Raw genomic sequence first — 43,660 nt, forward strand, 5'->3', positions numbered from 1 at the left:
TCCCACTTTCGAGCCGGGTTGAAGGCAGTGGGAAAAATCAGGCGAAAAAGCGCAATGAAATCAATAGGAGACTAGGAAAGTGGTGGGCCGGGCCGAAGTGCCTGAAGTGGCCGTAATCAGATAGTTGGCGCCCAGTGGGAAAGAGTTTTCGCCCACCTCTTTTCAGGGGTTTCGGCGTGCCTCTTTCCCACTTTTCACTCATCGCCTTCGCCGACACGCCGGCGGCGAACTGGCTCGCTCGGCTCGGCGGGCAGCACGTCCGCCTTGCCGCCTTCGATCAAGGTTAGCCCCGACAGGCTGGGCGGCAGGTCGGGCGGCCGCGGGCTCATCACGTCCGGACAATACGCCCCGCATTTGCGGCCGTACTTCTGCGGCTTCCAGCTGGGATTGAGCGGGTCGTAGGGGCATTCTGACACGAAGGTGCGCAGCACCCGGCCAAGCGGCGCGTTCAATCCGTACTCGATCGCGAGAACTGCCAGGCGGACCTTCGCCTCGCGCGCGCAGTGGTGACAGCGCAGGTGCAGGGCCACCCAGGGATAGTGCCCGATCATCGTCGCCAGCGTGACCGGCCGGCGCTCATGCTTCGTCATCGCCCGATAGCGGCCTTGGCCTCGATCGTCGTCATAAGAGACGTGTCCGGCAACGGAACGGCAGGCATGGCTTGCATCCTCGATATGAGAACATTATGAGAACATACCGTATCAGGGAGTCAAGTTATGGCCACTGTCGACACGTTCTTCCTCCAGCCCTTCAAGACGCATCGCAAGCGCCTGGTGCCCGGCCAGCGCCTGCCGGCCAAGACGAAGCATCAAGCTCTGAACGAGGGCGAGCGCCTGGGCCGCACCGCGGAAGGCGTGGCAGTCATCCACGTCACCGCGGATGATGAGACCGGCGAGGTTAGCGCGCTCGACGTGCTCGCCCGACATGGTGCGATTCCGGAGGAGTTCGAAGAGCAGATCAGGGCGCTGTGACCGTTATCGAGGCCGGCCCCGCCAGCAGTCCAATCTCGGTGGATTGACGGCATGAGCCTGGTCCTGTCCCGCAGCTACCCCGACGATCCGATCCAGGCGAACCGAGAGCACTTCTGGCGCGTGACCAGCGAAGGCGTCTACGTCGGGTCGATCGTCTACCAGGCATGGCAGCACAGCGCCGTATGGCATTGGACAATACAGGTCCATGACCCTTGCTCAGACCTCGGGAAGCAAGGCGTCGCTCAGACGCGCGATGATGCGATGAAACAGTTCCGCTCAGCCTGGGACACCTATCGCACTTGGCTTGGCGATGAGCGCTGGCTGCAATGGATTAGGCACATGGAGCTTGTGGATGCGCGAGCGGGCAAGGGTAGGTATTGAGGCTCAGGCCAGCCTGTAGACAGCAGCTTCGTCCGCCTTCTCCCCGCATCAGCACCCTCGATGCGGCAGTCGCGCAGCTCGTCAGCGAGATCGAGCGTTATAGGCAAAGCACCTGCACAAGCCCAGGCCGCCACGAGCGCTTCAAGTCCGCACTTGACTTTATCGATTAGTATCGCTTCCAATCACCGCATCTGTTTAATTCCTTACAGTAGACAAAGATGATGCAGGAAAGAGAAGAGTACAACAGTCCATTCTACGAATTAATGGACTCAATATATTCGGACATCCCTCTTGACCAGGAGTTTTACCAAAGCAAGCCGTTGCTCGCGCACTATTCTTCGTTGGCAAATATCGAGTCCATCTTGAATTCGAGAGAAGTTTGGCTTGCCAATCCGACCCTTATGAACGACCGGGAAGAGCTAGAGTATGGCTTAGACAAGGCCATGGACGTGATGATTGAAAGCAAAGATATCGCGGCAGCATTTAATAACGCGGAGTTCCATCGAAAATTTATTTCATATCTTGAATTCAAATACAAATATTTCCGAGATGAACACTTCCCAGATACGTATATATTCTGCCTCTCGCAAATCGGCGAGGACGAAGTAGATGGGCGGCTTTCAATGTGGCGCGCCTATGGATTTGATGGAAACGGGGCAGCGATCGTATTCGACACAAGTAAAATTAGCCCGTCACCGGATGCGACGCCGCTAAGAATTGTTAAGGTTGAATATAAATCAAATATCGAACGAGACAAATGGTTGACGGCCAAAGCGCTAGAAATCGCTAAGATAATTCAATCTAATCCAGTTGACGCTCGCGACATCTTTGCGATTGCGTATCAATCATTCGAGCGCCTCAAGCTGGCTGCTCTAGTAACTAAACATATAGGATTTGCTGAAGAGCAAGAGTGGCGCGTAATGTTTACTCCTGATATTAAGGATGAACGATTTGACGAAATGAAATCGTATTATAACGGACCAAATGGCATCGAGCCTAGATTGAAGTTGAATTTTGATAAACTTGAAAAAATGTCGGATGGAGACACTAAGTTCGGCGATATAGTTTGTAATTTTATCCTTGGACCTACACGCTCTAGCAATCTAAATCTGATCAGTTTTAGGAGAATGCTTGAGCGATATGGTCTTGGGCACCTGAAAGACAAGGTTGCGGTGTCGACGATCCCATATCGCAGTAAAGCGTAACCGTCAGACATCTCGCTCCATTACCGCACGGTCAGCAGGAAAAAAAAGGCCCGGCCCCGCGCGAGCGAGACCGGGCCAGTCTAGGGAGGAAACGCCCAAGGAGGGCAGCCGGTTACGCCGGCCAGGCGATCGCAGGGCGGATGCCCGGCAATTCCATCACGTCCGTCGGCGCGGCGCGGGTTCGCGCTTCTGGCCGGCTTCGTAGCCCTTGCGCCACTGGCGGTAGTCCTGCCGATCCTCGGCATCCTCCGCGAGGATCTGGCGTATCGTCCCCAACTCGTCGGCGCACCGGCCGGTCTCTTCGGCCTCCTTCTCCTGCGCCAGTGCGAGGCGAAGGACGCCGGTCGCCAATTCCTTGACGGCCGTCATGTCGGCGATGCTGGCCGCCTGCAGCACGACATCTTTCCCGGTGACCGGCGGCTCGCGCTTGCCGGCGATGTAGCCGCTCCGGCCGAGGAAGACGAAGCCGATGCCGACGCCGAGCATGACCAGCATCTGCAGGCCGGGCGGAAGGGCGGCGATCCATTCAAAGCCCGGCGGCATCGGCATGTGCTTTCTCGGCCCGGCCGGCGTCGGTCCAGACGCGCCGGATATTGTAGGCGTCGAGCCCGAGAACCACGCCGGCATAGCAGACGATCAGCAGCGGGCGATCGGTTGCGAGGAAGCCGGCGAAGACCGGGAACCAGACGCCACATGACAGGAAGGCGCAGGCGCCGCGCACATGCGGCGACCATCGCCCGTACCAGGTGCCGGCAAACGTGCCGTTGACGACAAGTGCGACGAGCCGGAGCGCGCCGATCAGGATGCAGGCCCAGCCCCAGACGAGCTCGTCGGCAATCTTCGCCAGCCCGCCATAGCTCAGCGAAGCGTCGAAGAGCGCCGGGTACTGCAAGAAGAGCGAACCGAGCCAGATCAGCAGCGCTGCGAAGCCCCACTCGCTGGCTCGCGCCGGGAAATGGTCGGTGATGCCGCGCGCGACGCGGACGATGATCATCGGCGAGGCCAGCGGTCAGCGCGCGACGACGGTGGCGGGGTCGTCGACCTTGGCCGCGATCTCCGCCGTGGTGACGATCTTGGCCACTTCGGGCAGTGCTGCGGCAGTCGCGACCAGGCCGGCCTTACGGCGCACGTACAGGCCATACGCCGCCGTCAGGATCGTGATCACCGCCCCGACAATCGCCTCGAGCGTGCCGCTATCCAGATAGCCTTTCGTCACGAGGCCGCCGCCGACGGCAAGGAGGATCTGGCGCAGGAAGCTCCAGAACTGAACGTTGTTGATCATGCTGCTCTCCATGCTGCTGCTGGTGGTGAAGTCGGTTCGCGGAAAGCGAGAGACGTCAGTGGATGACTGATGGCCGCCGGCGGGATCAGCTCAGGCGGCGACCTTGATCGGCGCGGCGTCGGTCGAGCGCGCCTTTGGCAGCCGGGTCGCATATGGCGTCATGAATTGGTCGGCCTCGGCCGTACGCCGCGACAAAATCTCTGGCGGCTTGCGCCAGGCCAGGATGGCAGCGCGGATTTGCGATGCAGGAGCGCCAGCGTTGATCAGCTTGACGAAACTCGACTTCATCAGCCCGCCGGTGCCGATGTTGTAGCAGATCGAGGTGAGTGCATCGAACTGGTGATCGGCAAGCGGCACGGTGACAGCGCGCCGGACGGCATCTTCGTACTGGACGATGTCGCGGGCGAAGATGGCATCACACTCCGCTCGTGTGATCGTCAGGCCCCGATATGGCACCGGAGCGCCGGCGGCCGCGGTGTGGCCGATGCCGATCGTCCAGACCCCGACGCTGTCGATATAGGCGGTCAGGCGCCGCGCCTCGCGCGCGATCAGCGCATCGAGGCCGATCGCGGAGGTGGACTGGCGCGGTGGCGCGGGCGCAGCCTGGCTGGGTTCCTGCGCTGCTCCCAACGCTGTGGCAGTCTTCGGCCCAGCGATGCCGTCAGGATAAAGCCCTGCGCCCCGCTGGAACGCGGCAACGGCAGCCTTCGTGGCCGGCCCAATGATGCCGTCGATCGAGCCCCTATAGAAGCCGAGCGCGAGCAGCGCCCGCTGGAGAGCGGTCGTGTCCATGGTGTATGCTCCGGATACGAAAAAGCCGCCCGAAGGCGGCGGACATTGCGGCGCTGGCAGGCCTTGCGGCCTAGTAAGTCGGCGCCAGGACCTCATTGGCGCGGGTCGCGCCAAGCGCGGCTTCGACGCCGGCGCGCAGGGCGGGATAATCCGCATCCGCGGTATCGAGGAACTGCGCGGCCTCGAAGACCCGGCGCAGGCGCAGCGGTGCGGCCTGCAGCGCAGCATCCACCGCCTCGGCCTCTTCGTCGGTCAGCCGGCGCCAGACCTCCGCCTTGGGGATGCGGGTGAAGGTCGGCGCCGACGGCGGCACATAGAGCGCGATCGTCAATCCGGTTGCGAGCGCGGCGTCGAAATAAGGCTCGCCCGGCTCTGCCGGGAAAGAGACCTCGCAAGGCCCGGCGGTGCCGTGAAGAGCGTCCCCGTCAGCCAAAACCGCGGCGATCGAAGTCTCGGAAATATAGCGCAGTTCCATGTCAAAGCTCCGCGTCGAAAGCGATCCAATGGTTCGCGGAAATGCGAACGATAACTCCCGTCGGCACCGCATACGAACCCGAGGTGGTAATGATAAGGTCGATACCGGAACGTCCAGCGGGCGAAGTCCCTGTGATCGCAACGGCAGTTGTGGCCCCCGTGCCGCCTGCCGAGTCAGCAGCGATCTGCGCGACAGACGATAAAGAGAGAACAGGGATAGCGCGCATGGGAACGGGAAGCGGTACAAAAGCGAGACAAGTCAGGGAAGAGGTCGACATCCCAGAGCCAACGGTAAACCTTCCCGTCTCGCCGAAGCGCACGTAATAGCGCTGGCACAGCATCAGCTCGAGACCATAGGGACGGATCTCGAACGCTGTCGGAATGACGCCGAATTCAACCTGAACGGATCCGACCGATCCCCCAGAGAATGCCACGGTACAGTTGGTGCCTTGGGTCAGCGTGAACGTCTCGCCCTTCGTCTTGGCGACCCCGTCGACCGTGCAAGTGGCATTGCCAACCCAATTGATCACGTAGGTGCCGCCGTAGGCGATGCTGGCGCCCTCGATGATCTGCACGAGAGAGCCAGCCGAGATCGTCGCATTTCCGCCTGATGCGGTGAAGGTCACGCCCGAGGCGCCAGCTTTCCAGCGGTCGAAGGTGTAGACGCCGGCGCCGACTGCGGAGCCTCCATAGGCCCGCTGGTTGAACCTGAAATCGCCGTTGATGATCAGATTGCGCAGGCCGGATTGCGCCAAGCCGAGGGCAGACAGGGTCGCGCGTGCTGCGGCCGCGTCGGCGTCGTCGACGAGAGTCCTCCCAAAGGCCGACAGGACCGCGGGGTCGATCGTCAGGGTCGCGCCGGAGCCGGAAGCGACGATGTCGCCCCTGTCCCCGTCGAGAATGAACGACGTCACGCTCCAGCGCGAGACGCCATCCGACACCAGGTCCCAGCGCCCGCCCGGCGTGGAGCAGACCAGCGACGTCGCGCCGTTGATCGTATCGGACCCCGCGCGCGCAATGGTCAGGGTGTTTGCGCCGTTGATGGCAGGCAAGGTGTCGAAGAACGTGATCGTCCGGCCGGCGGAGACGGCGTTGGCGGCCGGCAGTGTGCCGGTGCGCGGCGCGGTGAACGCCGTATTGGACACGACCATCCGGTCGGTGATCTGGAAGCTGAAGTTGGTATTGCCGACGGCGCGCAGCACCTCGCTCGAAACCTCATCGAGGCGCGCCACCTTGATGCCGCCAGTCGTCGCCCCGTCGTGGCCAACCCAGCGCTTCTCATCGGTAATCCAGGTGAGTTCACCGGGCGCGCCGACAAAACCCGAGTGCGCCGCGGCCGTGCCACGGCGATGCTGGACCTGAATGGCCATTGTTTAATCCTCGTGGATGGCGTTGAAGGCGAGCTCAACCAACCGCGCATGCGCTGGCTGCAGGCCCGAGATCCTGATCTGGTCGCGTCCGGAGTGGATCACGAGCAGGACGACGCCAGGGTCGTCCTCCGCGACGCAGAGTTCGGCAGCGATCGAATCCGCTGCGCCGTCGACATCGACGACGAGCCCAGTCATCTCGTCGCTCATGGGACCGTACCGTAATCGGCATAGTCGGTCGGCAGATCCGTGATCATGCCGTAGTCGATCAGGTTGCCGGCGGCGAAGACGATGGCGGCAGCGGCGGCGGCGGAATCGGACGCCTCCGCGGCATAATGCTTGGCCGAACGCCCGCCGACCGTGCCGGTGATGGCCTGGTTCCTCGGCTTTTCGGCCCATTCCTGGGCAAGCGCTGACTTGTCGACGGCGATATCGCGCGCGTCAAACGTCTGCGACCGGTAGCCGGCGATCGTCGCCTTGTCGTCGGCAACGATCGCTTTGTCATTGGCCACGGTCTGGGCATGGCCGCCGGCGATGGACGCCCAGTGTTTGGCCGATCGGGTGCCTGCCCCGAAGACGTCCTCGCCGTTCGGCTTCTCCGCCCAATCCGCCGCGCGCTGCGCCCAGCCGCCGGCAGCGGTCACCGATACGGCGGCCGCGCTGGCTGAGGTGCTGGCCGCGGTCGAATAGTGCAGCGCCGAGCGCGTGCCCGGCGTCGTCGTGACATCGGTGTTGAATGGACGTGCTGCCCAGGCCGCCGCGAGATCGCGATAAGCCAGAGCGTCATCCGCGGCCTGTCGGGCCGTGGCCGAAGCGGTGGCGTCCTGCTCGAGGAACTTCGCGAACTTGTAGGCGAGCGCGCGGTCGGCGAGGTGCCAGGGCTGGCGCGCACCGGTGTAGGCGACGTTGCTTGCACTCGGCCCGCTCCAAGGCTCGGTGAGCTCGACCTCGGCATCCGAGATGATGTGCTTGATGTAGTGCCGCGTCGAGCCGACCGCGATTGTGTCGCCTTCGAGCGCCGCCGAGGTGAAGACGGTCAGGGAGCCATCGACCACGTTCAGAGATCCGGTGACGGTGACACTGCCATTGACGACCGTGACCAGTCCGCCCTGGAAGAACAGGTTCTCGGCGAAGATGACGTTCCCGAAGCTCATTCCGATCTCACTTGTTGAAGCAGACGGCTTGGACGCTGACGCCAACCAGGTCCTGGACGCCGCCCAGAACGCCAGCCTGGTCAGTCACGACCTCGATGATGTCTTCACCGGTGTAGCCGACGTCATAGGAGGCCATAGCGATCGTGCAGTTGTAGTGCGCGAGCGAGGCGCCGTTGTTGACGATGTAGGTGACGAAGCTGACCGGCACGACCTTGATGTCGACGCCGTTGCGCCTGATGCGCATGGCCGCGCCTGTGCCGTTCACGCCGGTCTGGCCGCCCTGGTAGACGCCGGTGATGTTGACGCGCGAACCGACACGCACCGGCAGGCCGATCACCGCATTGCGCCCGGCGCTGTCAGCGCTTGCATGGCGGGAAATCGTGCCGGTGCGGATCACGACGTCGTCGATATAGGTGACGCCGTCGACGACCGAGAACGGCACGGTGCGCGTCAGCGGATTGCCGAGGATGAACCGGTTAACGTCGATGAAGAGCTGGCTGTAGAAGGTGGAGCCCTGCTGGATCAGCTCCAGATAGAGACCAGTCTCATAAGCGGCGCCGCCCGCTTCGGCCCGCAGGAGCACGGCGAAGCGGGCAAACACGCCCGACGGCTTGGCGACGGCGGCGAACTGGACCAGTCCCTCGGCCATCAGGTTTCCGAGCCGCGCCGAGACTTGGCTGACCTGCTGCGCGATCGCCTGGTCGGCGGTCGCCAGCGCCTGCAGGGACTGGTTTGTTGCAGCAGCGTGCCCGGTGAAGGTGGCCGTCAGACTGGTGATCTGCTGCGACAGAGCCGAGGTCTGGTTGGTCCGGACGAAGATCTCGGTGTCGAGCTTGGCCTCGTTGTCGCCCAGCCGCGTGTTGAACTGCGTCAGCTGGCCGGCGATCACCAGGTCCTGCTGCGCCAGGGCTGCCGTCTGCTCATAGACCGTGGCGAAGCCCTGCTGATACTCGGTCCTGAGCTCATAGCTGGTGGTGACCAGCGCCTGCGTCAGCTCGGTCCGGACTTCCTCCGTTCGCCGCAGGCCCGTCTCGGCGAGGCGATTGGCGTTGAAGCCGTCGACCAGGCCTTCGAGCACCGTCGAGAACAGCGGATCGATGCTCGGGATCTGCTGCGTGCGGTAGCGGATGCCGGCGACAAGCTCGTCATAGTCGACCCGCATGATGCTGGTCTTGCCGGAAATGACAGCCTGCGGCGCGCTGAACTGCGTCGAGCGGATCGCGCTGCGCTGGCCATCCTCGGCATAGGCGAACGCGCGGACCAGGATGAAGTCGTTGGTGTCGCGCACCGGATAGCGGCCCGATGAGGCCGGCCCGTGATAGGCGTCCTCATAGGTCTCCCAATTGTCGTAGGAGATCCGCACAACATAGTTGACCGGCACGCGCGGCCGGCCGGCCGACCAGTCCATGTACATCTGCGTGCCGCTTTGGCGCGCATCGGCGAAGATATAGGCGATGTCGATCGCCGCCTGATTGACCAGGCCCGAGGACGGCGGCGGCGGCGGAGCGACGATCGCCTCGCCGAGATCACTCCAGACGCCGGGCGCATCGAAGGTCGCCTCGATCTCGACCCGCTCGGGATCGAGGAAGCGGATCGCGCGGACCAGCCAGGAATTGCTGATCACGTCGAGCTCGCCGATCACCATCGAGGTCGGCGCTTGCGTCGCCGTGCTGAGCACCTGGCCGATCGCCAGCCCCGTCTGGGCCTGCGCCGCGGCGACGTCGTCAGGGTTCATCGCCAGCGTGAAATCATCGACCTGCGAAAGCTGCACCGGCCCCCAGGACCGGCCGTCCTGGGCACGCAGGTAGCCGTAGCAGGTCGCGCTCGGCAGGGTGAAAGCCTTGTCGATCTGCAGTTTGAGACCGCTGCCGCCGTAGACGCCGACCGTGTCCTGCTCGTCGAAATACCAGCTGTCGACGAGGCACTTGTCGTTCGGCAGGATCGTTCGGCCGGCGAGTTCCAAAGTGAAGGTGCGCGTGCGCCGGCGCCGATAGGCGGTCGAGGCTGCCCAGGTCCCGAGATGGATCGCATGGGCGCCCTCGGTGACCCCTTCTAGCTTGATCCGACGCGGGTTGCCGGTGTCGACGCCGAACCGGACCGGATAGTCCCGATGCTTGCGCGGGTCGCCGTCATCGTCCCATTCGACGATGACGTCGGCGGCGCCGTCCGACAGGTCGAGATTGAAGTCTTCGCTGTCGGTGTCTTCCAGGATCTGGCGGCGCGTGATGACGTGCTTGCGCACGAGCTTCTGGTCGTCGCGCACCATCGTCCAGAGATTGCCGAGGCGCAGCGGCGAGGCGCGCATCACCCCGAGCACCGTCTGTAGTGCCTCATAGACCGAGATCGGCCCCCGGATCACGCCGTCATAGGTATCGTACTGATTGACGCTCGCGGCATAGCTGGCGAAGGTCGCGATATCGATCTGACTGTCGGGCTGGCCGGCGCCGGCGACCTCGTCGCGCAGGATATGGACCGCAGCCCACACCGCCTTGCGCGTCTCGGTGTCGATCCAGGCGCTGCCGTTCCAGACCGGCAGGATGCGCGCGGCCTCGACCTCGATATTGGCAAACGCGGTGACGCCGACGCCCGGGCCAGAGCGCACGCGCATCGCGATCTCGGTCACATGCGGGCGGTAGATGCCCTCGGGGATGTGCGAGAACAGCCCCTCCCACGTCACCGTGTTGACGATTTTGCCGTTCTGCGGCTGCTGGCCGAGATTGCAGGCGCGATAGGCATAGAGCCCGGCCGGGATGTCGATAAAGGTCGTCACCCGGCGCGGCTGCGTCGTCTGGGTATTGCCCTCCTCGCGATAGAGATCCGACCAGCCGCTGATGACATCGCCATCCTCGTTGACGTGGGCGTACTGGAAGAGCACGCCCCAGTCGGTCGGGAACTGCTTGCCCTCGTACTTGCCGCTGCCGATCGCATAGATGCCGGCCGGCAGGGTCCAGTTGAGCTGAACCCGCGATTGCGGCGCCGCATTGCTGCCGAAGGTGAAGGGGCCGGCCCAATCCGGGCTGTCGCCGGGGCGCGGCAGCTCTATGCTTGCCACGGCCTGGGCCTGTGCGACTTGGCCGGGCACCAGGTTGGAGAACCCGCCTGGGTCGATGATCTCGACCTGTGCGCCTGTAAAGGGCGGCTGCACGCCCCCGGGGGTCCAGATCACCGCCCCGCCTATGCGGATTTTCTTGATCGAATGCTTGCCGAGGCCGACCGTCATCCGCTTGTACAGGAGCTGATCGTCGCCCTCGAAGATAATGAAGTCGGGCTGCGACAGGTCCGGTGTCGTCCAGCACCGGCCAAAGATAGCGGGGATACGATCGCCCGCTCGCGCGAGGTTGCCGCCGCCGGAGACGCCATAGAGCGGGCGGTTGCCCTCTTCCTTGTTGGCCTTGGACTGCGTCGCACGCGAGGCGAGATAGCCGCCGCCGGCCAGCAGCGCGGCCGAACCTGCCGTGTACAGGAAGCCAGCGACCTTCATGCTGACATCGAGTGCGCCAGCGATTGCGCCGATAGCCCAGAACTGCCCGAGCGCCGCGAGTGCGATCGTCGCGACGAGCATGCCGATGCCGGCCGCTTTGCCCGCCCGGTTGCCACCGGCGCCGGCACCGCCGCGCGGGGCATAGATAATCGCAACAGTGTCGTCCGGCTCGATGCGTTCGAACCGCCAACGCTCCGGCATCCGAACGTTGAAATCCGTCGGGGCCCAAGGCTGGCCAGCCCGATAGACGCAGACGATATGCGGACGCGTCCGATTGGCGTGCCGCTTCACGATCGTCGAAAGCCGCCGACGGCGGCGATCGAGCGTGATCGGAGTGTTGTCGGTTTTGCCGTCGAGGCGTTCGAAGAGAATTGTCGTCATCGGGCGGGCAGGTAGTAGCTGGGGGCCGCCCAGCCGCGAGCGGCCAGGACGGCGAGAGATTCGAAGGCGACGCCGTGCGGATCGTCGGTGTGCAAAACACCGCCGCCGTCGAGGGCGAGAAAGACGCCGGCATGAATCGCGGCGCGCACCCGGCCGAGGCTCTCGCGGCCAATGAAAACGACCGCGCCATGCGCGGGGCCGGCGACCTCGCACCAGTCGTCATGCCGATCGCGCTCCGCCATCATGCCGATCAGCTCGCGCTTGCTCTGCGGTGCTGCCAGCACGATCGGCAGCTCGCGGCCGAAGACCTCGTGCTGACATTGCCGCGTCAGCTCCCAGCAATGCAGCCTGGTCGGCTCGTAGGGGCGGCCGATCATCCGGTTGACGAAATCGACGGCATCACAGGACATGGAGCGCCTTGTAGGTCTGCAGGTCGTAGGTCTTGCGAGGAAAGGCCTTGAGGGCGATCTCGAAATAGGTGAGCTCGCCGCTGGCCGAGAAGGGGTTGACCGAAACCCGCTTCAACCGCAGGCCGGTCCAGACGTCGGGGTTGCTGAGGTCCTTTGAATGGTACTCCCGGTAGGTCACCAGAAAGGGCTGATCCGAGGTGACCGCCAGCTCCAGCGGCTCGCGCAGATGACCGGATATGTTGCTGACCCGCAGGCGAGCCTGCCCGGGTCCATCTTCCTCATGGCTTGGCCGCGTCCAGCTGAAAGGGATGACCTGGAACGGCACGAGCGGCCCGCCGGGCTCGACCGGGAAGCTCTTGCTTTCGAAGACGTCCTTCACCGGGACGGCGTTCAGGAAGCGCAACGGCTCGATAAGCACGGCGTTGTCGAACTGGATCGTTTCCCAGACGTCGCCATCGACATCGGCAGAGGCCCAGGACCTCGCCAAGGCAGCAGACAGCGTCATCGCATCACCAGTTGTAGACGAGCCGGGTAAAGGCGACGCGCGTCCAGGGCGGCGCACTGAAGTCGCTCGACAGTGTGCCTTCGGCAATCTCGCATTTGCGGAGCACGTAGCCGAGATCCGGCCGATAGACCGGCATATCGAAGACGAGCGTACCGTCGTGCAGCGTCACCCGCAGAAACTCATCGAGCGCCGCCCACTGCACGCCGGTCAGCGGGATGCTGCGCCAGCTCATGGTGGTGACCCGCGGACCCGGGCGCGGACGCTTGATTGAGGGGCCGGCATTGGTCTTGAAGACCGCTGGCGGCGTGAACGATGCGGACGCGGTTGAGCCCTCGGCCTCGCTTTGATGCGGGACCGTGCTTGGCCAGACGGGGACAGCCATTGTCAGCCCTGCAGATGCTTGTTGGCCTGGCGAGCGCGGAGGGCGCCGCTGAGGCCGCCCTGACCGCGGCCAGCGCGCTGACCCATGCGGCTCTCGACCAGACGCACGACAGTGTCGATCGAGCCGTCGGGATTCTGCGTCTGCTCGGCCTCGCCTTCGACCTGGCCGCCGGTTTCGTTGATGATCTGGACGTTGACGCGCGTCGAGCGGTTGCTGTTGGCCGCCGCAGGCGCATTGCTGTTGGCCGGCATGCCGACATGGCCGCCATCAGCATAGCCGCGCATGCCGCGCCGGTGCAGGCTTTCGAGGTTGCCGACACCGAGATAGTCAGTCGCCGCCTTCGAGAACACATACTCGCCGCGATGGACGACGCCGGCCGGCTCGTACTTCCCACCGGCGCCGGTATAGCCGCCGGTTGCAAACTTCACTGCGGCCGCGCTGTCGGTGGTGTATTGCGAGGAGCCGCCGCTCGATCCCCAGCCGGCGAACAGCGACGAGAAGTTGAAGCCGCCCTTGGCGCCGAACAGGCTGTTGAGCGCCATGTCGAGCATCTTGTCGAGCACGCGGCTCAACGCGTTCTGTAGCGCCTCGGCACCGGACTTGCCCGCGCGCAGGTCGCCGATGAGGCCCTTGAGCGCATCGCGGCCCAGCGACTGGATATCGACCAGCGAGTCCTTGACCGTGTTGAGCCCGGCGATCGTCGCCGCGTTGGCGACATAGGCCTGGCCTTCGGCGCTGGTCAGCGGGATGCCCTGGCGCTTCAGCTCCTGCTCGGCCCGCATCACCGCGATCAGGCGCTCGCGCACATCGGCCGACTGCCAGATCAGCGCGACTTCCTGCTCCAGCGCTGCGATCTGCTCGCGCTGGCCAAAGAGCATGCCCTGCGCGCGGGCTCGCGTCTGGGCCGAGACCGCGCTATCGAGCGCCCGGCCATATTCGTTCAGCTGAGCGTTGACCGCGGCCTGATCCGTCGCGCCGGCGGCGAGCAGGCGCTGACGCTCCTGCATCAGTGCGTTCTGGCGCTGCAGCAGCTGGGCACGCTCGGTCTCGCTGAGATTGCCGGAGCGGCCATTGACCGCATTCTCGATCGCGGCCGATTCCCGCGTCTGGGCCGTCTTGACCGCCAGTTCCTTGTTGACCTCGGCCAGCCGCTCGGCCAGGCGGCGCTGATAGACCTCCTCGGCATTGCCGCCATTGCGTTCCGCGAACTGCTCGGCCTCCTTCCGCAGACGCGCAGCCTCGGCAAACTCAGAGCCCGTCGACTTCGCTGCCCTGGCCTGTGCCTCCAGCGAGGAGACGTTGTCATTGCTGGCGCGCTTCGCATCTTCCTGCGCCCGCGTCGTCTGAATGATGGCGTCAACGCGGGCCCGCTCGGCTGAGGCCTGACGCTCGGTCGCCGTCATGGTCGAGCCGCGGGCATCATTGAGCGCCAGCTCAGCCGCAAGCGCCGCCTTCGATTCCGCCGACACCTGGCCGAGATAGCGCTTCTGGATCTCCTGCGCTCGGGCCGCCTTGTCCGCCTCGATCGAGCCTGCAGCTTGCGCTTCCTTGTACTCCTGAAGCTGGCGCGTCACCGCCTCATAGCTCGCCTTCAGGTCTGCGGCCTGCTTCGTAGCGGTCCACCATTCCGGGCTGTCCGCCGGCTTGGTCAGGAGCAGCTTTTCGGCAGCAGCGGCGGCCTGCTCATAGCCCTGCTTCAGGCGGCTGGAATCGGCCTGAAGCTTCTCCATCTCCGCAACGAACGGCCGCACCTCGCGGCTTGTGGCCTCGGCGCCAGCAACCTTGCGGTTTGCCTCCGCGGCTTCGGCCCGCGCCTTTGCCAGGTCCTGTGTGACCTTGAGCTCGCCCTCCAGGGCGGCCTTGCGCTGCTCCAGATCCCCGAGAGCACGGTTGATGCCGAGCGCTTCAGGACCGGGCAACGCGTTAGCCGCCGAAGCCCGCAAATCCCTGATCTGTCGATCGAGCGCGGCAACCTTCTCTGCAGTGTCGGGGCCGATCACCGCATCGCCGATGAAGTTCTTGGCGCGGTCGATCGGCCGGCTCCAATACTGCTCGATAAACCGATCCCATTTGCTCTGCGCGTTCGCGGCCCCGTCCATCGACTGCGCCAGGCCGTCGATGAGCAGTTTCTGCGCCCGCAACCGATCGCCATACATCTCGGCCGTGCGGATCGAACGCACGGTCACGCTGTCGAGAGCGCCGACCTTGCCCGCGAGCTGCTCGGCCCCCCGGCTGGGGTCGGCGAAGGCGGTCGCAAGCTCGCGCGCAGCATCGGTCATGCCCTGGCCGGTGATCAGTGCATAATCCTTCGTCAACCTGGTCAGCTGCGGCAGCTGCGTTGCGGCAAGCTGGCCGAGCTTGGCGTACTCGGCCGCGATCTGGCGGGCATTAGACACCGTGATCTGGGCCGTATCGGCACTCGCCTTGGCCAGCTGATCGAACTGGCCGCCGGTCAATCCGACTCCACGACCCGAACCCAGCAGCGACGTGTCGAGCTGCCGGCGCTCGCCGGCAACGCTGATCGCGGAATAGAGCGCCGTCATCGCCGCCGTCGCCGCCAGAGCCCAGGGCGCGATCCGCACCAGCCAGCCGCCGAGTTGGCGGAAGAAGCCGCCTACGGTCCCCTCGGAACTGGCGAAGACGTCCGCAACCTGCGAGCCCTGCTGCATCAGCACGGTCATCGCGTCCTGGCCGGAACTGAGCGAGACGACGACGTCCTGCGCCTGCCGGCTGAGATTGATCAGCTCATGCCGGGCCAGCCCCGAACTGCGGACCAGGTTGCCCTGCGCCGCCGAGTTGTCGTTCACCGCCCGCGCCGCGAGATCATGTTTCTGGCGGACCAGGTCAACGACGCGCGCGGCCTCGGCCTCGGTCGCGATACCAGCCCGGAAAGCGGCGTCGGCTCGAAGCTGAGCACGCTCGATCGCCAGCGTTGCGCGCGCCGCCGGGTCGATCGAAGCCGCCAGCGACGTCCACCGCCGGCTGATTGCGCTGATCGAATCGCCCTGCTTCATCGCGATCAGCGTGCCGCGCTCGCGCGCCTCGGCCGCCTTGCGCTCGGCCTGCAGAACCCGGTCGGACGCTGACTGCGCCGCTTCCATCTGGCGGATATAGAGGGCGGTACCGGCCTCCGCTCCGCGAGCATCGACCGTCAAGGTTGTTACAACCTGAGACATGCGCTTATGGTCCCGAGCTGCAGGAGGGCAAGATGCGTTGGATCGGTCTATTTGGCTTGGCGGCGACGGTCGCAGCGTGTTCGACCGTCCCAGAGGGCGGCGTTCAGTTCACGCGTGAGGTTGAGGTCGAATATTCCCGCTTTGCCGCTTGCGCATTTCGCAAACTGGACGAGGTCTGGCCTAGCGAGGTCAAGCTTGTTGATCTGCGGGGCGAGAATGCGATCCGGATCGCGTGGGAGGGAATTACTTATGGCGCACTCGGCGTCATCCCAATCCGCCAAATGGAAGCTTACGTCCGCAAGGTCGGTGAAAACCGATCAAGGGTCGACATCAGGACAAGAGCAGGCAGCTGGCCCGAGCAGATGTGGTCGAAGATCGAGAGCTGCGGGCGCAGCGGCTAAGCTTCTTGTCTGGCGACGAAGCTATTCAAAGCCGCGACGTCCAACGCCTCGATTACCTCGACTTCCCACGGCGCGAACCGAAATCCGGTCATCCGGCAGAAGGCATCGAGGTCCTGCCAGCTCAACGCTGCCGGCCCCCAGCCGGTCGAGCCGCGGCGCGACGCCAGCCGATTGAAGGCCTGCCAGAGATACGCCAGTGCCGACGGGAACGGCGGGACGGCGAGCTCGGCCTCGATCTCGGCCCGGCGCTCGCCATCCCTGACACGATCGAGCAGGGTCTGCAGCGTCTCGCGATGGCTGAAGCCATCTTTGTCGCGCGCCGACAGCCGGAACTCAGCCTCGGCGTAGGCAATCAGCTCTTCGCCGAGGCCTTCGTAAAAGACCGCTCGTCATTGAGGAATTCGAGAGCCTGCAGATAGACCCAGCCGAAGCGCGGGTCGAGGAACAGCTCGGTCGCCGCCTTCTCGCTGAAGATGAGCGGCGGGCTCGCCGGATCGAGCCGGACGGGCGTCCAGTCGACAATGCGCGCGACGACGCGGGCGACGTTCTCGCGGCGGACCTGCTCGACGTCGGTCTCTTCCGGCTTAATCTTGCGACCGTTGCGCATCTGTGCCTCGAGCAGCGATTGCTTGCGCAGCTCCTCGCGGGCATTGGCGTTGGCCCAGGCCAGCGTCTTGTCATGGCTCGGCCCGGCGAAGGTGATGGCCCAGCCGGTCGGCTGGCCGCTGCCAGGCTGCAGCACCATGAGCACGTCGACATCGGCGGGTTGGAAGGCTGAGAGATCGACCGCAACCGCGGCCGTGTCCTGGGTTTTCATGATTAACCTCTGTCGGAAGGTGGCGGGGCGGCGCCGACACACCGCCCCACCTGTCGCGACACTCGCCGGAGCGAGCTCGTCCGCTGTCGGGCGGGTTGGATCAGCCGGCCTTCACCGGCCGGGCGGGCGCAGGCTTGGCCGGCTCAGGCTCGTCGGCCTTGCCGGTCGCGCTGATCGCGATCGCCGGCAGGTCCTCGTGACGGCTCGGCCAGGCGACGGCGAGGCCGGCCTTGCGACCCTCGTCGATCGCGTCGGCGAGCGCCTGCGCGGCCGAGCGGATCGCCCGCTCGGCATCTTGTGCTTTGCTCATGGTGGTGCTCCTGCTGGTCCCCCCAGCGATCAGGCCGCCGAGGTCTGGTAGACGACGGTGGAATCGGAATAGGCGCCGCCGCGCTCGTCCTTCCCGATCAGCAGGTTGATCGTCTGGGTGCGGGCATTGTCGGCGCCGAGCTCCGACTTCTGCATGCTCGCCAGCGTCAGGTTGCCGACGAAGAAGGAACAGAAGTCCTTCGGCTCGCTTTCGTTCTCGGTGAAGAGCAGGTGCAACGACAGGACTTCCTCGTCGAGGAACTGCTGCACGCGGCTGATGTCCTTCTTCAGGGCGGTGATCGAGCCCTCGACCGTCGCCTGGTTGGTGAAGACGTCGGGCGTCAACACCGAGCCGACGACGGGCACGCCGGCGGCATTGAGGTTGATGTTGAGGTTGAGCGCGGTGATGTCGAGGACATCCTCAGCTCCCAGCCGGATCATCGCCTCGACGGCGGTCATGCCGATTGAGGTGGTCGCGACCGGCGAGGCGAAGTAGGGCGAATCCACGCCGGTCTTCGTGTCCATGTCCTGACCGACGAGGCCGAAGGTCACAGTCGCCATGCCATTCGGCTGTAGCTGCAGCTGCAGCGAGCCGATCCGGACACCCGTGAACAGCTCGGAGCCGTCGATATCGATCTCGCGTTCCTCGACCGCAAAGGATCGCGGGATCGTCCCCATCAGCAGCTTCTTCGCCCGCGCCAGGGTGATGTTCGACTGCTCTGCGATCGTCGTCACCGGATCGGCCACCGTCATCACCAGGGCGGTCAGCCCTGCGACGCGCAGGTTCCGGCCATTGTTGGCGGCGCCGCCGGCGGTGAAGGCACCGAAGCGCACGACGTCGCCGACGCGGACGCCATCAGTGATCCAGGAGCCCGACGCCCGCGTGAAGGTCTTGCCAGTCGCATCGGCCGCCACCGCCAGGCCGGACAGCGCGAGCGGGGCGTCGAAGCTGCCGCGGAACGCCGCCTCGATGAAGTCGTCATAGCTGCCGAGCGAGAGATCGCCGACATAGGAGCCGGAGACCGAGCGCGAGCCGTGGCGACCGCGCGAGATCTGGCCGTCGCGCCGGACCTCATTGGAGCGGATCGGCTCCTTCGTCAGGTTAAGGCCGCCGCTATTGGGTCGGAAGACCTTCGACCCGGTCGCGCCGTCCGGCAGGACGCCGAAGCTGGCTTCAGGCTTGTAGGCGACAAGGATGTTCCGGCCGGACTGATAGGCCATGGCTCTGCTCCTGATGCTGAGGCGTTGGCGAGGTCAGGCTCGGTGCCAGAACTCGAAGGGGATGGTCACGACGACGGCGAACCACATGCCGTTGTCATCGCCGGCGCCGCCGCCGGAGATGCGTGGCGTCCAGGACCGGACACAGACGCCCGGGCCGTCCTGGAAGAATTCCTTGGCGCGGAAGATCTCGCCGATCTGGCCGGCCAGGGCGAAGCCAGGGGCAGCGCCTTCGCCATCGGGCACATAGACGGTGACCATGATCAGCCCGTCTTCGACGACGACATGATCGCCAGGGATGCCGACGCCGCGGATCTCGGCGCCGGTCCCAATGACCTCGGCATAGGCCCAGGGCACCGGCTTGCCGCCGCCATCGACCACGTCCGGCCGTGTCCGGTTCGGCCAGGCGATCGGCAGACCCGCAGGCTTTTGGGCTTCCAGTCGGCTCTCGACCGCAGCCGCGGCCCCGGCAAAGTCAGCCATCAGAGCGGCCTGATCACCAGCGCCGGGCGGCGCAGATCCTGTGCCTGCTTCGCGGCAGTGCGACCACGCGCTCGGCCTGTCTGCGCCAGGCCGAATACAGGCATGTAGGTGAACTTGATCGCCGCGACATTGCCGAAGCGTCGGCGCAGCATCAGCTCGGCCTGCTGATAGACGCGCTCGGTCCCGGGCACGCGCATCGTCATCTTGCCGAGCTCGATCTTGCGGGCATAGGGCAGCGGATTGGCGATGAAGACCTCTTCGCCGTCGCGCGCCTCCCAGCCCTTCAGACTGCGCACCGCGGCGCCGCCGACGAAGAGGGTGTGCGAATTACGGTAGTCGCCGGAGAGCACTGGCGAGAGCGCGAACAGCGTTTCCATCGCGAATTGCACAACCTCGCCGAGGCGCTGATAGCGGTACTCGATCACGCCGAAGGGCTTGACCGTTTCCTCAGCCGCGCCGAGGCGGCCATCGACCGTGCGGCGGAATGCGGTCGGCCGCGGCGTCGCCTTCATCACCTTGCCATGCTCACGCTTGGCGAAGGCGGCCAGGTCCTGCTGGCACGCGGCGACCGCCGCGAGCTGCGCGGCCTTGAACTGCAGGGCGATCGACGGCGCCATCACATCCCCCGCAAGTGAAGTTCGACGCGCACGACGACGTCGTTGATCGCAATCGGGTCGGGCGCCTGGACGCGGAACCACTGTCCGTTGCTGCGGACGCGATCCCCCTCCTTCGGAGCGATCCACCCGGCCGGCGTCAGCGGCGTCGGCGACAGGACTGCCAGCCGGTCGCCCTGCTGGATCGAGCCGACCAGCTCGTCGGGCTTGAAGTCGCGCACGAAGGCGCGGCACGTCAGGTCCGCCAGAGCGCCGCCGGCGCGCGTGAGCGTCACCATGCTGCCATGGGCTGCAAGCTGGCGATCGAGCATCGCGATCGCGGCCGAAGGGATCACAGCGAATAGACCTTGAGTCCGGAGAGCAGGCTTTCGACGGCCTGGCTGATGGCGGGACGGGCATTGCCGCGCTCCCACTCCTGCGAGCCGACGCCTTCGACGACTTCCTTTTTCAACGAGGGGTCGCCGGCGCCGACATGGCTGAGCTCGCTGACACGCAACGCCAGGGCTGATTTGACCTTGGCGGGAACGGCGTCGGGCTCGTAACCAGCCCGATACCGGATCCGGACGCTACCCGGTTCGCAGGCCACGGCTGGCCATGACTTGCCCGGGGCAAGCCCGACATTGCCATCGCGGGAGCGATAGACCTCGCTCGCCACGACGCCATCAGTTCCGTCCGGCGCGGTGAACGCGATCTCAGTGACGTCGACGAAGGGCGGGAAAGGCAGCGACAGCCATTCGCCGCGGCAGGGGAAGGCGGAGCACCGCAACTCCAGTGTCTGCCGGCCGATGGCCCGGCCAAGCCAGCCGGTCGGGCCATCGATCTCTTCCGTCGCCGCCGCGATCAGCCCGTCGAGCAACCCATCGGCCACGCCGGCAAGGGCTGGGATGGCAGCCTTGACGGCGGTGGCCGTCAGCACCGGCTGCGGCGGAGCGATCACGACGACGCGGGAGTGCATGGCGGTCAGTCGACCAGGACGTGGAACGTGCCGGTCTTGCTGGCGCCGCCTTGGGCCAGCACGATCTTGACGCGATCGTTGGCGAGACCGGGGCTTGCGAGCACGCCGGTACCGCCGGCAGCATAGAGCGCAGCGGCGCCCGCTGGGGAATGCGTCGGAACACGCGGATAGCGCACTGCCGAGGCATTGACGTTGGCCTCAGTCCAGAGGTTCTCGCCCGTCGCCTCCGCCGTGATCGCGAAGTCGACACCGTCGACATAGTCGCCCTTCACGTAATGGATGCTGTGGATCTTGCCGGACAGCCGGGGCGAATAAACCGTCGCCGAACCGTCGGCGGCCGTGGTGACAGTGATCTTCTGACGACGCATGAGCAGGGTCCTTTTTGACGATGGCCCTAGGGCCGGTTTGCGGCGAAGAGCCGGACTACTCGTCCGGCTGGTCTCGCCTGGGCTTGGCCGCTTTCGCGGCCGGTTTGCCCGCCTTGGCGGCGGCTTTCTGCTCCGGCCTCTCGCCAAGCCCGCGCGAGGCAAGGTCTCGGACGACGGGGGCCGGCAGATGATCCAGCGAAGCGCCGCGACGGATCATCTCCGTTCCATGCCGGAACGACTTCAGGGCCTTCGGCATCGCTGCCTCCTGGGTTGACACCGCCGCGTCGAACCGCGACGGCGCCGCGTTACGAGGGGGGATCAGCCGCCGGCGGCGGCCGTGCCGAACTGGCCGGTGACGAAAGCCTCCGGCCGCTTGACCGCGAGCGCGGTGCGCTCCTCACAGCGGATCGAGATCATGTTCTTCTCGAAGTCGTCGGCATTCTCGGTCGAGATGACGACGTTGGCGTCTTCCCGATCGAAGACCTGAGCCGCCGTCTGGAAGGCGCCGGCCAGGAACTCGCCCTCGAATTCCGGCACTTCCGTCTCGGCGATCGGACGGCCCCAGAGAGTCGGGCCGGCGATGCGCAGCGGGTTGGCGAGAATGTAGTCGCCGACCGAAGTCTTGGTCAGCTCGATCCGAGCCCAGTCCTCGAAATGCACGACGAACCCGGTCACCGGCATGCGCGCCACCTGCGCCTGCAGGATAGCGAGACGCAGATCGTCGATCGGAGTGCGCATGTCGGGCTCGAAAGCAGGGGCAAACTCCTGTGCCTGCGGCACGATGCCCTCGATATTGCCGGCCCCGCCGGCGCCGAAGAGAAACTCCTGCTCTTCGACATACTTCAGCCCGTAGCGCATTTCGGCGTCGATGGTGGACTGCAGCTGCGCGAAGTCGTCGAGGATCTGCTTCGACGCCTTGAACATGTGCGCGATGGTGACCACCGGCGTGATCTTCGAGCTGAAGGTGATGCTCGAATAGGGCTTGGCAGTGCCTTCCGGAACGACTGCAGCGGCGTTGGTGAACCCGGTCTGCTGCACCCAGAAGATCGCCGGCGACGTGGTCCGGCCGGGCGCGATCAAATCACGGATGAAGAGCCGCTGCTTCGGCATGGCATCGATGCCGGGCAGGCGCTGCGGCTCGACGATACCCGCAGGGACGTCGGCGCTGAGCAGGGCATTCTTGACCGGAACGCTGATGCGCTGGCCGCCCTGGATGACACTGGAATTCAGCGCCTTGATCTTGTCATGAGCGACCGCCTGCGCGCCGACGGACTGCGGAGCATCCTCGTCACCGCGGCGGCGGGCGCCCTTCTGCTCGATTTCGCCGAGGCGCGCGGTGAGTTCGGACACCTTGCCGCCGAGTTCGGTCTGGCTGAGCGCCATCTTGTCGACCTCGGCCTTGGTCTCTTCCGAGAGCTTGCCGAGGTTCTTGACCTCCTTCAGCGCCTCCTCCGACTTCTTTGAGAAGTCGTCGTTCACGCGCGCGAGGTCGTTCGTGACCTGCTTGAGCAGGTCCCGCAGATCTTCGTTGGCCATGAAGGCCTCCTATGTGAGGTGGATCAGGCCCGCAGCAGGCTCAGGCGAGCAGCCGCAAGGCGGAGGGTGTCGAGACCGTCACCGGCCTCCTCATCGTCGACAGCGCTCGGCATGTCGTTCACGGCAGCGCGCGGCGTGCCGGTGATCTCCTTGAAGGCGGCGCGGATCTCGGTCCGTGTCCACCCGGCCTTGTTCAGGGCATTGTCGACACGGCGAAGCGCCGTCGGTTGCGAGGGCTTCTCCTCCTTGACGGCGTCGCCCGGCAGCAGGGCAGTGGCGAAGCCGGCGTCGATCGCACCAGGGCCGTCGAAGAACGTCTCGGCGTCCATCCATGCCGCCACCTCATCCTGCCGGTTGCCGCTGCGATCGGCAAAGAGGCCGGCGAGGGAATTGTCGAAGATGGCCAGCGTTTCGCTGATGTCGGAAAAGCCATTCCGGTCGCCGTAGGCGAGCAGATGGGTGTTGTGGATCATCAGGAAGCCGGCCTTGGCGATCTCGATCTCGTCGCCGGCCATGGCCACGATCGCCGCGGCGGACGCCGCGATGCCGAGGATCTTCACCGTTACGGCTTCGGGATGCTGGCGCAGCATGTTGTAGATCGCCACACCTTCCATGAAGTTGCCGCCCGGCGAGTTGATGTTGACCGTCACCGGCTTGCTGCCGATGTAGCGCAGCGCCGCGGCGACCCGCTTGGCTGAAACACCCTCACCCCAGAAATCCTCGCCGATCACACCGAGGATGGAGATCGACGCGTCGCCATCACCAGCAGCGGCGCGAACGTTCTGGTTCCAGTGGGCCAGAGCCTTGTCGCTGGGCTTGGCTTCTGCGCGGGCGGCGAGCGCACCAGTGAGCGCCGGCAGGGCACGAATGGTCATGCGTCAACTCCGAGCGGTGGCCCGCCATTGTGGCCGATGAGGGACTGCAGGTGGTTCATCAGCGCCGAGACGGAGGTCGTCGCCGTGATCGGAATGTTCTGAGCCTGCATGCGAGGCACATCGCCCCCCGCCACCGGCGAGAGACCTTCAAGGCGGCGGACCTCGTTGATCGTCATCACGCCGGCTGCGAGCATCGCGACATAGAAGGCGGCGCGCGCCGCACTGTCGGTACGGAGCAGATCCTCGTAGTTGATGCGCAGCGAGAAGCGCTGGCGCTCCTCCGGCGTCAACAGGCGCTTGGCAACCGCCTGCTCGATCCGTTTGAAGAGAGGTCGCAGACCAAGCGTGTACCAGGCCTGCATGACGACACCGACGCCGGTGCCCCACATCGTCTGGCCCTCGCCGGCATGGCCGATGATGATCGGCGGCGTGCCCAGCCAGCGACAGACTTCCTCGACATTAAACCGGCGATTGAGGATCAGCTCGGCATCCCGGTTCGACAGGCTGATCGACTTCCAGTCGACACCTCCCTCGAGGATACCCGCCCAAGGTGCCGCCGGCCCCGCATTGGCGTCGACGAGGCTTTTCTTGGCATCGGCACGCTGCTCAGCGGTCAGCGGCTTGGCGCCGGGCGGCATGACGAAGAAGCCCTTCGCCCTCTGGCCGCGGGAGAATCCCTGTCCGACGGCCCGCTCGGTCGCGATCGTCAGGCTGAGCGTCTGCCGGGCATACTCGACCGGCGACATGCCGACATCGCCATCGCCGAAGCCCTTGATATGGAAAACCTTTTCTTCCGGTAGCTTCTCTTCCTTGCCGCGATCGACGAACCGATATTCCAGCGAGCCGTCCTCCTTGCGGATCACGACCGTGTCGTTCGGCATGCGGTTGATCGCGACGATGCGGCGCCCGACATAGGACTTCTCGCCAAAGCCGTTTCCGGTGGTGCAGAGCCCGAGGACGCGACCTTCCCAGAACTCGATCGCGGTCTGATCGGCGTTCGGGCTCTCGTCGAGCAAGCCCTGCAGCCAATGGCCGCTGGCCTTGACCTTCACGCCATCCTTGCCCTTCTCCATGATGTCGAAGGACAGGCTGGCCACCGTCTGCGCCGTGATGCGGACGCAAGCCCAATAGGCCGAGAGATTGAGCGCGCCCTGAACCGAGACGGGTTCGCCCGCCCAGGTCTCGCCACGGCCCAGCAGATCGTAGAGGCCGGAATCGGTCGCACGAAGCGGCCGTCCGATCCAGCGCGACCAGAAGCCCATCAGGCGCTCACCGCATTCTTGAGGAAATCGGAAAGATCACGGCTCCCCGCTGCTTCGGGGTTGCGGCTCATCAGATCGAAGGCGTTGAAGAGTCCGATCAGCGGGTCGATCTTTGCCGTGCCGGAGGCCTGTTTGGTCACCAGCACGGCCGAGCCGCGCAGCTCCGAACGCGCATTGCTAACCGCCCAGGCCATCATCGGGCGCGCACCATGCTTCAAGGTTCCGTCCTTCAGCTTGCGGGCCGCGCCCTTAATCACGCCGGAGAGGCGATATCCCTGCGGAACAGCGGCGATGCAGTCGTCCGGGATCTCGCGCAGCGAAAGCTCGTCGAGAATCGCAGCGATGCCGACCGCATCGACGCCGATCCCGGCCTTCTCAGGCAGCAGCCCGGCCTTGAAGATGCGCTCGACAATGTTGGCGACGCCGGCGACGTCGGCGTTCGCGCCGTCTTCCGTCTCGGCAATATCGACGAAGGTCAGATCGCCCTCGCGCTCAAAATCGAGCAGGCGAGAAGCGATTTCCTTGCGCAGCAGCAGAACGCCGCGATCAGCCCAAGCGTGGCCCCAATGATACCAGCGCTTGGTGACCCGGTGGCGACCCAGCACGGCGAGGCCGAGAAGGTCGTCGAGGCCGCCACCGTCGATCCCGACCGTGCACACATCGCACTCTGCCAGGATGAACTCGAGCGTCACCTTTTCACTGCCGGCGCGTTCCCAGTGATCGGCGCCCTCCCAGCGGTTCGAATGCAGGGCAAGGCCGATCTGGATATTGAGGTGCTGCGACGCCCAGCGCCGCTCCTCCTCATCTCCCATCTCGCGCGCTGTTGCGTAATCCTGGGTCAGGACCGGCAGAGAGACGGAGCGGCCGAGATTGGGCAGGACCCGCGCCCAGTTCTCGACTTGCCGCCACGGCTTGGCAGGGTCGGTCTGCATCGCCTCCGGGAACTCGTAGAGCACCGGCAGGATTGTCGCATTCTCGATCCGGCCGTCACGCACGCTGCGCGCATAGTCCAGTTCGGCCTTGAAGGCGCCGGCCGGCGGCTCGTCCGACTGCGTCGTGATGATGATCCCGAACGCCTCCGGAATCGCGACGCGGGCGCCGCGCAGCTGCCCGATGACGCGCGAGGTGTAGGCGACCTTACCGAGCAGGTGCAGCTCGTCGAGCAGCCAGCCGGCATATTTGCCGCCGGTGGCGACCTTCATGTCGAAGGTCATCACCTTCAATGTGGCGCCCGTCACCCGGTTGACCACCGTCTTGAGGTGATCCCGGACATGCAGGAGCGTGTCGAGATCTTTGTCGGCCGCAACCATGCCGGACACGGCGGCGAAGGCGAGGTCTGCGATCTCCTGCGTCGGACCGAACAGGGCGAAGGCCGCATTCGGCCGCTCATTCATGAGCAGCGCCGTCAGCATCAGCGCCGCCCCGTTCGTCGTCTTCGAATTCTTCTTCGGGACGAGCAGGAAGACGCCTGGCACTTGGCGAATGCCGGTCGCCTCGTCGATCGAGCCGAACACGGCGCGGACGACATCACGAAACCAGTCGCCGGCTGCCTCGCCCAAGGTCGGCTGGCCCGGCACGTCGGGAAGGTGCAAGCGGTCGAAGATCGCCGCGGCGCGATCCGCCTCGAGCTCGTCGAGCGGCAAGAGCGGAACGAGAGACTGCCCGGCGAGGAGCGTGCTCTCCCAGCCCGGCTGCGCGAAGTGATACGACATCAGCCGCGCTTCCTGCCGACCAGTTCGGACCAGGGACCGCGCGTGACGACACCGTGCGCGTCGAGCTGCGCCTGTTCCTTCTTCCCGACAGGGTCAGGCGCAGGTGCCTCTGTCTTTGCCGCGGCCTTGCCGCGCACCTGATCCTGCAGCTGCTCGAGGCGGGCGCGATCCATGATGGCGATCGCCTCCTTCTGGGCGGCGACATTGCCCTTCAGGGCGGTGCGATGGAGTGCGACCAGAACCTCGGCGCGCTTGCGGAGCGCGCCGGTCTCAATCTCGCTCGCGTAGTAGCGTCGCAAGGTCGGCTCGGATATCGCCATCGCGCGGCTGATCTCATCGACCGTCATGCCCGACGATACAAGCACCGCCACCTTCTCGCGGTCTCGGTCGCCCGGCTGATAGCGCTTGCGCCCGCCAGAGCCGGAGCGCTTAGGCCGAGGCGCAGCCGGCGTCGCCGGCGCGAGATCCTCGGTGCCGAACAGGCCGCCGCCGCTGACGCGATCGCGCAGCTCTGCGACGAAGGCCTTGCGCAGCGTCGGCACGCTGACCCCGACCTCTTCGGCGATTACCGGATGGGCCAGGCGCTCCGAAGCCATCCGGCGCACGGTCGCGCGCTGCTCGTCCGACGGCACGAAGGCCGCGCGCCCCGGACGCTTTTCTTTCTTTCCGCCGCTGGGATTTGCGTCGTCCAAGAAAAAAAACTCCGAATGAGTCCAGAGCCGGTGAACGAGGTACGGCCGCCGTAGACTTTTGACCCGCCCCCCCCTAGGGTCAGGCGAGACGCCGATGCCGCTTCGTCCGCTCGATGGCGGTCTTGCTGTTGTGGCAGGCGATGCAGAGCAGCATCACGTTGGCGATGTCGAAGTCGGCGCCGCCATCGCTGCGCTCTTCGACGTGGTCGGCAATCAACCCGCGCGGTGCATGGCTGCAATCGCGCTTACAATCAGGGTTCTCGCAGACGTAGCCGCGAGCCTGCTTCACGCCGCGAGCGAACTCGCGCCATTCAGTCGAGAGGTAGAACGGATCGGCCACCTTCTGGGGTGGCGCAATGCGAGCGGCCACCGAAGCCACGCGACTGCTGATGGTCTTGAGCCTGCTCATAGTCATAGGGGCCGAAACACGAAACCCGCCACCATCGGGCAGCGGGTCTACATAGCTTCGCACAAGGCCGCCGATCCGAGGATCTAAGCGACACGGGCTTGCGAGATACGAGCCGCCGAAGCGACGATCACACTGACCAAGTTCACCGTGCAGCTATGGATTCCGATTCGGGCCGCGGGAGTCAATGGCGGCGCGTCAATTGATATCGGAATGCTGTTCATCAATCAGGCTGCGTCGAGCTGGCTGGTACTGACCCGCATGCGGGAAGCGGAGCCGAGGAGGCTGATCATGACGTCGGCCTCATGCAGGCCGACCTGATCCACCACTACGGCCAGGAAGCGCATGAACGGCCCGTCGATGATCCTGACGGTCTGCCCCGGCTTAACCACCATCTCCGGCTTCCGTGGATCGGCGCACCGCGAAGCGCGCGGGTCGTTCTGATAGTCGGCGACAGCCTTGATGAAAGCGCCGGGCACCCGCGCCCATTGATCTTGCGTGCGGACAATGTCCTGAACGCCCTCGATCTCACGAATGTCAGAGAGCGGCCTCCCGTTGATCGTGACGACGGTGACGCCATCATCGGCGACGAGAAAGCGGTCTCGCCGCAAGGTCGGCACGCCAGCCGCGAAGAGGTAGCGCGGGAAAGTCGCCAGCGTAAATTCCATCTCGCGGCGCTGATATCGCACCACCTTGTGCCAGCTCGGCATGAAGACGGCGCAGCCCGCGTCCGCCAGACCCTTCGCCGCCTTCGCCTCCATCCTGGGCGTGGTGTAGACCAGGTACCACGACAGCGAGGTGTCGAGATCGGCAGGCGCAGGATTCTTGGCCATGCTGACCTTCTTCTCGTGGACGAAGGGCTTCTTCTCGTTACGGCGTCCCATCGTCAGCCCTCAGAACTTCACTTCGTCGTCGCCATCGTCCCGCTTGCCGCCGGGCGGCATCGGGGATGGCAGGAACACGCGGAATTCGCCCTTGAACGGAGGGATGCGGGCGCCCTTCGCGGCGAGCCAGGGCCGCCATGCGTCGATCTCCGGCCCGTCGCAGCGATAGGCTCCGAGATCGCCGATGCGCTTGGCTGCGGCGGCGAGCTCGCCGCCATTGGAGCCGAGCGGTTTGCCGGCATCGGCCTGCGACACCCAGAAGCCCGGGGGCTTGCCGGCCTTGATCCGGTCGAACAGCAGCAGCCACCAGTCGCGCGTCCAGCCATTCACCACGACCGGCGCGCCGGTGGCCTCGCTGGCCTTGCGCTGCGCCGCCTTGGCTTCGAGGCCGATCCAGTTCCGTCCCTGCAGGTAGACCTCGCTGGACAGCCTGCCCTTGATGCCGCCCGCCTTCCGTTCGGCGATGAAGGCGCCGATCCCGTCGATGGCAGCAGCCCGCTGGTCGAAGGCGATCGCTTCCCAGGCGGCGCGTTGCTTCACCCGGTTGTCGCCCCTGGCGAAGGGGTAGGCCTCGAGGAAGTCGTCGAAGCTCGGCACCGGCTTGCCGTCGGGCTCGCGCTCGCTCGCTGGCCCGGCTGCGCTCGCGCCTGCGCCCTCTCTCTCATAACTAAGGTTTCTACTAAGGGGTTGGGTATCATCTGGGTGATACCCTTCCGCCGGATTTGGAAGGCTATCACCGTGATACCCTTCCACTGTGATACCCTTATTTGCGCCGGGGCTGGCCTTGTCCTGCTGGTCTGACCCTGCGTCCGGCGCATGGCCGGCAGCGTCGTCCTCGTCGGAATCCGGAGCGGGATCGTGCAGCGCCGCCGCCTCCAGCGCCGGCCACAGCTCCGGCCGGCGCAGGCGTGCCAGCATCTCGACATCCATCTCGTAATGGTTGGTCGACTTGGCGCCCGCGCCGCCGTCCCTGACTTTGCGCAGCAGGCCGACGCGGCAGAAGGTCTGCATCACCCGCCGCGCCGTCGGCACCGAGCATTCCGCGTCTTCGGCGATGGTGGCGAGCGAGGGGTAGATCCGCGTGCCGTCCTCCTGGCAGCAATCCACCAGCTTGATCAGCACCATCTTGCGCGTCTGCGAATGCAGCTTGGCCTTGAGCGCGAGACCAAGAAGGGCGGCGCTCATGCCGCCCTCGCCAAGGCACTGGGCTCGCGCCATAGTTGCGCGAGCTGGGGAGCATGCAGATGACGACCTTCGAGACTGCTTCGGTTGTCTTTTCGACGATCGCGATGATCACGGCCCTTTACGGCATCATGTCCGCGTTCGCCGCAAAGCGATCGGCCCATGCCGCTGAGAAGCAAGCAAAACATGCCGAGACACAGGCCGAGGCAGCGGTAACACAGGCAGATGCAGCCAGGGCGCAGGCCCGCGCTGCCGAGCGGCAAGTCGATCTCATGCGCTCGAGCGTGGTATTCGATCGGATAGGCACAACCCTGAAGGTTCGCCGCGCCGTCATCGAATCGAAGGACATCTTGTCGGTCGCGCATCGTGCGGCGCTCGACGCGTCGGGCAGCAAGGCAATCCATCAAGCGATCCGCCCAATCCGTCAGATCGCCGGCGCCCTTGAGGACTTCCCGCCCATCCTGCCCGACAGCGTTCGAGCAATGCTTTTCGGCTACGTCCAGGATCTCAATGCGGTGGACTACATGGCCGCGACCGGCGACAACGGCTTCGCGCTTACTAGCTTCCATCAGCAGGCCGACATGGTGACGGCTGCGATCGACGTCGCGATCACCGACATGATCAAAGATCTTGGGAGCTAACCGACTCACGCCTCACCTCCCAGCCCGAGCGGCATCTGCTGCGCCGGTTCGGGCGCGGCCGGGGCTTGGGCGAACAGACGCTCTTGTTTGGCTTCGATCTCCAGTCGGCGGCAGGCGGTGTCGAAGTACTTCGGCTCGATCACGATGCCGATGAAGCGCCGGCCCAACCGCGCGCAGGCGATACCGGTCGTGCCGGAGCCCATATAGGGGTCGAGGATGGTGCGGCCCTTGGTGCGCTGTACGCACCACAGCATCAGGTCGATCGGCTTCTGCGTAGGGTGCGCAGCCTGTACGCCGTCGTTCTCGGCCTTCCGCGCCAGCCCGCCCTGAAACTCGACATACTTGCAGTAGACGCCGTGCCCTCCTTTCTGCCAGCCGATCTCGGCATCGGACAGGAATGTGCCAAAGGCGCGCACGCTCTTCTTGATCCAGACCAGCGTCGACCCGACAGGCAGACGCGCGCCGAAATGGTTGGCGCCCCAGAGGATCACTTCGGGAAAGGCCAGCCAGCGTTTAGGATCGAATGGTTCGGCGTCCGCCGTGATCGCCCCGAAGTCGGCTCGGCCTTCGTCGGGGCGCTTTCGATTGCCGCCCGTGAAGCGCGTCGAATCCGTATCCCAAGCCATGCCATAAGGCGGATCGCTGACGACAGCATCGATCTTGCCTAGCGTCGGCAGGATCTCGCGGCAGTCGCCGCAATGGAGCGTCACGCTGTCGCTGAGCTGTTCGGTGCGCCAGCTCATGCCGCCCTCGCCAAATGCGAGCGCGCCGCTAGAATGCGCGCGGGGGGATAGGCATGAAGACTGACAACGGCCTGGCAATAGCGCTCTTCGCGCTGATCATGGGGGGCGCCGTGGCGCTCGCGATCGCCAGCGACATTGCGGCGCCGCTTTGCGAGGTCGCGCGCAGCGCCAGCAAGGAGGCGCAGAAGCCTTACATCGGTTGCCTCGAATTCTGGCTGGAACGCTATCAAAGTCTTGCAGGCGGGCTTCTGGCGCTCGGTGGCGCCTTGGGCACGATCGGGATCATGCGGTGGCAATCTCTGGCCGCAGAAAGGGCCAGCGAGCGCGTGGCTCGCGCATACGTTTACGGCCGGCTCAAAGATTTTCTCGCACAGGCAACCCTTCGGCTCGATGCCGAATTGGTCGCGCCGAGCAAAACGCGAAATGTCCCGCTTCCAAGCTTCGATTTGGGCGAAAACTTCAGCATAGTAGGCCACTTGCCGCGTGACCTTGCCCGCGACGTCTTTCAGTTTCGGACGAAGACAGTCGGGATTGAAAGCAATCGCGAAAGCTTGAGAACGATGGGAGCGGTGTCTATCGAACGATATGCGATTGCGGCGATCGCCCGCCGGATCTTGGATGCCGACGCGTTGTGCCAAGAAGTCGCAAGCCAATTGGGCCTGTATACTCCGACATTCGACGAGTTCACCGCAGTCGACCTGACCGAGAAGGCAAGACCGTTCGACCAGGCGGTAACGTTCGAAGCCGTTATCGATTGGATTTTTGCTGGCCAATCGGCCGCGGACGACGATTGGCTTCGACCTACCTAAACCGTGGGAGGCTGCTGGCTCATGCATGAGCGCCTCCCCTGAGCAGACAGTCGGAACACATCGGTTGGAACAGGTCGTACTGCCCCTCGACACGCGGGCGAGGAAACGGCTCACCCCAACCGAAGCCGTGCTTGCGCCGGACCTCGGCCTCCAGTTCGGAAAGCCACGAGCCCCAATGCGGATAGAGCACCGCAGCCTCGACGCGCTCCGCAGCTGTCTGCATGGTGCCGCACATGCACTCGCCTGATCGGCAGAGCGCTTTGGCCACGGGATTGATCGGAGTTTGGCGGGCTGCGAGATAGCTATCTCGGTCGTCCTGCGACCAATCATGGATCAAGTTGACCCAGATGTTGCCCTTCTGGGCCGGGTCTTGCCGCCACACCTGCAGCCGCCTTTGCCGATTCTCGGATTCGTCCTTGCGCGCCCCGTTCAGCAACAGGACGCGGACGCCTCGCTGGCGGCGTCGCAAGTGTTTTGCTACGACAGCCCGAAATGGCGTCGCTTTGAGCACGCGATAGGCGAAGCCATGCGCGCCATGCCCCTGCCCGAAGAAGCCTTTGCGCATGACATAGGCTTCATAGGCGGTGCCAGCATCGGCTTCAGCGAGATCACCCAATTTGCCATATGTGTCGCGAACAAACTGCGTCGTCTCGGGAATGCCGCAGCGCGTATTCCCATGGATGACGAGATCGATCTTCGCATTGAGCTCTCGCGCGACCTGGTCGGAAGCGGCGCTGTCTTTGCCGCCCGATACCATCGACACGATATGCGTCGGCTGAAATCGCTCGATCGCATCGCGTAGGATGCGGACGCTGCTGTCGATAGGCGAAAGGCGCGATGGTCTACTGATGATGTTCAGCATCACGCAGCCTCCGGCGCTTCCGCGCCCCAGCTTTCCCAGCCCGCGCGCGGGGCGCGGGCGTTGAGCTCGATCTTGGGCAGGGTCGGGAAGTAGCTTTCGATCAGCTCATAGGCGCGTTCGGGCTTCTCGCTGTGCTCTCCGACATCGGCGATGAAGAAGCTCGTGAACTGCGCGCCCGGCGCCGGCGCCGGCGGGCTGCCCTTGGTGCCGAGCAGCAGGATCTCGTGCTCGCCGGTGAACCAGTAGCCCGGCCCGCGCGCCCTGCCCTTGCGGCGCTTGGCCCAGATGCAATGCGTCTTGTAGGCAAAGCCCCAGGCCGCCATCACCTCCAGCGCCTGGCGCAGCATCGGCGCCGTCGCCCAGAGGAACAGCGTGCAGTCCGGCGCTGCGATCAGGTGGACGGGGCGCGAGGCGATCACATCGGTCGCGCTGGTCGGATAGTGGTTCTCCGGCGCGCGATCCATGCCGGTGATGCGCGACCACGGCTCGAAGCGCCATTCGGGATCGGCGAGGATGACGGGGAAGATGCGCCCGGCGGCGGCCATCGCCGGCAGGGCGGCATTGGCGGCGGCGATCTTCTCGCCGAGTTCGCGCTCGCGCGTCTCGCGGCGCTCCGCCTTGCCGGCCTGCCGCTTCGCCTTCACATCGGCGAGCACATCGTAGAAGGCCTGCACCGGCAGCGAACGGATGGTCGCGACATCTGCGGCGCGCTTGCCCATCGCAGCCGTTTCCATGGTCGAGACGGTGCCGTGCTTGGTCGTGAACCGGCGCTCACTGGCAACGTTGCCAGTGAGATCGCGCAGCTTGGCGACGAAGGTATGCGAAACGCGTGCGCGTTCGGCGATCTCGCGGTCGCTCCATTTGCCCCATTCCTCGTCGCCGAGCAGCAGCAGCACGGCCCGGCGCTTGTCGTCGCTGGTGCGGCGCAGGCCATGGGTGGCGTTGGCGCCGGCCGCCAGCAGCACGGCGTCGCGCCGCGTCCCGGCGATGACCTCGGCTTCGATCTCGTCGATGCCCGCCGCCTCGAAGCCGGCGGTGCGGTGGAAGCCGTCCCAGAGCCAGTAATCGGTACCGTCATAGACGAGGCCGATCGCCGGGAAGCGCACGCCCTCGCGCGACGCCTCGGCATAGGTCTCGACCGTGGCCGGGTCGAGCGCGGCGCGCGGCTGCGTGCCGCCGTCGCGCCGGATCAGGGCGATGCGGATCTGTTCAGCCATCGCGGCGCGCCTCCTGCTGGGCGCGTCGTGCTGCGCCGCCGAGCTGGGCGCCGTGATTGTGGAAGGGCATCTGCGAGGCGAAGCGCCCGCCGGTCAGCGCGTCGAACTCGGTCAGGAACCAGAACTCGGCTTCGTCCGGCGTCCAGAAGCGCAGGCTGACACCGAGCGGCTCTTCGTCCTGCACCGGCCAGCGCGAAGGCGGGGCCGCCATGTTCTGTTCCAGCTCGTCGCGCAGGATGCGGTAATCGGCGGCGTGGACTGCCTCGGGAATGTCGGGCGCGAGGCCGAAACGCCGGCAGACCGCGTCCATCACCACGCGCTCGGCCGCGACATAGGCGGGCACATGGCGCTTCACCGGGCGCGGCAGGTCGACGAGATAGGCCTCGGAGGCGTCGTGCAGCAGGGCCCAGAGCCTATGCTCCGGCGCCACCGCCCGCGCCAGCAGCACGCTGTGCTCGGCCACGCAGTAGAAGCGCCGGCAGTGGCCGGCATAGCGGCACTGGTTGGCCAGCGCATGGGCGATGTCGTGGATGAAGACATCCTCGGGGCGCGGGTCGAGCGGCCAGAACTGGCGCCCGGTGAAGGTCTGCATCCAGTCGCCACGGCGGTCGCTCATCGGGTCGGCTCCAGCTGAGAGAAAGGCCGCCGGCCCGTCAGGGAGGGGGCGCGGGCCGGCGGCAGGTGTCCGGCCGCCGCCGCGGCAGCCGGAGGGGGAACGGCAAGGGGCGCAAGCCGGCCGGAGCCGGCGCAGCTGATGCAGGCCGGGCGCGTGCCGTCCTGCGTGATGATGCGGAAGCCGCGGCCGCGGCAGCCGGGGCAGGACGTCATGCCGCGCCTCCGGCCAGCTGCGCCGCGATGAACTTGCGGAAGGCTTCGGCCCGGGCGATCAGGTCGCTGAGATCGCGGTCGGCCCGGGCGGCATCGGCGCGGGAGAAATCGCCGTCGAGCGTGCCCTGCGCGAAGCCGGCGACCAGGTCGGAATACTCCTGGCTGATCGCGGCGACGGCGGCGAAAGGGTTGGCCGGCAGCGGGCCATCCGGCCCGGCCTTGCGTTCCAGCTGGTAGCCGAGCAGGTCGGCCTCGACGCGGGTCGCCAGCGGCTCGCCGCATTCGCGCTCCAGCAGCAGCTTGCCGCGCACCGTCAGGAGCGCGCCATGCTCGCGGTTCTTGACGTAGCTCATCATCGTCTGGCCGAGCCCGACGATGCCGGCGGCGCGCTTCTGGCCGCCGCAGCGGTCGATCAGATCGCCATGGGACGCCTTGATCCGGAAGAACTCAGCATCGTGCTGGGACATCGGTGGCCTCGGTGATGACGGGGCGCGCGATATCAATCGCGCCGGCGGGCGACGTTGGGTTAGGAAGCGGGGCAGTCGGCTTCAGTCGGCTCGGATGTGGATTCCGGCGCGGCATCGGCAGGTTGGACAAAATCGCTGAGGGCAACTTCGCCGCCCGTCGCCTCGGAAATCTTCACGACCGTGTCGAACAAGGGCCGGCGAGCGCCGCTGAGAATGCGGGTGATCGTCGACGCAGGAACGCCGGCACGAGCCGCAAACTGCGTCGGCTTGAGCTTGTTCTGTGCGAGGTAGGACGCGAGGTTCATGTTCGTTGACTTGCCATATGGCAAATCTGACGTCAAACGATTTTGCCAATTGGCTCTGGATAGCACCACGCCGGGTCGCGATCCTCGCCATATGGCAAGAACCCGCATCAGAGAATTCCGAGAGCAAGCCGAAGTGAGTCAGGAGCAACTGGCTGACGCTGTCGGGATCTCGGTTTCGCAAATCTCTCGGATCGAGCGCGACGAGCGCGAGCCGCGACTGGACGAGATCATGAAGATCTCGCATCGGCTAGGCGTGGCGGTAGCAATCCTGATCGGGGAGGAGGAAGAGCCCGATCCGGTGCCGGTGGTTGGACGCATCGGCGCCGGCGGATCAATCGACACATCGACCGAGCAGTTTGACGTCGCCAACCCGCTTTACGTGATCGAGCCACCTTTTGCTCTGCCCGCGGACGCGCTGGCGCTTGAGATTCACGGTGAAAGCATGTGGCCCCGCTATGACCACGGCGACGTGATCATCGTCTCGATGCACGGCAGCGATATCAAATCCATCATTGGCTTCGAGGCCGCGGTCGCGACCGAGGATGGCAAACGCTATCTGAAGCGCGTTATCGAGGGCTCGCGGCGGGGCCTGTTCAATCTCGAAAGCCACAATGCTCCGGCGATGCGGGACGTGAAGGTGACCTGGGTCAGCGAGGTGATTACCGTTGTTCGGGCTAGCCAAGTGAAGCGAATCAAGGATCACGCCAGGAGAAGCATTCAAAGGCAGGTCCGCGCCGCGTTGTAAGACAGGATTGCCAAACGGCTGAACGATTTTTGCCGATTGGCAAAATCAATTGACGGTGATTTTGCCATATGGCAATAGTGCTCCATCGCAACCCGATGGAGCACGCCCGTGTCTCTGCCCTATGTCCCGCAAACGCCGCATGAGGTCGCCCGCCGGCTGATCCTGCGCCGCTGGCTGTCGACGCTGGTCGACCTCTTCGCGCTGACGCTCTTCGTCGCCGCCGTGCTCAGCTGGGCCGCCTATGGAGCGGGCAGGTGAGCGCGGCCGTTCCCACCTTCGACGAATTCTGCCGCGTCTGGCCGATGCGCGACGAGGCGGAACGGGCCGAAGCCCGGATCGCGTTCGGTGAACTCCCCGAGGACCAGCGCGCCCGCGCCGTGGCCGGCGCCGAGGTGCTTGCCGCCATGCATCAGGAGCTGGGCGGCGACCGGAAGCGAGCCGCCCGCGCCATCCGTTCGGGTGGCCTTGGCGGCTGGGCCGAGCTCGGCCGCATGGTGCCGGAGTATCGCGAACTCAATCGCCGCGCGAGGCCGGCGTGATGTCAGCGCGCGTCACTGTCCGGTACCCGAACAGCCAGGACATCAGGGCGCCGTATCCTCGCCCCTGCGACGGCCATTGCGCCTCCGGCACGCTGTTCCAGAACGCCAGCGCCCGGCTCTGCCGGTGTGGCTGCCGCGGAATGAGCATCGCCACCGCCGGCAGCAGGAAGCGCCGCGCCAGCATGGCCCGCTCGACCAGTTCGGCATCGGTCGCCTCGTTCAGGTCCTGGGCCAATTCGGCGCAGGCGTGCCGGGCGGCAGCAAGGGCGCTCAGGCAGTGCTCTTCCAGTTCGGCGCGCGTCAGCGGCGCCTCTCCGAAGCTTTTCATGCGTGATCCTCAATCAGTGACGGTGGTTGGGGTTGCGCGGCCCGCGCCGACTGCGAATCGGCGCGGGCCACTCCCGATGCTCGCCAGAGTTGCTGGAGCGGCAAGCCGCGAGGCGCGCGCCCGTGCCCCGCCGGGCCAGTTCTCCCCGCTGTCCACCGTTCGCATCCCCCGGAGAACCCCGATGTCCCGCACCCAGACCTATCCCCGCCCGCCCGCCGTCCCCGTGCCGGAGGCGATGGCCGATTACATCATCGACCGCATGGCCGCCGTCGGCTCGGTCGATCGCGACATGCTGCTGCTGAGGTTCAGCGGCGAGCAGATCGACAAGCACTTCGCGGCAGCCACCGACATCGCACGCGAGAAGGGCGTCCACTGATGGGCGCCGTGGTCGCTCTGGCGCCCCGGGCGCCGGCCGCGCCGGAGCGGCCGCAGATCACCCTGCCGATGCGCGTCGCGCTCGGCCTGCTCCACGCCGGCCCGCTCTATCTCACCGGCAGCCGGGCCGATCACGGTTCCGCCGGGCGCTGGCGCAGCCGCGCCCGGCCTGACGCGGTCGTGCTCGACCAGACGGTCGAGGCGCTGGAGCGGCGCGGCTATGTCGCCGTGCGCGACTACGTTGCCGGCGAGGTCCGCCGCTGGTGCGCCCAGCTGGCGCCGGAGGGCGAGGCTGCCTATCGCGCCATCGGCGGGCTTTATGCCGGCGCGCCGCGCCTCCCGCCTGATGTCGAGATGACGCTGGAGCGCCTCGACGACGCGCTCGCGCGGGTCGGTAGCGAGCTGGAAGGCCTCGCCACGGAGGCTGCGGCCATCACCCCGCGGATTGAGGCGGCGCGGGACGAGATCAGCCACGCCATCCGCGACAATGAGCGCGTCACCGCCCGCATCGCCGAGCTGACCCGCCTCGCCGGCAGCCTCGGCGGCCATCGCGACGCCATGCGCGCCCTGCTGATCGAGCGGAGGCGCTGAGCCATGGCTTATCCGCAAAACGATTCAGGCGGAGACGAGCCGATCCAGGGCGATCAGCTCAAATCCATCGTCCAGCGCATCGAGCGGCTCGAGGAAGAGAAGAAGACGATCGCCGACGACATCAAGGAGGTCTACGCCGAGGCCAAAGACAACGGCTACGACACCAAGATCCTGCGCAAGGTCGTCGCGCTGCGCCGCCGGGATCTAGACGAGCGCAAGGAAGAAGAGGCGATCCTCGATCTCTATTTGCAGGCGGTGGGAGAGTGCGCATGAGCGCCCCCTTCACTCCCGGCCTGCCGCCAGCGGGCGCTTCCTCCGCCTTCATCGGCCGCGACGCGCACGGCAACGTCTATCTGCTGCGCTGGCATGAAACGAACGGCTGGGAAGCGCTCGGCTGGGTCGGCGCCGGCAAGGCCGCCATGCCGGCGCTGCGCCATCCCGCCGGTCAGGATCAAGGCCTGATCGTCGGGCATGCGCGAGCGCCGGGCGTCGCCATGGCTGCCGATGACTGGAGCTATGCCTTCGACGGCAGCACACTGCGCGACCGCTTCGGGGGCAGCTTCATGGCGAGTGAGCCCGACGCGAACGGCAACGTCTCGGTGCTGATTTCACAGGCGGACGCACATGCGATTGTAGCGGCCCTCGGAAAGCCCGGCGCCGAAGACGTCGAACTAGCTGTCCTGCACCTGCGCCAGCAGCTTGAACGGCGCATGCAAGCTGCCGTCGTCAATGCCGATTGCATGAACGTCCCGGTCGACGAGGTACTCTCCGACGCGACGCTCGCTGTGCGTTACGCCGAGCTCTCCACCCTTCTGGCCGGGCAGGAGGCAGGCCAATGATCGCCTGGCTCGACGCCCTCCTGCCGCCGCTCGATCCGACGATTGGCTTCTGGCTGCTCGTCGCCATCGCTGTCGAAGCCTTCGTGGTCTGGGCCTACCGACGCGCCCGCCAGCGCGCTGACGCGCTGCCCGATCTCTATGGCGAGGCCCATGGCGACGTCACGAGGCGTCCCGATGCCTGAGCCCCGCCGCATGGCCGCCTTGGCGCTCGCCATCGTCCTGGTCGTCGCCTTCACGCTGCTGATCGCCCGGCTGCGCCAGCCGCCCTGCGCGCGCGAGCCGGAAGGCAGCCTCATCCGCTTCCTGCACTGCAACGGAGGAACCCGCCATGGCTGACGTTCGCATTCCCCTGCCGTCCTGGCCGAGCCTGACAAACTGGCTGCGCGCCATCCGCATCCGGCGCGAGAATCGCCAGCGCCATGCCTTGCAGCTGCGGGCGATCGCCACCCTCAAGCGCAGCATCGAGGGGAAGCAGATCTCGCTTCGCGAGACCTATACCGCCATCGACAATCTGCTGCTGCACTTCCGTACGGCGCGCTGCAGCGATGAATGCCTTGTCGGGCAGCGCGCCCTGGCCCTCGATCGCAACGCGATGCACGAGGCACTGGCGCGTGCCCGCCGTGGCGAGATCGAGGATTGCATCATCCATCTCAGCCGCGGCCTGCCTCCGGAATTCGCCGGCATCGCCGACGCACTTGAACGCCAGCTGGAGCGCGGCCGGTGAAGCTCACCATCGAACGGTCACACCTGCTGAAAGCGGTCGATCCGGCGGCGAAGATCATCCAGCGCCGCAACACGATTCCGATCCTGAACAATATCAGGATCGCCGCCGAGGGCGGCGAAATCACCGTCACCGCCACGGATCTCGACATCGAGATCAGGTCGACGGCGCCCGCCGATGTCGAGACCGACGGTGCCGTCACGGTCCCGGCCGACCAGCTGGTCGATCTCGTGCGCCACCTGCCCGATGGCAGCCAAATCGGCTTCACGCTGGAGCACGACACCCGCCTCAGCATGCGCTGCGGGCGCTCCCAGGCGCGACTGCCGACGCTGCCGGCGAGCGACTATCCGGATATCGCCCCCGGCGAGATGACGCATCGCTTCGAGCTGCCGGGCGAAACCATCACCGCCCTGCTGCGTGACACGAAGTTTGCCGCATCGACAGAGCCGACCTCGTTCATTTGCGGTGTGCACTGGCATCAGGTCGAGGGCGACAGCGGCCCGCTGCTCGCCGCCGTCGCGACTGACGGCAGCCGCATGCTGGCCCGCCGTGCCGCAGCCTTGCCTGAGGGCGCAAACGGCTTGCCGGCGATCACGATCCCGACCAGGGCGGTGAGCGAGATTGCAAGGCTGGTCGAAGAGGAAAAGACCGATGTGGCCATCGCGCTCAGCGAAACCAAGATCCGCGTGATCATCGGCCAGACCCTGCTGACCTCCAGCCTGATCGTCGGCGGCTTTCCTGACTACGAGCGCGCCATACCGAAGGACACGCCCAACGAGGTTACTGTCGAGGCGGCGCCGCTGCTGGCCGCGATGAAGCGGGTCGCGATCATCGCCGATCGGGAGCATATCCGCGCCACGGTCTTCTCCTTCGACGATCGCAAGCTGACGCTGACCATGGCCAACCAGGCCTCCGGCGATCTGCGCGAGGAGGTCGCCTGTGACTTCGAAGGCGAGCCCTTCGCGATCGGCTACGACCATCGCCTGCTGACAAAACTGCTCGGCGCCATCGGTGGCGACACCGTGCTGATGCGCATCGGCGGCGAAAGCAACCCCAATACAATCTTCAGCAGCCACGCCGGCAGCGACATGTACGCGCTGCTCGCGCGGATCAAAGGGTGAGCGGATGATCCCCTGTGACAGCCCGACGAAGGCGGCCAATTGCGGGCAGGCCGCCGAATACCGGATCAAGGTTGGCCGCACGGTCCACTGGCATGTCTGCGAGCACTGCCGCAGCTTCTTCTTCAAGGGGCATGCGGCCAAGCCGCTAACGGCCGAGGAGCACATCGCGGCGCGAGACGGCGTCATTGATGCGGTTCGCGACGACCTGCTTCGCCGCTCCCAGCTCGGGATCAAGAAATACGGCACCACGCTGGAGCGCAAGGATCTCAACCTGCGCGACTGGCTGCAGCACACCTACGAGGAGCACCTCGACGCTGCAAACTACCTGAAGCGGGCCATCATGGAGATCGACAGTGAAAATCCCTCACCCTTCTGATGCCGGCAATACCATGCTCGTCCTCGATCACGGGCTTGTTCGCCTCGTCGATCACATGGGTTCCGACCTGTCGATCGTGCGCGCGGCTCGCGTCAGCTACGACGCGGCTTGGCGCGCCGGAGAGGATGAGGGCAGCGACAAGCGCCTGATCAACTACCTCGTTCGCAATCGGCATACGACGCCGATCGAGGCGGTCGAGTTCCAGTTCGAAGTGAAGGCGCCGATCTTCGTCCTGCGCCAATGGCACCGGCACCGCACATGGACCTATAACGAGCTCTCGGCCCGATATCGCGAGCTGCCGGAAGAGTTCTATATTCCCGAGCCGCAGAACGTCGGCGTGCAGAGTGCGTCGAACAAGCAGATGCGCATTCTCGCCGAGGATGCCGGGGTCACGCAGGCCGATATCGACTTCATCACCGATCTCCAACGCCACTCGGAGCAGGGCTTCGCGCTGTATCGCAAGCACCTCGGCGACGGCGTGCCGCGCGAGTTGGCCCGACTGTTCCTCGGCCTCAACACCTACTCGCACCAGTTCGCGAAGATCGACCTGCACAACCTGCTGCACTTCCTGAACCTGCGGCTGCATTCGCACGCCCAGCACGAGATCAGAGTCTACGCCGAAGCGATGCTGGAGCTGATCCGGCCGATCGTTCCGGTTTGTGTCGAGGCCTGGGAAGCTGCCCGGCCATGAGCTACGCCATGGGCAACATGCTGGTGCTCGACGACGGCAGCCGCTGGGGGCCGTTCACCTCGCACTGGGCGGCCGTCGCCGCAATGCTGCGGCTGGGTGACCGCGAGTTCACCAGTCTCGGCGATGACGATGCATACGATCTGCTGATCGAGCGTGACGTCAGGATGCATGTCGTCCAGATCGAGCACACGCGGTTGCAGCGCCAGATCGCGGCAGCCGAGGGCATCGACTGATGACCGCCACCGCGAAGCGCCCCGATATCCTGCCGCTGTCGCTGCCGCCGCGCGGCGTGAACCGGCTGCAGGCATCGGCCTATGTCGGGGTGTCCGCGACCAAGTTCGACGAGATGGTGGCCGACGGCCGCATGCCGAAGGCCAAGCGGATAGACGGCCGCGTCGTCTGGGATGTGCGCCGGCTCGACCTTGCCTTCGACGCCCTGCCCGAACAGGATGGCGGCGCCGGCGAAGACGCCGAAGCCGACCGCTGGAACAAGGTCGCGGTCTAGTGCCGGGGAATGACGTGCAGATCGACCTGCGCCACGTCTACGAAGACGAAGATCGCCACGGCAATGTCAGGATCTATTTCTGGCGCGGCAAGGGCCATCGCAAGATCCGCATCCGCGAGGATGCCGGCAGCAAGGCGTTTCGCGACGCATATGACGTCGCCTTCGCGCAGGACACGCTGATCAGGCCGAAGACGCGGGAGCATGCGGCCGGACACGCCCCGCATGCGACGCTGACCCTGCCGAAGCCCGGCACCTATCGCTGGCTCTGCGCCCGCTACATGGCCGAGTGCCCGGAATATCTGCAATGCGATCCGCAGACGCGCCGGACGCGCATGCAGATCCTCGAGGCGACCTATGACGAGCCGATCGCGCCGGGCGCGAAGGACACCTTCGCCGACATGCCGCTCGAATATCTGAGCCTGAAGGCGCTCTATGTCCTGCGCGACCGCAAGCTCGACCTGCCGGGCGCGGCGAACAACCGGGTCAAGGCACTGCGTCAGGTCTTCAAATGGGCGGTGGCGCCGAATGTCGGAATCGCCAAGGTGAACCTGGCGCGCGATATCCAGCTCTTCAAGCCGGCGAACGCCGACGGCTTCCACACCTGGACGATCGAGGAGGTGCGCAGCTTCGCAAGGCGCCACCCCCTCGGCACCAAGCCGCATCTGGCCCTCGGCCTCCTGCTATTCACCGGCGTGCGCCGCTCGGACGTCGTGCTGCTCGGCCGGCAGATGGTCCGCAAGGGCTGGCTGCACTTCACCGAGAAGAAGAACGGCCGCCGCAAGCCGAAGGCGCGCCAGCTGCCGGTGCTGCCGGCGCTGCAGCACATCATCGACAACTCGCCGGCCGGCAACCTGACCTTCCTGGTCACCGAGTACGATCGGCCGTTCACCGGCAACGGCTTCGGCAACAAGATGCGCGACTGGTGCGACGAGGCGGGCCTGCCGCAATGTTCTGCCCATGGCCTGCGCAAAGCCGGCGCGACGATCGCCGCCGACAACGGCGCGACCGAGCATCAGCTGATGGCGATCTTCGGCTGGGAGAGCCCGAAGCAGGCGGCGCTTTACACCCGCAAGGCGAACAGAAAAAAGCTCGCCGGCTCCGGCATGGCCTTCATCGACCTCGGTGATCTCGACGGAATCGAAGAGGTCGACGATCCCGATTCCGAGGACGAAGCCTGAACAAATCTTTCCCACTTTCGAGCCGGGTTGAAGGCAGTGGGAAAAATCAGGCGAAAAAGCGCAATGAAATCAATAGGAGACTAGGAAAGTGGTGGGCCGGGCCG

At 65.6% G+C, this 43,660-nt stretch carries 61 protein-coding genes; 22 read left to right on the plus strand and 39 right to left on the minus strand.

Annotation, left to right across the window (positions count from 1 at the left end; genetic code table 11):
• Positions 1-194: 194 nt before the first annotated feature.
• Entirely contained in the window at positions 195-590 is a 396-nt protein-coding gene (locus BMZ21_RS29105) for a hypothetical protein (protein WP_091843396.1), read from the minus strand.
• Between the two features lie 126 nt (positions 591-716).
• On the opposite strand from BMZ21_RS29105, the gene BMZ21_RS29110 reads away from it, so the two are divergent.
• From BMZ21_RS29110 to BMZ21_RS29120, 3 genes are all read left to right on the plus strand, one after another.
• Positions 717-971 (plus strand): hypothetical protein, encoded by a 255-nt coding sequence (locus BMZ21_RS29110; protein ID WP_091843399.1) that lies wholly within the window; start codon positions 717-719, stop codon positions 969-971.
• A gap of 51 nt (positions 972-1,022) precedes the next feature.
• A complete protein-coding gene (locus tag BMZ21_RS29115; protein ID WP_091843402.1) occupies positions 1,023-1,352 on the plus strand; it encodes a hypothetical protein in 330 nt (109 codons plus the stop codon).
• A gap of 218 nt (positions 1,353-1,570) precedes the next feature.
• On the plus strand, positions 1,571-2,557 hold the full coding sequence (locus BMZ21_RS29120; protein WP_091843405.1) for a DUF2971 domain-containing protein: 987 nt from the start codon (positions 1,571-1,573) through the stop codon (positions 2,555-2,557).
• Positions 2,558-2,713: 156 nt separating this feature from the next.
• Here BMZ21_RS29120 and BMZ21_RS29125 read toward each other — a convergent pair whose 3' ends face one another.
• The 13 genes from BMZ21_RS29125 to BMZ21_RS29180 all read right to left on the minus strand — a co-directional run bounded on the left by BMZ21_RS29125 (position 2,714) and on the right by BMZ21_RS29180 (position 15,940).
• Positions 2,714-3,106, minus strand: a complete 393-nt coding sequence (locus BMZ21_RS29125) for a hypothetical protein (protein ID WP_091843408.1) — start codon at positions 3,104-3,106, stop codon at positions 2,714-2,716.
• Positions 3,084-3,551, minus strand: a complete 468-nt coding sequence (locus BMZ21_RS29130) for a hypothetical protein (protein WP_091843412.1) — start codon at positions 3,549-3,551, stop codon at positions 3,084-3,086. The genes BMZ21_RS29125 and BMZ21_RS29130 overlap by 23 nt, the downstream gene beginning before the upstream one ends.
• Positions 3,552-3,566: 15 nt before the next feature.
• On the minus strand, positions 3,567-3,839 hold the full coding sequence (locus BMZ21_RS29135) for a Pam3-gp28 family putative phage holin (protein WP_091843417.1): 273 nt from the start codon (positions 3,837-3,839) through the stop codon (positions 3,567-3,569).
• Between the two features lie 90 nt (positions 3,840-3,929).
• Complete coding sequence (locus tag BMZ21_RS29140) at positions 3,930-4,631, minus strand: glycoside hydrolase family protein (protein WP_208862400.1); 702 nt, start codon at positions 4,629-4,631, stop codon at positions 3,930-3,932.
• A gap of 70 nt (positions 4,632-4,701) precedes the next feature.
• The gene (locus tag BMZ21_RS30680) at positions 4,702-5,106 is read right to left on the minus strand and encodes a hypothetical protein (protein WP_208862401.1); all 405 of its coding nucleotides are present in this window, start codon (positions 5,104-5,106) and stop codon (positions 4,702-4,704) included.
• A gap of 1 nt (position 5,107) precedes the next feature.
• A complete protein-coding gene (locus tag BMZ21_RS29145) occupies positions 5,108-6,475 on the minus strand; it encodes a hyaluronate lyase N-terminal domain-containing protein (protein WP_091843425.1) in 1,368 nt (455 codons plus the stop codon).
• 3 nt (positions 6,476-6,478) lie between these two features.
• Positions 6,479-6,670 carry a hypothetical protein gene (locus BMZ21_RS29150; protein WP_143079841.1) on the minus strand — a complete coding sequence of 64 codons (192 nt, stop codon included), beginning with the start codon at positions 6,668-6,670 and terminating at the stop codon, positions 6,479-6,481.
• Positions 6,671-6,678: 8 nt separating this feature from the next.
• Positions 6,679-7,626, minus strand: coding sequence for a hypothetical protein (locus BMZ21_RS29155; protein ID WP_091843433.1), 948 nt, complete (start codon positions 7,624-7,626; stop codon positions 6,679-6,681).
• A gap of 7 nt (positions 7,627-7,633) precedes the next feature.
• The gene (locus BMZ21_RS29160) at positions 7,634-11,488 is read right to left on the minus strand and encodes a host specificity factor TipJ family phage tail protein (protein WP_091843436.1); all 3,855 of its coding nucleotides are present in this window, start codon (positions 11,486-11,488) and stop codon (positions 7,634-7,636) included.
• Entirely contained in the window at positions 11,485-11,898 is a 414-nt protein-coding gene (locus BMZ21_RS29165; protein ID WP_091843439.1) for a hypothetical protein, read from the minus strand. The genes BMZ21_RS29160 and BMZ21_RS29165 overlap by 4 nt, the downstream gene beginning before the upstream one ends.
• Positions 11,888-12,403 (minus strand): DUF1833 family protein, encoded by a 516-nt coding sequence (locus tag BMZ21_RS29170; protein WP_091843444.1) that lies wholly within the window; start codon positions 12,401-12,403, stop codon positions 11,888-11,890. Before BMZ21_RS29170 ends, BMZ21_RS29165 begins: the two co-directional genes overlap by 11 nt.
• A 4-nt stretch (positions 12,404-12,407) precedes the next feature.
• Positions 12,408-12,785, minus strand: coding sequence for a hypothetical protein (locus BMZ21_RS29175; protein ID WP_091843449.1), 378 nt, complete (start codon positions 12,783-12,785; stop codon positions 12,408-12,410).
• A gap of 2 nt (positions 12,786-12,787) precedes the next feature.
• Positions 12,788-15,940 carry a phage tail length tape measure family protein gene (locus BMZ21_RS29180; protein WP_167561799.1) on the minus strand — a complete coding sequence of 1,051 codons (3,153 nt, stop codon included), beginning with the start codon at positions 15,938-15,940 and terminating at the stop codon, positions 12,788-12,790.
• A 53-nt stretch (positions 15,941-15,993) separates the two neighbouring features.
• Between BMZ21_RS29180 and BMZ21_RS29185 the strand changes: the two genes are divergently transcribed.
• Positions 15,994-16,362, plus strand: coding sequence for a hypothetical protein (locus BMZ21_RS29185; RefSeq protein WP_091843455.1), 369 nt, complete (start codon positions 15,994-15,996; stop codon positions 16,360-16,362).
• Here BMZ21_RS29185 and BMZ21_RS31190 read toward each other — a convergent pair.
• From BMZ21_RS31190 to BMZ21_RS29275, 18 genes are all read right to left on the minus strand, one after another.
• A complete protein-coding gene (locus BMZ21_RS31190; protein WP_425285480.1) occupies positions 16,359-16,718 on the minus strand; it encodes a phage tail assembly chaperone in 360 nt (119 codons plus the stop codon). The genes BMZ21_RS29185 and BMZ21_RS31190 overlap by 4 nt on opposite strands.
• Positions 16,715-17,179 (minus strand): hypothetical protein, encoded by a 465-nt coding sequence (locus BMZ21_RS29195; RefSeq protein WP_091843463.1) that lies wholly within the window; start codon positions 17,177-17,179, stop codon positions 16,715-16,717. Before BMZ21_RS29195 ends, BMZ21_RS31190 begins: the two co-directional genes overlap by 4 nt.
• Before the next feature lie 100 nt (positions 17,180-17,279).
• A complete protein-coding gene (locus tag BMZ21_RS29200) occupies positions 17,280-17,489 on the minus strand; it encodes a hypothetical protein (RefSeq protein ID WP_091843468.1) in 210 nt (69 codons plus the stop codon).
• A 29-nt stretch (positions 17,490-17,518) separates the two neighbouring features.
• Positions 17,519-18,709 carry a phage tail tube protein gene (locus tag BMZ21_RS29205; RefSeq protein ID WP_091843472.1) on the minus strand — a complete coding sequence of 397 codons (1,191 nt, stop codon included), beginning with the start codon at positions 18,707-18,709 and terminating at the stop codon, positions 17,519-17,521.
• A 33-nt stretch (positions 18,710-18,742) separates the two neighbouring features.
• The gene (locus tag BMZ21_RS29210) at positions 18,743-19,189 is read right to left on the minus strand and encodes a phage tail terminator-like protein (protein WP_091843477.1); all 447 of its coding nucleotides are present in this window, start codon (positions 19,187-19,189) and stop codon (positions 18,743-18,745) included.
• The gene (locus BMZ21_RS30920) at positions 19,189-19,806 is read right to left on the minus strand and encodes a hypothetical protein (RefSeq protein WP_244544080.1); all 618 of its coding nucleotides are present in this window, start codon (positions 19,804-19,806) and stop codon (positions 19,189-19,191) included. Before BMZ21_RS30920 ends, BMZ21_RS29210 begins: the two co-directional genes overlap by 1 nt.
• Entirely contained in the window at positions 19,806-20,138 is a 333-nt protein-coding gene (locus BMZ21_RS29220) for a hypothetical protein (RefSeq protein ID WP_091843480.1), read from the minus strand. Before BMZ21_RS29220 ends, BMZ21_RS30920 begins: the two co-directional genes overlap by 1 nt.
• Positions 20,135-20,758: a hypothetical protein gene (locus BMZ21_RS29225; RefSeq protein ID WP_091843484.1), complete on the minus strand. Its 624-nt coding sequence runs from the start codon at positions 20,756-20,758 to the stop codon at positions 20,135-20,137. The genes BMZ21_RS29220 and BMZ21_RS29225 overlap by 4 nt, the downstream gene beginning before the upstream one ends.
• A gap of 5 nt (positions 20,759-20,763) precedes the next feature.
• The gene (locus tag BMZ21_RS29230; protein WP_091843488.1) at positions 20,764-21,126 is read right to left on the minus strand and encodes a hypothetical protein; all 363 of its coding nucleotides are present in this window, start codon (positions 21,124-21,126) and stop codon (positions 20,764-20,766) included.
• Positions 21,127-21,181: 55 nt separating this feature from the next.
• Complete coding sequence (locus tag BMZ21_RS29235; protein WP_091843493.1) at positions 21,182-21,382, minus strand: hypothetical protein; 201 nt, start codon at positions 21,380-21,382, stop codon at positions 21,182-21,184.
• A gap of 62 nt (positions 21,383-21,444) precedes the next feature.
• Positions 21,445-22,662: a phage major capsid protein gene (locus BMZ21_RS29240; RefSeq protein WP_091843497.1), complete on the minus strand. Its 1,218-nt coding sequence runs from the start codon at positions 22,660-22,662 to the stop codon at positions 21,445-21,447.
• Positions 22,663-22,685: 23 nt separating this feature from the next.
• A complete protein-coding gene (locus tag BMZ21_RS29245) occupies positions 22,686-23,537 on the minus strand; it encodes a head maturation protease, ClpP-related (protein WP_091843502.1) in 852 nt (283 codons plus the stop codon).
• Complete coding sequence (locus BMZ21_RS29250) at positions 23,534-24,799, minus strand: phage portal protein (protein WP_091843504.1); 1,266 nt, start codon at positions 24,797-24,799, stop codon at positions 23,534-23,536. Before BMZ21_RS29250 ends, BMZ21_RS29245 begins: the two co-directional genes overlap by 4 nt.
• Complete coding sequence (locus BMZ21_RS29255) at positions 24,799-26,511, minus strand: terminase large subunit (protein WP_091843508.1); 1,713 nt, start codon at positions 26,509-26,511, stop codon at positions 24,799-24,801. The genes BMZ21_RS29250 and BMZ21_RS29255 overlap by 1 nt, the downstream gene beginning before the upstream one ends.
• Positions 26,511-27,203 carry a hypothetical protein gene (locus BMZ21_RS29260; protein WP_091843513.1) on the minus strand — a complete coding sequence of 231 codons (693 nt, stop codon included), beginning with the start codon at positions 27,201-27,203 and terminating at the stop codon, positions 26,511-26,513. Before BMZ21_RS29260 ends, BMZ21_RS29255 begins: the two co-directional genes overlap by 1 nt.
• A 79-nt stretch (positions 27,204-27,282) precedes the next feature.
• Positions 27,283-27,573 carry an HNH endonuclease signature motif containing protein gene (locus BMZ21_RS29265; RefSeq protein ID WP_167561801.1) on the minus strand — a complete coding sequence of 97 codons (291 nt, stop codon included), beginning with the start codon at positions 27,571-27,573 and terminating at the stop codon, positions 27,283-27,285.
• Positions 27,574-27,836: 263 nt separating this feature from the next.
• On the minus strand, positions 27,837-28,442 hold the full coding sequence (gene nusG, locus BMZ21_RS29270) for a transcription termination/antitermination protein NusG (RefSeq protein WP_167561802.1): 606 nt from the start codon (positions 28,440-28,442) through the stop codon (positions 27,837-27,839).
• 60 nt (positions 28,443-28,502) lie between these two features.
• Positions 28,503-29,678, minus strand: coding sequence for a helix-turn-helix domain-containing protein (locus BMZ21_RS29275; RefSeq protein WP_091843524.1), 1,176 nt, complete (start codon positions 29,676-29,678; stop codon positions 28,503-28,505).
• A gap of 59 nt (positions 29,679-29,737) precedes the next feature.
• Between BMZ21_RS29275 and BMZ21_RS29280 the strand changes: the two genes are divergently transcribed.
• Positions 29,738-30,316, plus strand: coding sequence for a hypothetical protein (locus BMZ21_RS29280; RefSeq protein ID WP_143079843.1), 579 nt, complete (start codon positions 29,738-29,740; stop codon positions 30,314-30,316).
• A gap of 5 nt (positions 30,317-30,321) precedes the next feature.
• Here BMZ21_RS29280 and BMZ21_RS29285 read toward each other — a convergent pair whose 3' ends face one another.
• Positions 30,322-31,059: a DNA-methyltransferase gene (locus BMZ21_RS29285; protein ID WP_091843534.1), complete on the minus strand. Its 738-nt coding sequence runs from the start codon at positions 31,057-31,059 to the stop codon at positions 30,322-30,324.
• Positions 31,060-31,112: 53 nt separating this feature from the next.
• Between BMZ21_RS29285 and BMZ21_RS29290 the strand changes: the two genes are divergently transcribed.
• Positions 31,113-31,868: a hypothetical protein gene (locus BMZ21_RS29290; RefSeq protein ID WP_091843539.1), complete on the plus strand. Its 756-nt coding sequence runs from the start codon at positions 31,113-31,115 to the stop codon at positions 31,866-31,868.
• 19 nt (positions 31,869-31,887) lie between these two features.
• Here BMZ21_RS29290 and BMZ21_RS29295 read toward each other — a convergent pair whose 3' ends face one another.
• The 5 genes from BMZ21_RS29295 to BMZ21_RS29315 form a co-directional block, all read right to left on the minus strand.
• Complete coding sequence (locus BMZ21_RS29295; protein WP_091843544.1) at positions 31,888-32,730, minus strand: phosphoadenosine phosphosulfate reductase domain-containing protein; 843 nt, start codon at positions 32,728-32,730, stop codon at positions 31,888-31,890.
• Positions 32,730-33,947, minus strand: coding sequence for an MT-A70 family methyltransferase (locus BMZ21_RS30925; protein WP_244544081.1), 1,218 nt, complete (start codon positions 33,945-33,947; stop codon positions 32,730-32,732). Before BMZ21_RS30925 ends, BMZ21_RS29295 begins: the two co-directional genes overlap by 1 nt.
• Entirely contained in the window at positions 33,940-34,563 is a 624-nt protein-coding gene (locus BMZ21_RS29305) for a hypothetical protein (RefSeq protein WP_208862402.1), read from the minus strand. Before BMZ21_RS29305 ends, BMZ21_RS30925 begins: the two co-directional genes overlap by 8 nt.
• A 208-nt stretch (positions 34,564-34,771) precedes the next feature.
• Positions 34,772-35,242, minus strand: coding sequence for a hypothetical protein (locus BMZ21_RS29310; protein ID WP_091843547.1), 471 nt, complete (start codon positions 35,240-35,242; stop codon positions 34,772-34,774).
• A gap of 59 nt (positions 35,243-35,301) precedes the next feature.
• Positions 35,302-35,547 (minus strand): helix-turn-helix domain-containing protein, encoded by a 246-nt coding sequence (locus BMZ21_RS29315; protein ID WP_167561803.1) that lies wholly within the window; start codon positions 35,545-35,547, stop codon positions 35,302-35,304.
• On the opposite strand from BMZ21_RS29315, the gene BMZ21_RS29320 reads away from it, so the two are divergent.
• The 3 genes from BMZ21_RS29320 (at position 35,546) to BMZ21_RS29325 (ending at position 36,831) form a co-directional block, all read left to right on the plus strand.
• The gene (locus tag BMZ21_RS29320) at positions 35,546-36,292 is read left to right on the plus strand and encodes an XRE family transcriptional regulator (RefSeq protein WP_091843550.1); all 747 of its coding nucleotides are present in this window, start codon (positions 35,546-35,548) and stop codon (positions 36,290-36,292) included. The two genes, BMZ21_RS29315 and BMZ21_RS29320, sit on opposite strands and share 2 nt — an antisense overlap.
• A 108-nt stretch (positions 36,293-36,400) precedes the next feature.
• Positions 36,401-36,550, plus strand: coding sequence for a hypothetical protein (locus BMZ21_RS30530; protein WP_167561804.1), 150 nt, complete (start codon positions 36,401-36,403; stop codon positions 36,548-36,550).
• Entirely contained in the window at positions 36,547-36,831 is a 285-nt protein-coding gene (locus BMZ21_RS29325; RefSeq protein ID WP_091843553.1) for a hypothetical protein, read from the plus strand. Before BMZ21_RS30530 ends, BMZ21_RS29325 begins: the two co-directional genes overlap by 4 nt.
• Here the strand turns inward: BMZ21_RS29325 and BMZ21_RS29330 are convergent.
• Positions 36,806-37,159, minus strand: coding sequence for a hypothetical protein (locus tag BMZ21_RS29330; RefSeq protein WP_091843557.1), 354 nt, complete (start codon positions 37,157-37,159; stop codon positions 36,806-36,808). The genes BMZ21_RS29325 and BMZ21_RS29330 overlap by 26 nt on opposite strands.
• A gap of 181 nt (positions 37,160-37,340) precedes the next feature.
• Between BMZ21_RS29330 and BMZ21_RS29335 the strand changes: the two genes are divergently transcribed.
• From BMZ21_RS29335 to BMZ21_RS29390, 13 genes are read left to right on the plus strand one after another with little or no spacing between them, the layout of a single operon-like run.
• Positions 37,341-37,535, plus strand: a complete 195-nt coding sequence (locus BMZ21_RS29335) for a hypothetical protein (RefSeq protein WP_091843560.1) — start codon at positions 37,341-37,343, stop codon at positions 37,533-37,535.
• A complete protein-coding gene (locus BMZ21_RS29340) occupies positions 37,535-38,125 on the plus strand; it encodes a hypothetical protein (RefSeq protein ID WP_091843563.1) in 591 nt (196 codons plus the stop codon). Before BMZ21_RS29335 ends, BMZ21_RS29340 begins: the two co-directional genes overlap by 1 nt.
• A 3-nt stretch (positions 38,126-38,128) precedes the next feature.
• On the plus strand, positions 38,129-38,398 hold the full coding sequence (locus BMZ21_RS29345; RefSeq protein ID WP_091843566.1) for a DUF2312 domain-containing protein: 270 nt from the start codon (positions 38,129-38,131) through the stop codon (positions 38,396-38,398).
• The gene (locus BMZ21_RS29350) at positions 38,395-38,964 is read left to right on the plus strand and encodes a hypothetical protein (protein WP_091843569.1); all 570 of its coding nucleotides are present in this window, start codon (positions 38,395-38,397) and stop codon (positions 38,962-38,964) included. The genes BMZ21_RS29345 and BMZ21_RS29350 overlap by 4 nt, the downstream gene beginning before the upstream one ends.
• Positions 38,961-39,146 (plus strand): hypothetical protein, encoded by a 186-nt coding sequence (locus BMZ21_RS29355; protein WP_091843572.1) that lies wholly within the window; start codon positions 38,961-38,963, stop codon positions 39,144-39,146. Before BMZ21_RS29350 ends, BMZ21_RS29355 begins: the two co-directional genes overlap by 4 nt.
• On the plus strand, positions 39,139-39,300 hold the full coding sequence (locus tag BMZ21_RS30535) for a hypothetical protein (protein WP_167561805.1): 162 nt from the start codon (positions 39,139-39,141) through the stop codon (positions 39,298-39,300). The genes BMZ21_RS29355 and BMZ21_RS30535 overlap by 8 nt, the downstream gene beginning before the upstream one ends.
• Positions 39,293-39,688 carry a hypothetical protein gene (locus BMZ21_RS29360; protein ID WP_091843574.1) on the plus strand — a complete coding sequence of 132 codons (396 nt, stop codon included), beginning with the start codon at positions 39,293-39,295 and terminating at the stop codon, positions 39,686-39,688. Before BMZ21_RS30535 ends, BMZ21_RS29360 begins: the two co-directional genes overlap by 8 nt.
• Positions 39,685-40,806, plus strand: coding sequence for a DNA polymerase III subunit beta (gene dnaN / locus BMZ21_RS29365; RefSeq protein ID WP_091843577.1), 1,122 nt, complete (start codon positions 39,685-39,687; stop codon positions 40,804-40,806). Before BMZ21_RS29360 ends, dnaN begins: the two co-directional genes overlap by 4 nt.
• Positions 40,807-40,810: 4 nt before the next feature.
• Positions 40,811-41,182, plus strand: coding sequence for a hypothetical protein (locus BMZ21_RS30685; protein ID WP_208862403.1), 372 nt, complete (start codon positions 40,811-40,813; stop codon positions 41,180-41,182).
• Positions 41,160-41,873 carry an FAD-dependent thymidylate synthase gene (gene thyX / locus BMZ21_RS29375; protein WP_244544082.1) on the plus strand — a complete coding sequence of 238 codons (714 nt, stop codon included), beginning with the start codon at positions 41,160-41,162 and terminating at the stop codon, positions 41,871-41,873. The genes BMZ21_RS30685 and thyX overlap by 23 nt, the downstream gene beginning before the upstream one ends.
• Complete coding sequence (locus BMZ21_RS29380; protein WP_143079844.1) at positions 41,870-42,106, plus strand: PDDEXK-like family protein; 237 nt, start codon at positions 41,870-41,872, stop codon at positions 42,104-42,106. Before thyX ends, BMZ21_RS29380 begins: the two co-directional genes overlap by 4 nt.
• Positions 42,106-42,378, plus strand: a complete 273-nt coding sequence (locus BMZ21_RS29385) for a hypothetical protein (protein WP_091843588.1) — start codon at positions 42,106-42,108, stop codon at positions 42,376-42,378. The genes BMZ21_RS29380 and BMZ21_RS29385 overlap by 1 nt, the downstream gene beginning before the upstream one ends.
• 14 nt (positions 42,379-42,392) lie before the next feature.
• Positions 42,393-43,556, plus strand: coding sequence for a tyrosine-type recombinase/integrase (locus BMZ21_RS29390; RefSeq protein WP_167561806.1), 1,164 nt, complete (start codon positions 42,393-42,395; stop codon positions 43,554-43,556).
• The last annotated feature ends 104 nt before the right edge of the window (positions 43,557-43,660 follow it).

The sequence above is a fragment of the Allobosea lupini genome (assembly GCF_900109525.1).
Classification (GTDB): Bacteria; Pseudomonadota; Alphaproteobacteria; order Rhizobiales; family Beijerinckiaceae; genus Allobosea; species Allobosea lupini.

Bases quoted from the DNA above. Each gene is read 5' to 3' on its own strand.
- BMZ21_RS29255 (WP_091843508.1), bottom strand. From the start codon at position 26,511: ATGTCGTATCACTTCGCGCAGCCGGGCTGGGAGAGCACGCTCCTCGCC.
- BMZ21_RS29245 (WP_091843502.1), bottom strand. From the start codon at position 23,537: ATGACCATTCGTGCCCTGCCGGCGCTCACTGGTGCGCTCGCCGCCCGC.
- BMZ21_RS29335 (WP_091843560.1), top strand. From the start codon at position 37,341: ATGTCCCGCACCCAGACCTATCCCCGCCCGCCCGCCGTCCCCGTGCCG.
- BMZ21_RS29150 (WP_143079841.1), bottom strand. From the start codon at position 6,670: ATGACTGGGCTCGTCGTCGATGTCGACGGCGCAGCGGATTCGATCGCT.
- BMZ21_RS30535 (WP_167561805.1), top strand. From the start codon at position 39,139: ATGCCTGAGCCCCGCCGCATGGCCGCCTTGGCGCTCGCCATCGTCCTG.
- BMZ21_RS29105 (WP_091843396.1), bottom strand. From the start codon at position 590: ATGACGAAGCATGAGCGCCGGCCGGTCACGCTGGCGACGATGATCGGG.
- BMZ21_RS29200 (WP_091843468.1), bottom strand. From the start codon at position 17,489: ATGAGCAAAGCACAAGATGCCGAGCGGGCGATCCGCTCGGCCGCGCAG.
- BMZ21_RS29165 (WP_091843439.1), bottom strand. From the start codon at position 11,898: ATGTCCTGTGATGCCGTCGATTTCGTCAACCGGATGATCGGCCGCCCC.
- BMZ21_RS29175 (WP_091843449.1), bottom strand. From the start codon at position 12,785: ATGGCTGTCCCCGTCTGGCCAAGCACGGTCCCGCATCAAAGCGAGGCC.
- nusG (WP_167561802.1), bottom strand. From the start codon at position 28,442: ATGGCCAAGAATCCTGCGCCTGCCGATCTCGACACCTCGCTGTCGTGG.
- BMZ21_RS29140 (WP_208862400.1), bottom strand. From the start codon at position 4,631: ATGGACACGACCGCTCTCCAGCGGGCGCTGCTCGCGCTCGGCTTCTAT.
- BMZ21_RS30925 (WP_244544081.1), bottom strand. From the start codon at position 33,947: ATGGCTGAACAGATCCGCATCGCCCTGATCCGGCGCGACGGCGGCACG.
- BMZ21_RS29340 (WP_091843563.1), top strand. From the start codon at position 37,535: ATGGGCGCCGTGGTCGCTCTGGCGCCCCGGGCGCCGGCCGCGCCGGAG.
- BMZ21_RS29295 (WP_091843544.1), bottom strand. From the start codon at position 32,730: ATGCTGAACATCATCAGTAGACCATCGCGCCTTTCGCCTATCGACAGC.
- BMZ21_RS29240 (WP_091843497.1), bottom strand. From the start codon at position 22,662: ATGGCCAACGAAGATCTGCGGGACCTGCTCAAGCAGGTCACGAACGAC.
- BMZ21_RS29315 (WP_167561803.1), bottom strand. From the start codon at position 35,547: ATGAACCTCGCGTCCTACCTCGCACAGAACAAGCTCAAGCCGACGCAG.
- BMZ21_RS29195 (WP_091843463.1), bottom strand. From the start codon at position 17,179: ATGAAAACCCAGGACACGGCCGCGGTTGCGGTCGATCTCTCAGCCTTC.
- BMZ21_RS29110 (WP_091843399.1), top strand. From the start codon at position 717: ATGGCCACTGTCGACACGTTCTTCCTCCAGCCCTTCAAGACGCATCGC.
- BMZ21_RS29380 (WP_143079844.1), top strand. From the start codon at position 41,870: ATGAGCTACGCCATGGGCAACATGCTGGTGCTCGACGACGGCAGCCGC.
- BMZ21_RS29310 (WP_091843547.1), bottom strand. From the start codon at position 35,242: ATGTCCCAGCACGATGCTGAGTTCTTCCGGATCAAGGCGTCCCATGGC.
- BMZ21_RS29225 (WP_091843484.1), bottom strand. From the start codon at position 20,758: ATGCACTCCCGCGTCGTCGTGATCGCTCCGCCGCAGCCGGTGCTGACG.
- BMZ21_RS29305 (WP_208862402.1), bottom strand. From the start codon at position 34,563: ATGAGCGACCGCCGTGGCGACTGGATGCAGACCTTCACCGGGCGCCAG.
- BMZ21_RS29125 (WP_091843408.1), bottom strand. From the start codon at position 3,106: ATGCCGATGCCGCCGGGCTTTGAATGGATCGCCGCCCTTCCGCCCGGC.
- BMZ21_RS29160 (WP_091843436.1), bottom strand. From the start codon at position 11,488: ATGACGACAATTCTCTTCGAACGCCTCGACGGCAAAACCGACAACACT.
- BMZ21_RS29135 (WP_091843417.1), bottom strand. From the start codon at position 3,839: ATGATCAACAACGTTCAGTTCTGGAGCTTCCTGCGCCAGATCCTCCTT.
- BMZ21_RS29250 (WP_091843504.1), bottom strand. From the start codon at position 24,799: ATGGGCTTCTGGTCGCGCTGGATCGGACGGCCGCTTCGTGCGACCGAT.
- BMZ21_RS29170 (WP_091843444.1), bottom strand. From the start codon at position 12,403: ATGACGCTGTCTGCTGCCTTGGCGAGGTCCTGGGCCTCTGCCGATGTC.
- BMZ21_RS29285 (WP_091843534.1), bottom strand. From the start codon at position 31,059: ATGAGCTGGCGCACCGAACAGCTCAGCGACAGCGTGACGCTCCATTGC.
- BMZ21_RS29345 (WP_091843566.1), top strand. From the start codon at position 38,129: ATGGCTTATCCGCAAAACGATTCAGGCGGAGACGAGCCGATCCAGGGC.
- BMZ21_RS29145 (WP_091843425.1), bottom strand. From the start codon at position 6,475: ATGGCCATTCAGGTCCAGCATCGCCGTGGCACGGCCGCGGCGCACTCG.
- BMZ21_RS29385 (WP_091843588.1), top strand. From the start codon at position 42,106: ATGACCGCCACCGCGAAGCGCCCCGATATCCTGCCGCTGTCGCTGCCG.
- BMZ21_RS29120 (WP_091843405.1), top strand. From the start codon at position 1,571: ATGATGCAGGAAAGAGAAGAGTACAACAGTCCATTCTACGAATTAATG.
- BMZ21_RS29275 (WP_091843524.1), bottom strand. From the start codon at position 29,678: ATGAGCGCCGCCCTTCTTGGTCTCGCGCTCAAGGCCAAGCTGCATTCG.
- BMZ21_RS29350 (WP_091843569.1), top strand. From the start codon at position 38,395: ATGAGCGCCCCCTTCACTCCCGGCCTGCCGCCAGCGGGCGCTTCCTCC.
- BMZ21_RS29360 (WP_091843574.1), top strand. From the start codon at position 39,293: ATGGCTGACGTTCGCATTCCCCTGCCGTCCTGGCCGAGCCTGACAAAC.
- BMZ21_RS29230 (WP_091843488.1), bottom strand. From the start codon at position 21,126: ATGCGTCGTCAGAAGATCACTGTCACCACGGCCGCCGACGGTTCGGCG.
- BMZ21_RS29280 (WP_143079843.1), top strand. From the start codon at position 29,738: ATGACGACCTTCGAGACTGCTTCGGTTGTCTTTTCGACGATCGCGATG.
- BMZ21_RS30920 (WP_244544080.1), bottom strand. From the start codon at position 19,806: ATGGCGCCGTCGATCGCCCTGCAGTTCAAGGCCGCGCAGCTCGCGGCG.
- BMZ21_RS29205 (WP_091843472.1), bottom strand. From the start codon at position 18,709: ATGGCCTATCAGTCCGGCCGGAACATCCTTGTCGCCTACAAGCCTGAA.
- BMZ21_RS30685 (WP_208862403.1), top strand. From the start codon at position 40,811: ATGATCCCCTGTGACAGCCCGACGAAGGCGGCCAATTGCGGGCAGGCC.
- BMZ21_RS29185 (WP_091843455.1), top strand. From the start codon at position 15,994: ATGCGTTGGATCGGTCTATTTGGCTTGGCGGCGACGGTCGCAGCGTGT.
- BMZ21_RS30680 (WP_208862401.1), bottom strand. From the start codon at position 5,106: ATGGAACTGCGCTATATTTCCGAGACTTCGATCGCCGCGGTTTTGGCT.
- BMZ21_RS29155 (WP_091843433.1), bottom strand. From the start codon at position 7,626: ATGAGCTTCGGGAACGTCATCTTCGCCGAGAACCTGTTCTTCCAGGGC.
- BMZ21_RS29290 (WP_091843539.1), top strand. From the start codon at position 31,113: ATGAAGACTGACAACGGCCTGGCAATAGCGCTCTTCGCGCTGATCATG.
- BMZ21_RS29130 (WP_091843412.1), bottom strand. From the start codon at position 3,551: ATGATCATCGTCCGCGTCGCGCGCGGCATCACCGACCATTTCCCGGCG.
- BMZ21_RS29355 (WP_091843572.1), top strand. From the start codon at position 38,961: ATGATCGCCTGGCTCGACGCCCTCCTGCCGCCGCTCGATCCGACGATT.
- BMZ21_RS29235 (WP_091843493.1), bottom strand. From the start codon at position 21,382: ATGCCGAAGGCCCTGAAGTCGTTCCGGCATGGAACGGAGATGATCCGT.
- BMZ21_RS29320 (WP_091843550.1), top strand. From the start codon at position 35,546: ATGTTCGTTGACTTGCCATATGGCAAATCTGACGTCAAACGATTTTGC.
- BMZ21_RS29210 (WP_091843477.1), bottom strand. From the start codon at position 19,189: ATGGCTGACTTTGCCGGGGCCGCGGCTGCGGTCGAGAGCCGACTGGAA.
- BMZ21_RS29115 (WP_091843402.1), top strand. From the start codon at position 1,023: ATGAGCCTGGTCCTGTCCCGCAGCTACCCCGACGATCCGATCCAGGCG.
- BMZ21_RS29330 (WP_091843557.1), bottom strand. From the start codon at position 37,159: ATGAAAAGCTTCGGAGAGGCGCCGCTGACGCGCGCCGAACTGGAAGAG.